This is a genomic window from Nocardiopsis protaetiae (genome assembly GCF_045446735.1).
In the GTDB taxonomy this organism is placed as follows: Bacteria; Actinomycetota; Actinomycetes; order Streptosporangiales; family Streptosporangiaceae; genus Nocardiopsis; species Nocardiopsis protaetiae.
In genome coordinates this window covers 1-52,812 of record NZ_JBJJBV010000011.1, presented here as the reverse complement: position 1 = coordinate 52,812, position 52,812 = coordinate 1, and the positions used below count along the sequence as shown (strand labels likewise).

Genomic DNA, 52,812 nt, shown 5'->3' with positions numbered 1-52,812 from the left:
CGCCGGTGTGTCCGGGGTCAGCCCTCGCCGAGGCGGGGTCTGGGGGCCAGGTCGGGGTCCAGGCTGCTCAGCGCGGTGACGACGTCGGCCAGCGCGTCGGCCAGGACCACCGGCTGGCGGTGGTCGCGGGGGCCGTCGGGGTGCGCGGCGCCGGTGCGCTCGTGGTCGTCGGGTCGGTGGTGGGGAAGCCGCCGGGGATCGAGGGTGACGGACATGTGGTTTCGGGCGCGGTGTCGAGGGGGCGCCCTTCTCCTTCCGGTGTGTTCGACGTCCTCGTGTCCGGCCGGACCATGACCCCGGGTGACCGGGATGGTGTCGGCTTTACCAGGGATAGCAGGTTCGGATGACATTCTGCGGATACGGAGCGTGCCTGTGGATGAACGGAGGTGGACCCGGGGGGCACCCGCGGGGAATAGAGGGGGTGTGATCCTCGTTCGGGCATGATAGTTTCTCAGGAAACTACTTCCAGGAAAGCTAGTTGGGGAGCGGGCCATGCAGTTCGGAATCTTCTCGGTCGGCGATGTGACCACCGACCCCACCACCGGACGGACACCGACCGAGCACGAGCGCATCAAGGCCATGATCGAGATCGCGCTCAAGGCCGAGGAGGTCGGACTGGACGTCTTCGCGACCGGCGAGCACCACAACCCGCCGTTCGTGCCGTCCTCGCCGACCACGATGCTCGGGTACATCGCCGCCAAGACGGACCGGATCGTCCTGTCCACCGCGACCACCCTCATCACCACCAACGACCCGGTGAAGATCGCCGAGGACTACGCGTTCCTCCAGCACGTCGCCGACGGCCGGGTGGACCTGATGATGGGCCGCGGCAACACCGGGCCCGTCTACCCCTGGTTCGGCTACGACATCCGCGAGGGCATCCCCATGGCCCTGGAGCACTACAACCTGCTTCACCGCCTCTGGCGCGAGGACGTCGTCAACTGGGAGGGCAAGTTCCGCACCCCGCTCCAGGGGTTCACCGCCACCCCGCGCCCGCTCGACGGCGTCCCGCCGTTCGTGTGGCACGGTTCCATCCGCAGCCCGGAGATCGCCGAGCAGGCCGCCTACTACGGCGACGGCTTCTTCCACAACAACATCTTCTGGCCGGCCACCCACACCAAGAAGCTCATCGCCCTCTACCGCCGCCGCTACGAGCACTACGGCCACGGCAAGGCCGACCAGGCGATCGTCGGCCTGGGCGGGCAGGTGTTCATGCGCAAGAACTCCCAGGACGCGGTCAAGGAGTTCCGGCCCTACTTCGACCACGCGCCCGTCTACGGGGGCGGCCCCTCCCTGGAGGAGTTCACCCGCGAGACGCCGCTGACCGTCGGCAGCCCGCAGCAGGTCATCGACCGCACCCTGACCTTCCGCGAGATGTTCGGCGACTACCAGCGCCAGCTCTTCCTCATGGACCACGCGGGGCTGCCGCTCAAGACCGTCCTCGAACAGCTCGACCTGCTGGGCGAGGAGGTCGTGCCGGTGCTGCGCAAGGAGTTCGCGGCCAACCGGCCCGCCCACGTCCCCGACGCGCCCACCCACGCCTCGCTGCTCGCCGAAAAGCGGGCCCGGGACAACGCAGAGAACACGGAGGTCCGGGCATGACCGTCCGCCGCATCGTCACCGTCTCGGCGGGGCTGAGCACCCCGTCGTCCTCCCGGCTGCTCGCCGACCGGCTCACCGCCGCCACCGAGCGCGCCCTGGGGGACCGCGGGATCCAGGCGCGGGTGCGCACGGTGGAACTGCGCGAGCTCGCCCACGACGTCATGAACGCCATGGTCACCCAGGTGCCCACCAACGACCTGCCGGGCGTGCTGGCCGACGTGGCCGACGCCGACGGGATCATCGCGGTGACCCCGGTGTTCAACGCCTCCTACAGCGGCCTGTTCAAGTCGTTCTTCGACGTGATCGAACCGGGCGTGCTGGACTCGCTCCCGGTGCTCATCGGCGCCACCGGCGGCAGCCCGCGCCACTCGCTGGTGCTGGAGCACGCCATGCGGCCCATGTTCTCCTACGCCCGCGCGCTGGTCGTCCCGACCGGTGTGTACGCGGCCTCGGAGGACTGGGGCGCGGGCAACGAGGGCGCCCGCGAGCTCAACGAGCGCATCGAGCGGGCGGGCCGCCAGCTCGCCCTGCTGGCCGCCGACCACGAGCCGCGCGAGGAGGACCCCTACGACGAGCCGGTCGCCTTCGCCGACCTGATGTCCGGCCTGGGCACCTGACCCGCCCTCCCCGCCCGGCCCCGGTACCCCGTACCGGGGCCGCCGCGCGTCCCCCGGGCGAGGGTTTCCGAACGGTGTTAGGTAAGGTGGCGCGCATGGATTCCGTGCGCATCTACAACGAGGTCCAGGAGCGACTGATCGCCCTGGCCGGCGGGCTCGACGCCGCCGCCCTGGACACCACCGTCCCCGCCTGCCCCGACTGGACCGTCCGCCAGACCTACGCCCACCTGGCCGGGCTGTGCGTGGACGTGGTCGCCGGAACCGTCACCCCGCCCGCCTCCGACGAGGTCACCGCGCGGCAGGTCACCGAGCGGGCCGGCCACGGCATCGGCGCGGTCTGCGAGGAGTGGCGCGCGGGCACCCCCGCCCTGCTGGACCTGCTGGGGACCCGGACCCGGCTGCGCTACCGCCTGCCGGTGGTGGACGTGTGGACCCACGAGAACGACATCCACGGCGCTCTGGGCCTGGACCCGGTCACCGAGCACGCCGACACCCTGCTCGACTTCGCCCTCACCGGCGTCGGCCGCGCCTGGCCCGAGCAGGCGCCCGGCCTGACCGTCACCGCCACCGACACCGACCGGTCCTGGACCCTGGGCACCGGCGCCGACCTGCACTGGCGGGGCACCGCCTTCGAGCTCTACCGCGCCCTCATGGGGCGGCGCACGCCCGGGCAGATCGCCGCCATGGACTGGACCGGCGACCCCGCGCCGATCCTGCCCGCCCTGTCCCTGCTGCCCGCCACCCGCGAGCCGCTCACCGTCTGACGTCACGGCGCCCCGGGCCCGGGGCGCCGTCCGGGTGTCAGGGCCGGTAGGGGACGCGGTCGACCGCGCTCACCTCGCCCAGGGTGGACCACTCGTTGCGGCCCAGGCGCGCCAGCGGCCGCAGCCGCTCCACCTCGGGCAGGCCGTCCTCGCCCAGCATGCCGGTGTCCACCGCCACGTGCACCACCCTGCCGAACACCACCGTGGAGGTGCCGAACCCCACCGTCGAGTGCAGCCTGCACTCCAGCGCCGCCGGGGAGGCCGCCACCCGGGGCGGCCGCACCGCCGCGCTCTCCTCGCGCTCGATCCCCAGCGCCTCGAACTCGTCCACCTGCGGCGGGTAGGCGGTCCCGGAGGCGTTGACCTCCTTCCACAGCGGCTCGGCGGCCAGGTTGACCACGAACTCGCCGGTGGCCTCGATGTTGCGCAGGGAGTCCTTGCGGCCGGTGGAGGTGAACTGCACGATCGCCGGATCGGTGCAGGCGATGGTGAAGAACGAGTGCGGCGCCAGGTTGTCCACGCCGTCGGCGGAGGTGGTGGAGACCCACGCGATCGGCCGCGGCACCACCACCGCGGTCATCATCCGGTAGAAGGCCCGGCCGGGCAGGTCCTGGGGAGTCAGTTCAGTGCGCATCGCCACCGATTATCCACTGGGTTGTCCACAGGGCGCATCCGGCCGGTGAGGGCGGCCGGGGCAGGGGGCATACCGGGGTCATGGAACTGGTCTCAGCAGACGACATCCGCGCCGCGGCCGCCCGCCTCCAGGGTTCGGTCGTGCGCACCCCCCTCACCGCCGGGCCGCCCCAGGGCCCGCCCTTCCTCGTCAAACCCGAGAGCCTGCAGCCCACCGGCGCCTTCAAGCTGCGCGGCGCCACCAACGCCGTCGCCCTGCTCAACCCCACCCAGCGCGCCAGTGGCGTCATCACCCACTCCTCCGGCAACCACGGCCAGGCCCTGGCCTACGCCGCCGCCCGGCTCGGCGTCCCCTGCACGGTGGTCGTCCCCGACAACGCCCCCAAGGTCAAGGTGGACCGGATGCGGGACCGCGGCGCCCGGGTGGTCCTGGTGCCGCCGGAGCGGCGCGTCGAGGTCGCCGAGGAGATCTCGCGCGCCGAACTGCTGGCCCTGGTCCCGCCGTTCGACGACCCCACCGTCATCGCCGGCCAGGGCACGGTGGGCCTGGAGATCCTGGAGCAGTCGCCGGAGGTGACCACGATCGTCGTCCCGGTCGGCGGGGGCGGGCTGGCCTCGGGGGTGGCCACGGCGGCCTGGACCGTCCACCCGCGCCGGGTGCGGGTGATCGGGGTCGAACCCGAGCTGGCCGCCGACGCCGCCGAGAGCCTGGAGCGGGGCCGCCGGGTCGCCTGGGAGCCCGAGCGCACCCACCGCACCATGGCCGACGGGGTGCGGGTGTGCCTGTCCGACCTCACCTTCGAGCACCTGCGCCACCGGCTGGACCGGATCGTCACCGTGACCGAGGACGAGATCGCCCGGGCGGTCGCCCACCTGGCCCTGGGGGCGCGGGTGGTGGCCGAACCCAGCGGGGCGCTGGCCGCGGCGGCGATCCTGGCCGGGCGGGTGCCCACCGAGCCAGGGCGGCCGGAGGCCACGGTCGCGGTGGTCTCCGGCGGCAACGTCGACCCGGACCTGTTCTCCCGGATCATCGCCGAGCACCGCTGAGCCGGGAGGGACGGAGGGAGGCACGAGAGAAAGGAGGTGCGGGGAGGGGATTGCCGCGCCCGCGAGATCTCAGTAGGTTAGCCTAACCTAATAAGATCGGCGTGGGAGGTTCCACGGTGCACGAGGCGGCCCTGGAAGGCGTGTCGGAGACCACCCTGTGGACGCTGCGCAACCGCGCGGTCGAGGCGGCCCGGCCCGCCCCGGTCCTGCACGACCCCTGGGCGGTGCGCCTGTACCTGCGCATCCCCTACGACTACGACAAGTTCGGCCGGCCGAGCCAGGCGCACTCGCTGCGCGCCCTGGCCGTCGACCGCGCCCTCACCCACTACCTGCGCGAGCACCCGCGCGCCACCGTCGTCAGCCTGGGGGAGGGGTTGCAGACCGGATTCCAACGGCTGCCCGAGCCGCGCCCCACCTGGCTGTCGGTGGACCTGCCGCCGGTCATCGCCCTGCGCGAGCGCCTGCTGCCCGACGACCCGCGCGTCGTCCACCTGCCGCTGTCCGCCCTGGACCGCGCCTGGATGGACCGCGTGGACCCCGCCGACGGCGTGTTCGTCATCGCCGAGGGCCTGTTCATGTACCTGGACGAGGGCCAAGTCGTCGACCTCATCGCCGACTGCGCCCGCCGCTTCCCCGGCGGGCGGATGATCTTCGACTCCATCCCGCCCTGGTTCCGCGACCGGACCCTGCGCGGGATGCGGCTGAGCGACCGCTACACCGCCCCGCCCATGCCGTTCTCCCTCACCGTGCCCCAGGCGCTGGCCCTGCCCGACCACATCCCCGGCCTGGCCCGCGCCCGCGACGTCGCCCTCCCGCCCGGGCGCGGGGCGGTGTGGGGGAACCCGCTGTTCCTGGGCCTGATGGACACGCGCCCCCTGCGCGACCACCGTCCCTGCATCACCCTGCTCGACTTCGCCCGCCCCTGAACCCTCGTCGGACACTGAACCCCCGCCCGCCCCTGAACCCCCGCGTGACAGTGCACCCCCGCCCGACACCGAACCACCGCACACCAACCGACGCGCCCCGCGCCCACCACGAGGAGACCCGCCCATGGCGGAGACGTTCACCGGACCGTCCGCGACCCTGGCCTACGCCCGCCACGGCCGTCCGGGAGGGTTCCCGGTCCTGGTCCACCACGGCCTCATCGGCTCGACCGGGGTCGACCCGGACTGGGCCGCCCTGGCCGAAGAGCGGGACCTGGAGCTCATCGCCGTCGCCCGTCCCGGCTACGGGCGCTCCGCCCCCGTCCCGATGGCGCGGATCGCCGAGTGGGCCGACCTCGCCGCACCCCTCCTGGACCACCTCGGGATGGGGGAGTACACCGTCCTGGGGATCTCCGCGGGCGCGCCGTACGCCTACTGCCTGGCGGCCCGGCACGGCGGCCGGGTGCGCGGCGCCGCCATCGCGAGCGGGCTGGGGCACCTGTGCGACCCGCACCTGGTGGCGCTGTACCCGCCCGCCTCGCGCGAGGCGTTCGCGCACTTCCGGAGCGCGTCGCAGGAGGAGGCCGCCGACTACTGGCGCGTGTCGCTGGAGTCCTCGCGGGCCGCGCTGCCCGAGGGCCACCGCTGGGCCGGGGCGCTCGACGACTCCCTGGCCCACGGTGCCGCGGGGCCCGGGCGCGAGGCGCGGCTCCAGCAGGAGCCCTGGGGTTTCGACCTGGGCGGGATCTCCTGCCCGGTGCGCCTGTGGCACGCCCCGGCCGACACGATGGCGCCCTACGAGGTCGCCGAGCGCACGGCCCGGCTCATCCCGGGCGCGGTCCTGCTCGACCAGGCCGACCCCGACCACGTCCCCAGCCCGGAGACGGCCCGGGCCGCCCTGGACTTCCTGGCCGCCCGCGGGCGGTGAGCCGGGGTCAGGCGGCGGTGCCGGAGCGCTCCCGGTCGGCGGCCTCACGGCGGGACCGCTCCTCGCGGTCCTCGCGGCGGCGCAGCGCCATGTCGGCGAGGGCCGCCGTGCCGAAGGCCAGGACGACCCCGGTGATCAGCAGCAGGGTCCACAGGGCGGTGCCGAAGGAGTCGGGGTCGGTCAACGGGGCCTCCAGGGGGTGCGGAGCGGAACGCCGGTCCCATAACCGTAATAGGTGTTAACTTTCGAACCCAGTGTTCGCGGGGGTGAACTGCGTCATACAGCGCTCATGCGGACAAAGCGAAGGGCCCGGGACCCAACGGCCCCGAGCCCCGAGCAGGCGAGAGAAGCTAGAGGATGGACCCCGGCGCGTACGCCGCCGCCTCCGGGTGCAGCGTCACGATCGCGTCGATCCGCCCCACCACCGCGCCGACCTGGTCGGCCGCCGCGCCCGTGAACGTGATCCGGTCCGCCAGCAGTGCCTCCAGCGCCGTCCGGTCCAGCGGGAACCGCTCGTCCCCGCCCAGCCGCTCCAGCAGCCGGTTGCCCACCCCGTCCTGGCGCATCGCCAGCGCCGAGCCCACGGCGTGCTCCTTGATCAGCTCGTGCGCCGTCTCCCGGCCCACGCCCTCGCGCACCGCGGCCATCAGCATCTTGGTGGTCGCCAGGAACGGCAGGTACCGGTCCAGCTCCGCCGAGATCACCGCGGGGAAGGCGCCGAACTCGTCCAGCACCGTCAGCATCGTCTCGACCAGGCCGTCGAAGGCGAAGAACGCGTCCGGCAGCGCCACCCGGCGCACCACCGAGCACGACACGTCGCCCTCGTTCCACTGGTCGCCGGCCAGCTCGCCGACCATCGACGCGTACCCGCGCAGGATCACCGTCAGCCCGTTGACCCGCTCGCACGAGCGCGTGTTCATCTTGTGCGGCATCGCGGAGGAGCCCACCTGGCCCTCGGCGAAGCCCTCGGTGACCAGCTCGTGCCCGGCCATCAGCCGGATCGTCTTGGCCAGCGACGACGGGCCCGCCGCCAGCTGCACCAGCGCCGTCAGCACCTCGAAGTCCAGCGACCGCGGGTACACCTGGCCCACGCTGGTGAACCGGTGAGCGAACCCCAGGTGGGCGGCCACCTCGTCCTCCAGCTGCGCCAGCGCCGCCCGGTCCCCGCCCAGCAGGTCGAGCATGTCCTGGGCGGTGCCCACCGGGCCCTTGATGCCGCGCAGCGGGTAGCGGGTGATCAGCTCCTCCAGCCGGCCGAACGCCACCAGCACCTCGTCGGCGATCGACGCGAACCGTTTGCCCAGCGTGGTGGCCTGCGCCGCCACGTTGTGCGACCGGCCGGCCATCACCGCCGTCTCGTACTCGGCGGCCAGGCGGCCCAGCCGCGCCAGCAGCGCCACCGTGCGGTCGCGCACCAGCAGCAGGCTGTCGCGCACCTGGAGCTGCTCGACGTTCTCGGTGAGGTCGCGCGAGGTCATGCCCTTGTGCACGTGCTCGTGCCCGGCCAGGGCGTTGAACTCCTCGATCCGCGCCTTGACGTCGTGGCGGGTGACCCGCTCGCGGGCGGCGATGGACTCCAGGTCCACCTGCTCCAGGACCTTCTCGTAGTCGGCCACCACGCCGTCGGGGACGTCCACGCCCAGACGCGCCTGCGCCCGCAGGACGGCCAGCCACAGCCGCCGCTCGGCGACCACCTTGTACTCCGGGGACCACAGCCGGGTCAGCTCCGCCGAGGCGTACCGGGCGGCCAGGACATCGGGGATAACGGGTTTCGCGCTCACGTTCGTCCACCCTACCGTCCTGAGCAGGCACGCCCGCGCCCAGGAGCCCCCTGAGCCCTGGGCCGCGGACCCCGGGCCCCGGGACGCGCGGGTGCCGCGGCGGCGCGGCAACGGTAGGGCCGGCCCTACCCCCGACCCGGTGGCCGGGCGGATTCCCCGGGACGCCCCGGACTTCCTACCGTGGGGACATGACCACAGGCACCGTACGGCAGCGCCCCCCGGGCGCACCCGCCGACCTCCTCCGGGCGATGGCCCGCCCGAGTTTCCCCGTCTCCCGCTGGTCGCTGCGGGCGATCGCCCACACCGCCACCACGGTGGTGACCGGCATCATCGTCATGGCCGTCGCCGTCCCGCTGTACGGGCCCTGGCTGGTGGTCGCCATCGCACTGATCGACGTGCCCGCCGATTCGGCCGACCGGATGTTCCTCCTGGTCGCCGGGATCCTGAGCGGCCTGTCCATGGTCGTCTTCTTCGGCCCGCTGGTCGCCCTGCCACTGGGCGCCGTGGAGCGCCGCCGGCTCCGCCTGGTCTCCCCCGGCTCCGCCGACAGCGGCCACCGCACGCCCCCGCCCGGGCTGTGGGGCTGGATCAGGACCCGCTACACCGAGGCCGCCACCTGGCGCGAGGTCGCCTACCTGTTCCTGCTCATGATCATCGCCTTCTCGCTCCTGATGGTGATGACCACGCTGGTGGGCTTCGCCCTGGTCCTGCTGATGGGCCCGTTCCTGGTCGAGGACGCCCCCGGCTCCCAGATCAGCCTGGGCTTCGTCACCGCCACCACCGTCGAGGAGGCGCTGCCCCTCACCCTGCTGTCCCCGGTCGCGCTCCTGGCCGCCGTCTACCTGTCCGGCATCACCTCCTACGGGCACGGCGTCCTGGCCCGATCCCTGCTGGTCGGCCCGCCCAAGGAGGAGCTGCGCGCCGAGCTCACCGAGGTCACCCACTCCCGGGCCCGCCTCGTCGACGCCTTCGAGTACGAGCGCCGCCGCATCGAACGCGACCTGCACGACGGCGCCCAGCAGCGCCTGGTGGCCCTGAACATGGACCTGGGCATGGCCCGGCTGGACGTCGATGAGGACTCCGAGGCCGACCGCCGCCTGGCCGCCGCCCAGCACAAGGCCGACGAGCTCATCACCGAGCTGCGCGAACTCGTCCGCGGCATCCACCCGCGCGTCCTCACCGACCGCGGTCTGCCCGCCGCCCTGGGCGAACTCGCCGACCACTCGCCCGTCCCCGTCACCGTCCAGGCGGACCTGCCCCGCAGGCTCCCCTCCCACGTGGAGGGCACCGCCTACTTCGTGGTCGCCGAGGCGCTCACCAACGTCTACAAGCACACCGAGGCCAACGCCGCCACCGTGCACGCCCACCTGGTGCCCGCCGCCCACGGCGACGCCCTGGTGGTGGAGATCACCGACTACGGGCCCGGCGGCGCCGACCCGGCCCGCGGCAGCGGCCTGACCGGGATGCGCGACCGCGTCGCCGTCATGGGCGGCACAATGGACCTGTCCAGCCCTCAGGGGGGTCCGACCCGCATCCGAGTGGAGCTGCCGTGCACGATCGACCGGACGGATCCGAGGTGACGCCCGTCCCCACCGTGCTCGCCGAGGACGGCGTGCTGCTGCGGGAGGGCCTGGTGGGCGTCCTGGAACGCTTCGGGTTCCCCGTGGTGGCCGCCGTCGGCGACGGCGACGCCCTGGTCGAGGCCGTGGACGAGCACAAGCCCGGCCTGGTCGTCACCGACATCCGCATGCCCCCGGACTTCACCGACGAGGGGCTGCGCGCCGCCGTCGAGCTGCGCCGCCGCAACGCCGACCTGGCGGTGGTGGCGCTCAGCCAGTACGTCGAGCTCAGCTACGCCTCCGACCTGCTCGACTCCGGGCAGGGCCGCGGCGTGGGCTACCTGCTCAAGCAGCGGGTGGGAGACGTGCGCGAGTTCGCGTCGGTGCTGCGCCGGGTGGTGGAGGGCGCCACGTTCGTCGACCCCGAGGTGGTCCGCCAGCTGCTGCGCCGCCGCTCCGACCCGCTGGAACGCCTCACCCCGCGCGAGCGCGAGGTGCTGGCGCTGATGGCCGAGGGGCACTCCAACGGGGCGATCGCCCGCCGCCTGGTGGTGAGCGACGCCGCCGTCGGCAAGCACGTGGGCAACATCCTCGCCAAGCTCGACCTGCCGCCCGACGAGGACGTGCACCGCCGCGTCCAGGCCGTCCTGGCCTACCTGCGCGGCAACTGACCGGTCCACCTGTGCGGCAGCCGACCAGTCCGCCCGCTCGGCACCCGACCGGCCTACCTGCGCGGCACCCGGCCGGTCCGGCGGATCCCCGCCGGGCCGGTCGGCCGTCGCAGGTCCCGGCGGTCAGTCGTCCATGGTCCAGTCGACGAGGACGGCGGACTCGTCGCCGACCACCCACGCGTCGTGGCCGGGCGGGATGTGCGCCACCTGCCCCGCCCGCACCTGGTGCTCGCTGTCGTCGGGCATCCGCCAGCACATCGTCCCCGACACCATCAGGCAGGTGTGGGAGAGCATGCACAGGTCGGTCCCGGCCTCCGCGCGCATCTGCTCCGACCAGCGCCACCCCGGCCGCAGGGTCACCCGGGTGACGTTGTGGCCGCCGACCTGCACGGTCTCGGCGTTGCCGAGGTCGAACGCCTGCGCCGCGTCGGGCATGTCGAAGTCGCCCACCGTCATCCGGCCGGGCTCCTCCTCGTCCCAGGCCTGCACGGTGGCCTGGTGCACGATCCGGCCGTCGCTCAGGTCGAGCATGGTCATGCCCATGACCACGCTGCCGTCGGGGTAGGTACAGCGCTCGGTGTAGGACGCGTGCTCCCCGTCGGTGACGACCTGGAGCACCTCGTGGGTCATCTCGCGCGAGCACACCTCGCGCATCATCGGGGCGAAGGCCTCCCGGCCGTGCAGCACCGCCGGGGTGCTGGGCGGCGTGCGCCGGTCGAACGTCTCGACGTCGGCGTTCTCGTCGAACATCGCGATCAGCGTCTCGGCGTCCGCCTCTTCGATGGCCCGCCGATAGGTATCGGCGTCGAAGGGGATCGTGTTCTGGGCGGACATGTGCCCACTCCTTTCGAGGAAGGTGGAGGGACCGCATCCGGTGGGGCCCGGGGCGGCCCACCCGTCCAGAGTGCGCCCGATCCTGGTCCGCTCCGCGCCAAGGGACGGCCGCATCTCGGCAAACCTTGCCGCGGCGCGGGTCGGGGCAGGTCGGGCCCGGTCCGGGCAGGGCGCCCGAAGGGGCCGCGTGGCCGGACGTATCGTGGTCCCACAGGCGGCCACGGGCTTCGGGTCCGGGCGCGAAACCCCCGCGCAGTCCTGGAGGAGAGCCGATGAGACCGACCGTCGCCGCGCCCGAGAGCGTCACCTGGGCGGTCCACCTGGACCGCGCCATGTGGGTGGCGGGGGTGCGCGCCCTCATGCTGCAGGCCCTGCACCCGGTGGCGATGCAGGGCGTGTGGCAGCGGTCGGACTTCCGCAGCGACCCCACCGGGCGGCTGCTGCGCACCGCCCACTTCGTCGCCGTCACCACCTACGGCTCCCTGGAGGAGGCCGACCGCCTGGGCGCGCACATCCGCCGGGTGCACCGGGCGCTGTCGTTCACCGACCCCGCCACCGGCCGCCGCCACCGCGTGGACGAGCACGACCTGCTGGTGTGGGTGCACTGCGCCGAGGTGACCTCCTACCTGGAGACCGCGGTGCGCGCCGGGGTGCCCCTCACCCCCGCCGAACTCGACCGCTACTTCGACGAGCAGTCCGTCACCGCCACCTACGTGGGCCTGTCCCGCGACGACGTCCCCCGTTCGGTCGCGGACATGCGCCGCTACCTGGCCAGGGTCCGGCCCGCGCTGCGCGTCACCCCCGAGGCCCGCCAGGCGGTCCGGTTCCTGCTGTGGCCGACGGTGCCCGAGCACCTGTCCGCGCTGGCCCCGCTGCGCCCCCTGTGGTTCCCGGTGGGCGCCCTGTCCTACGCCACCCTGCCCGCCTGGGCGCGCCGCGAGTACGGGGTCCTGCCCGAGGTCCCGGGCCAGGAGGCCGCCGCCACCGCGGCCCTGCGCACGCTGCGCGCCGGGCTCAACCGGGTCCCCGAGCGCTACTACAACCTCATCTTCGACGAGGCGACCGTGCGCAGCGCCGAGGAGTCGCGCGAGCGCCTGCTGGCCGCCGGGTACCGGGTGGAGAACGGGTTCCGCGCGCTGCGTTCGCTCACCCGCTTCCGCGCCCCCGACCCCGCCCCCGACGGTGCCGCCTCCGACGGCTCCGGTCCCGACGGCGTCGTCCCCTCCCCGCGGGTCCCTGCCGACTCCTGAGCCGCACCGGCAGGGGTGACCTTCGCCGCGTGGCGGGCGGCGCGACCGGTCGGTACCATTCCCGGCGGGGCGTCCACGGGCGCCCTTTCGCACGGGGAGGGGAACACCGATGGCACAGGCGCGGACCGACGGGGCCGCCGGGGCGACGGCCGGACCGGCCGGGGCCGGCGGCGTGCACATGCTCACCGTCCGCCACGACGACCCCCGGGTGCGGGGGCTGCTCGACGGCCTGCTGGAGGAGTACACCGAGCGTTACGGCGCCGAGGGCGCCGCGAGCGAGCTGTCCCGGTACCCGATCTCGGAGTTCGCCGCGCCCCACGGCCGGGTCGTGCTCGCCGAACTGGACGGGACGGGGGAGATCGTCGCCGGAGGCGCGCTGCGCCCCTACGCCCCCGGCCCCCACGACCCGCAGGGCGGCGCCCGCCCCGACACCGCCGAGTTCAAGCGCATCTGGACCTCCGCCCGCCACCGGCGGCGCGGCCTGGGCCGCATGGTCATGACCGCCCTGGAGGACGCCGCCCGCGCCCTGGGCTACCGCGACGTCATCCTGTTCACCGGCCCCAACCAGCCCGAGGCGGTCGCCCTGTACGAGCGCATCGGCTACCGGTGGGTGGACCCCGCCACCGTCGCCGACCTGCCCTACCCCCGGGCCATTCCTTTCGCGCACACGCTCTGACCACGCCGATCCCGTTTCGACACCCGCCCCCACCTGCGCCGTTGGCGGTCACGAGGGCATAACGAGGCGTGTGCGCGCGTTATGGGGTTCGCTATGTCCGCGCGACGGCCGCGGCACCTCCCGCCGCCGTACGATGGGCGCCGACGCCGCCACCAGCGGCTCGCCCGGCCGCCGACCCCGCAGCGGCCGCCCCGCTTCATGACCCGCAATGACGCACGACGAGGAGAGTCACGACGTGAGCGAGCAGCAGCGCCCCGGAACCGACACGGGCACCTTCGTGTTCACGCCACGCAAGAACGGCCAGGAACAGTCGGTCTCCGACGAGCTCGCCGCGTGGATGACCACCGGGTGGGCCGACACCGAGCGCCGCGACCTGGAGCCCATCGAGCAGGCCGAGCACACCGCCCGCCGCCGCGCCGCCCTCAGCGCCGCCTTCCCCGGTGAGCGGATCGTCATCCCCGCCGGGCAGATGCTCACCCGCTCCAACGACACCGAGTACCCCTTCCGCGCCGCCAGCGACTACGCCTACCTCACCGGCGACACCTCCGACGGCGGCTGCCTGGTCCTCACCCCGCGCGCCGACGGCGGCCACGACGCCGTCCTCTACCTCAAGCCGCGCTCCGACCGCGAGAACGGCGAGTTCTGGCTCGGCCACTACGGCGAGCTGTGGACCGGCCGCCGCAACAGCCTCACCGAGGCCTCCGGCCTGTTCGGCGTGCCCACCGCCGACGTCACCACGCTCACCGCCGTCCTGGCCGCCACCGACACCGCCGTGCGCATCGTCCGCGGCCACGACGCCGAACTCGACGCCGTCATCGACCAGGTGCGCGCCGACGCCGACGAGGAGGCCCGCGCCAAGTCCGCCGCCCTGGACGAGGAGGTCCGCACCGTCCTGGCCGAGCACCGCCTGGTCAAGGACGAGTGGGAGATCGCCCAGCTGCAGCTGGCCGTGGACGCCACCGTCCGCGGCTTCGAGGACGTCGCCAAGGCCCTGCCGCAGGCCAAGGACACCTCCGAGCGGTTCATCGAGGGCACGTTCTTCCTGCGCGCCCGCGTGGAGGGCAACGACGTCGGCTACGGCACCATCGCCGCCTCCGGCGCCCACGCCACCACCCTGCACTGGACCCGCAACGACGGCCCCGTTCGCGAGGGCGACCTGCTGCTGCTCGACGCCGGTGTGGAGACCACCGGCCTGTACACCGCCGACGTCACCCGCACCATGCCGGTCTCGGGCACCTTCACCGACGTCCAGCGCAAGGTGTACGACCTGGTGTACGCCGCCCAGGAGGCCGGGATCGCGGCCGTGGCGCCCGGTGCCCCGTTCATCGCCTTCCACCGGGCCGCCCAGCGCGCGCTGGCCGAGGGCCTGATCGAGTGGGGCCTGCTGGAGGGCCCGGTGGACCGCGTCCTGGAGCTGGGCCTCCAGCGCCGCTACACCCTGCACGGCACCGGCCACATGCTCGGCCTGGACGTGCACGACTGCGCGACCTCCCGCCAGGAGGCCCACCTGTACGGGGACCTCAAGCCCGGCATGGTCCTCACCGTCGAGCCCGGCCTGTACTTCCAGGCCGACGACCTGACGGTGCCCGAGGAGCTGCGCGGCATCGGCGTGCGCATCGAGGACGACATCCTGGTCACCGAGGACGGGCGCACCGTCCTGTCGGCGGCCCTGCCGCGCACCTCCGCCGAGGTCGAGGCCTGGCTGGCCGAGCGCCTGCCGCGCGCGTAGACGTCCGCCCGCCCCGCGCCGCCCGTGCCGTCCCCCGGCACGGGCGGCCCGGCTTTTCCCCGGATCCCCCCGACCGTGTGTCGAATCCCCGACCCGTCGATCGTCATCCTTGCGCACCGCCCTCCCGGGTGGTCACGTGGAACGACGACGAGGAAGAGGAACCCGCCATGCGCTACGCACTCTTGCTGCACAACGCCGAACCCGCCGAGGGCGAGATCCCGCAGGAGGCCGTCGAGGCCATGCAGCAGGCCTTCGGCGCCTACGGCCGGGCCCTGGAGGCCGCCGGGGTGCTGGTCGCCGCCGAGGTCCTGACCAGCCCGCGCACCACCACCACGCTCACCCTGCGCGAGGGCGGGCTGCGCATCCAGGACGGCCCCTTCGCCGACACCAAGGAGGCCCTGGCCGGGGTGTTCGTCATCGACGTCCCCGACCTGGACGCCGCCCTGGCCTGGGCCGAGAAGTGCCCGGGCGCGCAGTACGGGGTCCTGGAGATCCGCCCCGCGGCCACCTCCTACATCGACGGCGCATGGACCTGACCGGCGCCGCGGTGCGGGCCGCCCACGCGGCCCGCACCTCCCACGGGCGCCTGCTCGCCCTGCTGGCCGCCCCCACCGGCGACCTGCCCGCCGCCGAGGACGCCCTCGCCGACGCCTACGAACGCGCCCTCACCGCCTGGCCGCGCGACGGCGTGCCCGCCGACCCCGACGCCTGGCTGTTCACGGTGGCCCGCAACCGGCTGCGCGACCACTGGAGGTCGGCCGCCGTGCGCACCGGGGTGCCCCTGGACCCGGACCGGCACGCCCCGGCCGCCGACGCCACCCCCGACGTGGACGCCGTCGGCGACCGCCGCCTGGAGCTCATGCTGGTGTGCGCCCACCCGGCGATCGACCCGGCCGTGCGCACCCCGCTCATGCTCAACACCGTCCTGGGCCTGACGGTCGCCCGCATCGCCCCGGCCTTCGCCCTGCCCGCCCCCACCCTGGCCGCCCGGCTCACCCGCGCCAAGAAGCGCGTCAAGGAGGCCGGTGTGCCCTTCCGGATCCCCGACCGGGACGCCCTGCCCGGGCGGCTGGCCCACGTCCTGGAGGCGGTCTACGGCGCCCACGCCGTCGACCGGGAGATCGGCGGCACCGAGACCCGCACCGGCCTGACCGCCGAGGCCCTGGACCTGGCGGAGGTCCTCGCCCGCCTGGCCCCCGACAGCGCCGAGGCCCACGGCCTGGCCGCACTCATCGCCCTGGCCGCCGCCCGCGCCCCCGCCCGCCTGGACGACCGTGGCCGCCCGGTGCCCCCGGCCGAACAGGACACCGCCCGCTGGGACCGCGCCCTCATCGAACGCGGCCGCGCCCACCTGCGCGCCGCCCACTCCCTGGGCACCGTGGGCCGCTTCCAGCTGGAGGCCGCCGCCCAGGCGGTGCACTGCGCCCGCGCCGACACCGGCACCGTCGCCTGGGACCACCTGCGCGAGCTGTACCGGCACCTGCACCGGCTGGCCCCCACCCTGGGGTCGGCGACCGCGCTGGCCGCCGTCACCGCCGAGACCGACGGCCCCGCCGCGGGCCTGGCACTGCTGGAGGAGGAGACGGCCGCGTGGGGCGAGCGGGCCGCCCGCTTCGCCCCGGCCTGGGCGGTGCGCGCCCACCTGCTGCGCGCCCTGGGCCGCACCGGCCCGGCCCGCGCCGCCTACGACCGGGCGGTCTCGCTCACCACCGACCCGCCCTCCCGCGCCCGCCTGGAGGACGAACGCGCCCGCCTGGGCTGAGCACCGCGCACCGCCCGGCGTACCACCCGGTGGGACCCGGCCAGTGCCCGTAGCAGTCCCTGCGGGTCGCGGGTGTAGGCGTCCCAGCCCACCGCCCCGTACAGCCCCAGCAGCTCCTCGCGCGCCAGCTCCGCCGCCGCGCAGGCGCGCACGTCCACCCCGGCCATGGTCCGCCCTCCCGCCGTTCCTCCGACCGGGGCAGCGTAGTAGGTCAGGCGGTGGCGCGCGGCAGGGTGATGGTCACCGACGTGCCCGCCGGCCCGCTGTCGAGGTCCACCCGGCCCCCCTGGGCCGCCACCAGCGAGTGCACCACGGCCAGGCCCAGCCCCGCGATGCGCCCGCCCCCGCCCGCGCGCGTGGTCACGAACGGCTCGAACACCCGCGGCAGCACCCGCGGGTCGATCCCGGGACCGTCGTCGGCCACCACCAGCGCCACCCCGTCGTCGGCGGAGCGCGCGGACACCTCCACCCGGGTCCCGTCCGGGGTGTGGTCGACCGCGTTCCCGATCAGGTTGGCCAGGCACTGCTCCAGCCGCGCCTGGTCGCCCAGCAGCACCTCCGGCGGCGGCTCCGCCACGGTCACCGCCCCCCGCGCGGGCAGCGCCTCCGCACGCGAACGCACCTCCTCGAACAGGTCGGGCAGGAACACCGGCTCCCGCGCCGCGTCGATCTCGTCGCCGCCGCGCGCCACCGCCATCAGGTCCTCCAGCACCCGACGCAAGCGCACCAGCTCGGCGCGCACGATCTGCGCCTCCGGGCCGCCCAGCAGCTCCAGGTGCCCCTCGGCGACCGCCAGCGGGGTGCGCACCTCGTGCGAGATCGCCGCCAGGTAGCGGCGCCGGTCGGCGTCGGCCCCCTCGATCCGGTCCAGCATGCCGTTGATCTCCCCGGCCAGCTCACCGATCTCGTCCCGGGTCCCGGGCACCGGCACCCGCGCCGCCAGGTCGTCGGGGGAGACCCGCTTGGCCGCCGCCGACACCTCCCGCACCGGCCGCAGGGTGCGCCGCACCACCGCCCACAGCAGCAGACCGCCCCCGGCCAGGCCCACCGCCCCCGCCGCGCCGACGCTCGCCAGCACCGCCCCGGCCGCATCGCGCGAGGGCTCCAGCGGCGCCGCCACCGTCACCACCGCCACCCGGGCGCCGTCCCCGTCCACCACCGCGGTGTCCATCACCCGCAGCGGCCCGACGGCGCTGTCCACCGTGCGCAGCGTTCCCGGTTCCACCGGCGGCGCGTCCGGCCCGCTCAGCAGCGTCGCCACCGGCCCCGGCCCCCCGGTGCTCTGCAACCGGACCCCGCCCGCCGACACCAGCGACACGTGCCGGGCCCCGCTGGGCCGCGTCGCCAGCGCCTGGCGCGCCGCACGCTGCGCCTCCGGACCCGACACCACCCCGTCCACCCCGGCGGCCTCGGGCAGCCGGTTCCCCAGCGCCTCGCCCACCAGCGCCGCCTCCTCCTGGAGCAGCCGGTCCACGTCGGCGCGGCCCGACACCCGCACCAGCTCGTAGGTGAGCAGGGCGACCCCGCCGATCACCAGCGCCATCACCAGCAGGGCCCGGAGCACCACCCGGGCGGTGAGGTTCACCGGTCACCGCCGTCGAGCCGGTAGCCGACCCCGCGCACCGTCACGATCCGCTCCGCGCCCAGCTTTCGGCGCAGCTGGCTGACGTACACCTCCACCACGTTCGACGCCCCGTCGAAGTCGTACCCCCACACCCGGTCCAGCAGCTGCGGCTGGGAGAACACCTGCCCCGGGTGGCGCACCAGCACCTCCAGCAGGGCGAACTCGCGCGCCGACAGGGTGACCGTGGTTCCGTCCACCGACGCGGTGCGCGCCCCCAGGTCCAGCACGATCCCCCCGGCGGCCAGCACGTCGCCGCGCTCCTGCCCGCCGGTGCGCAGCCGGGCCCGCACCCGGGCCAGCAGCTCGCTCACACTGAAGGGCTTGACCATGTAGTCGTCGGCCCCCGCGTCCAGGTTCGCGACCCGGTCGCTCACGGCGTCCTTGGCGGTCAGCACGATCACCGGCACCGAGGGGCGGCGGCGCCGCAGCCGGCGCAGCACCTCCTCGCCCGGGATGCCCGGCAGGCCCAGGTCCAGCACCACCAGCTCCACGTCGGGGGACAGGGCCATCGTCAGCCCGTCGATGCCGTCGGCGGCGACCAGCACCCGGTGACCGGCGCTCTCCAGCCCGCGCCGCACGAAGGAGACGATGCCCTCCTCGTCCTCCACCACCAGAATCGCCACGCCCCCGCGCCCCTTTCCCCGTCGGTCGTCGGCCCAGCCTCCCAGGGAGCGCTGAGCCCTCCCTGAGCGCAACCTGAAGGCGGCCTTCAGGTGGAGCTCAGGGCCCCATCATCTCGCCGACCCAAGCTGGGAGCAGTGAACGGGACCTCCACGGGTAAGGACACCACGATGCAGACGCGCACCACGATCCTCCTCTCCTCCGCCGCCGGACTCCTGGCCGTCGGCGCGGTCGGCGGCTACCTGCTGCTCGACGACCCCGAACAGCCGGTCCAGCCGATCGGCCTCACCGGGTTCTCCGCCGGCAGCGCACCGACGACCGACCCCGCCGACGGGGAGGGCGGCACCTCGACCACCCGGTCCGTCGAAAGCCTGGAGCAGCTCACCGGGGAGCTGCGCGCCGACGCCGACCAGGCCCGGGGCGAGGACCACGACGACTGGAAGGTGGCCGGGGTGGACGTCGACTTCGGCCCCGAGGAGTGGCTGCTCACCGACCCGGTCCTGGAGGACTACGACGGCGACGGCACCGCCGCCCCCCTGCTGGAGGAGCTGCGCGGGTTGGAGGGCACCGAGGTCACCCTCGGCGTCCGCTACGAGGAGGACGACGACGGCGAGCGCGACGACGCCGACGTCTACACCGTCAACGGCCTGAACCTGCGCGACCCCGACGGCGGCCCGGCCCCCTGGGACAACTCCGGCACCGAGGGCGAGGCCGACCGCGACACCGTGGCGGCCGCCGCCGAGGCGGCCGTGGGCGAGGGCGCCAACGCGGGCGAGGTCGAGCGCGACGACGAGGACGGCCACCAGGTGTGGAAGGCCGAGGTGCGCGGCGCCGACGGCCGCGAGTACGACGTCATCGTCGACCTGTCGGGCGAGGTCATCGACGTCCGCGAGGACGACTGACCCGCCCGCCGGGCCGGGCGGGCGGGACCGGGCACACCGGCGGGGTGGGGCCGGCCCCCGCCCCGCCGGTCACGCTCGGCGGCATGGCCGAGCACGCCCGCCTTCCCGGCCCGCCGTCGGGACCGGTGTCCCGCACCACGACCGCGCGGGCCCCGGCCAGGACGGCGTCCAGTGCGCGCAGAGCGGACATCCCCGCCTCCCTACGTTCCGGCCGCGACCGTCGGCGCAGTACCGTACCCGTCCGGCGGACGGGAGGGAACCCGAGACCGCCGGTCGGGACCGGTGACGGGCGTTGTACGCTCTTCGGGCCAGTCGTACTCCACGTCGTGGGGCAGGGAACCCGGTGCGAATCCGGGACTGACGCGCAGCGGTGAGGGTGACGGGCGGGCGTGTCCGGGGACCCCTGTGTCCCGGACGGCCACTGGGGCACCGCCCCGGGAAGGCGCCCCGCACCGGACGACCCCGAGTCCGAAGACCTGCTGGCGCCGGCGGCGACAGGCCGCCGGTCCACCCGTGGGGCCCCGCGTACGGGCCCCCGAGCCGAAGGACCGTGCATGCTCCCCGCGGACGCCTCCGCGCCCCGCACCCGCCGCGACCGCTGTCCCGGCGCCCGGCGGCCCTGGACCGCCGACGACGGCCTGCTGGTCCGGCTGCGCCTGATCGGCGGCCGCCTCCCGGCCGCCTCCCTGGTCGCGCTGGCGGCCGTCGCCCAGGAGCACGGCTCGGGGCGGGTGTACGTGACCGGGCGGGCCAACCTCCAGGTCCGCGCCCTGCCCGGCCGGGACGGACACCTGGACCCCCACGTCCTGCGGGCCCTGGAGGCGACCGGCCTGCTGCCCTCGCCCACGCACGAACTCGTCCGCAACGTGATGGCCTCCCCGCTCACCGGCCTGTCGGGCGGGCGCGCCGACCTGCGCCCCGTCGCGGCGGCCCTGGACGCGGCCCTGTGCTCGGCCCCGCACCGCGCCGCCCTGCCCGGCCGCTTTTTGTTCGTGCTCGACGACGGGCGCGGCGACCTGGTCGAACGCGACTGCGACCTGGGGCTCACCGCGCTCGACGCGCACACCGCCCAGCTGCGGGTCGGCGCGCACCACGGACCGGTGGTGCGGCTCGACGCGGCGGCCGACGCCCTGGTGCGCCTGGCCGACACCTTCCTGGAGCGGCGCGGCGAAGGCCCCACCGCGCCCTGGCACGTCACCGAACTCCCCGAACCGCTGGGCGCCCCGGAGCCGCCCGACCCTCGCCTGCCGGACCCGGCCCCGCCGCTGCCCCACGGCCCGCTGCCCGGCGGCGGACGCCACGTCCCCGTTCCGGAGGAGGGCCTGGACCGGGCCGCCGCCGAAGCCCTGGCCGCGGAAGCCCTCGCGGACGACGCCCCGGCCGCCGACGCTCCGGCCGCGGGCGGCACCGAACTCGTCGTCACCCCCTGGCGCGGCATCGTCGTCCCCGGGGAGGCCCGGTGACCGCCCCCCGCCGCCCCGCCCGGCACTACGACTACATCGACGACGGCCCCGCCATCTACGCCGACTCCTTCGCCACCATCCGCGCCGAGGCGTCCCTGGACCACCTGCCCGCCGACGCCGAACGCCTCGCCGTGCGCATGATCCACGGCACCGGCCAGGTCGACCTCGCCGCCGACCTCGTCGTCCACCCGGGCCTGGTCGGCGCGGCCCGCTCCGCCCTGCGCTCGGGCGCGCCGATCCTGTGCGACGCGACCATGGTCGCCACCGGCGTCACCCGCTCCCGCCTGCCCGCCGACAACGACGTCCTGTGCCTGCTGGGCGACGACCGCGTCCCGGACCTGGCCCGCCGCTGGGGCACCACCCGCTCCGCCGCCGCCGTCTCCCTGTGGGAACCCCGGCTGGCGGGTGCCGTGGTCGCCTTCGGCAACGCCCCCACCGCGCTCTTCCACCTGCTGGAGATGCTCCTGGACGGAGCCCCGCGCCCCGCGGCGATCGTCGGCTGCCCGGTCGGGTTCGTCGGCGCCGCCGAGTCCAAGCAGGCCCTGGAGGAGTTCGCGGACCGCCACGGCGTCGACATCCCGTACGTGCTCGCCCGCGGCCGCCGCGGCGGCTCCGCGATGGCCGCCTCGGCCCTCAACGCCCTCGCGAAGGAGGAGGAGTGACCGGCAGATTCCACGGTGTGGGCGTCGGCCCCGGCGACCCGGAGCTGATGACCCTCAAGGCCGCCCGGCTCATCGCGGCGGCCGACGTCGTCGCCTACCACTGCGGCCCGGGCAAGGACTCCAACGCCCGCCGCATCGCCGCCGGCCTGATCCCCGCCGACGCCGTCCAGGAGCGGCTCGTCTACCCGGTGACCACCGGCGCGGCCGACCACCCCGGCGGCTACGAGGGCGCCCTGGCCGACTTCTACGAGGAGTCCGCCGCCCGCCTGGCCGCCCACCTGGACGCCGGGCGCGACGTCGTCCTGCTCTCCGAGGGCGACCCGCTCTTCTACGGGTCGTACATGTACATGCACGACCGCCTGGCCGCGCGGTACGAGACCGAGATCGTGCCCGGCGTCCCGGCCTTCACCGCGGCCACCGCCGCCGCGGCCGCGCCGCTGGCCCGCCAGACGGACGTGCTCACCGTCCTGTCCGGCACCCTGCCCGAACCGGAGCTGGCCCGCCGCCTCGCCGACACCGACGCGGCCGTCGTCATGAAGCTCGGCCGGACCTTCCCGGCGGTGCGCCGCGCCCTCGCCGCGGCCGGGCGGCTGGACCACGCCGTGTACGTGGAGCGCGCCTCCATGGAGGGCGAACGCCGCCTGCCCGTGGCCGAGGTCGACCCCGACACCGTCCCCTACTTCTCGCTCGTCCTGGTCACCGGGGACAGCCGCAACGGCGCCCGCTCCCGGGAGCACGCACCGCCCCGGGCCGAAGCCCCGAGCCCCGACGCCCTCCGCCCCGCCGCCCCCGCGTCCGAGCTCCTGGTCGTCGGCCTGGGCCCCGGTCCCGAGCACTGGCTCACCCCCGAGGCCCGCGAGGCCCTGGCCCAGGTCGACCACGTGGTCGGCTACGGCCCCTACGTCGCCCGCGTGCCCCAGCGCCCCGGCCTGACCCGCCACGCCTCGGGCAACACCGTCGAACTCGACCGCGCCCGCCGCGCCCTGGAACTGGCGGCGGCCGGCGAACGCGTGGCCGTGGTCTCCGGCGGCGACGCCGGGATCTTCGGCATGGCCACCGCCGTGTTCGAGGCCGCCGAGGACCCGCGCTTCCACGACGTGCCCGTGCGCGTCCTGCCCGGGGTGAGCGCGGTCCAGGCCGTCGCGGCCCGGGCGGGCGCCCCCGTCGGCGGGGACTTCGCCGTCCTGAGCCTGTCGGACCGCCTCAAGCCGTGGAAGGTGATCGAACACCGGCTGCGCGCCGTCGCCGACGCCGACCTGGCCCTGGCCCTGTACAACCCCGCCTCGCGTTCGCGCACCGAGCAGCTCGCCACCGCGCGCCGCGTCCTGCTGGAGCACCGCGACCCGGACACGGTGGTCGTGGTGGGCCGCGACGTGGGCCGGGAGGGGGAATCACTGGAGGTGACCACCCTGGCCGGGCTCGACCCCGCGGCCGTCGACATGCGCTGCCTGCTCATCGTCGGCGCCTCCGGGACCCGTGTGTCCCCGTCCGGCCGGGTCTGGACGCCCCGGTGGGTGAAGCCGTGACCGTGCACTTCGTGGGCGCCGGACCCGGCGCCGCCGACCTGCTGACGGTCCGCGCCACCCGCATGCTCGGCGCCGCCGACGTGGTGCTCTACCCCGGGACGTACCTGGACCCGCAGGTCCTCTCCCACTGCGCGCCCGGCGCCGAACTCGTCGACACCCAGGGCCTGGACCTGGACGCCATCACCGAACGCCTGGTCGGCGCCCACCGGGCCGGGCGCGACGTCGTGCGCCTGACCTCGGGGGACCCGTCCCTGTACTCCGCCCTCGCCGAGCAGACCCGCAGGCTCGACGCCCACGGCGTGCCGTGGGACGTCACCCCCGGTGTGCCCGCCTACGCGGCGGCCGCGGCCCTGGCCGGCCGGGAGCTGACCGTGCCGCTCATCGCCCAGTCGGTGGTGCTCACCCGGACCCGGGCGCGGTCCACGGCCATGCCGCCGACCGAGTCCCTGGCGGCGTTCGCCGCCACCCGGGCCACCCTGGTGCTGCACCTGGCGATCACCCGGGTGCGGCCGCTCATGGAGGAGATCGCGCCCGAATACGGCGCCGACTGCCCGGTGGTGGTCGTCCACCGGGCCAGTCAGCCGGGCGAGGCGGTGCTGCGCGGGACGGTGGCCGACATCGCCGGCCGGGTGGAGGAGGCCGGGTTCCGGCAGGCCGCGGTCATCCTGGTCGGGCGGGCGCTGGACCCGGACGGCGGCGGGGAGTCCTTCCTCTACGACCCGGCGCGCCCGCGCCCCGGGACCGCCGGATAGCCGCCCGCGTCCTGGGGCCGCCGGGTGGCCGACCGCGCCTCGGAGCCGCCGGGTGGTCGCCCGAGCCTCAGGTCCACCGGGTGACCGCCCCCGTCCCGGGACCGCCCGGTGACCGCCCCTGCCTCTGATCCGCCTCGTCCCGGTGCTCTCGGACGGCCCTGTCAGCGGCGGTGATCACGGCCCCCAGGACCTACGGGGTGACCGCCTTGCCCTCGCCCCGTCCCGGGGCCACCGGACGGTCCTGCCCGGCGGTCGGGTCACGCCCGCCAGGACCACTGGGTGACCGTGCGCGCGGGCGTCCACCCGGTGAAGGCGCCGATCGGCGCGGCGGTCTCCACGGCGATCCGGGTCAGCTCCCCGCCGCGGTCCCGGTACGCCTCGCCCAGCAGCCGCTCGGTCTCCAGGGTCACCCCGTGCACCACCAGCCGGCCCCCCGGCCGCAGCGCCTTCACACACGCCTCAAGGACCCCCGGCCGGGTCGCGCCCCCGCCGATGAACACCGCGTCCGGCGCGGACAACGCCACCAGGGCCTCCGGGGCGCGCCCCGCGACCACCCGCAGTCCCGGCACGCCCAGCCGCCCCGCGTTGCGGCCGATCCGTTCGGCCCGCCCGGGATCGGCCTCCACCGCCGTCGCCGCGCAGGTCGGGTGCGCGCGCATCCACTCGATCCCCACCGACCCGGCGCCCGCGCCCACGTCCCACAGGTGCTGGCCCGGGGCGGGCGCCAGCCGGGCCAGCGCGGAGGCGCGCAGGTCCCGCTTGGTGAGCTGCCCGTCGTGTTCGTAGGCGTCGTCGGGCAGCCCGGCCGCCAGCCCGTACCCGGGCGGCCCGGCCACCTCCAGGGCGAGCACGTGCAGGGCGGGCACGGCGGCCGGGTCCACCCCGGGCCAGGCGGCGGCCTCCGACTCCAGCCGCGACTCGGCGTCCGACCCCAGGTCCCCGAGCACGGTCATCCGTGTGGCCCCGTACCCGGCGCCGCTCAGCAGGGCGGCGGCCAGGGCCGGGGTGCCCGCGTCCGAGGAGAGCACCAGCAGGCGCTGACCGGGGGAGAGCCACCGCAGCAGCAGCCGCGGGTCGCGCCCCACCAGGGTCACCACGGCGCAGCGTTCGGCGGGCCAGCCCATCCGGGCGCGCGCCAGCGCGACCGAGGACAGCGCCGGCTCCACCCGCACCGCGTCCGCGCCCAGCAGGTCGATGAGCGTGGCCGCCACCCCGGACACCAGCGGGTCGCCCGAGGCCAGCGCCACCACGCTCGTTCCGTGGCAGGAGGCGAGCAGCCCGGGCAGCCCCTCCCGCAGCGGGGAGGGCCAGACCTCGCGGCGCTGCCCCGCCCGGTCCGGCAGCATCGCCAGGTGCCTGCGACCACCCAGCACCGTGTCCGCCTCCAGCACCAGGTGCCGCAACCGTTCGGGCACCCCCGGCCAGCCGTCGGCGCCCACGCCGACGACGGTCACGCGGGGTTCGGGGGTGGGGTGGGTATCGGTGCTCATGGACCGGACGCTATCGTCGGACCCTGGTGCGAGGTGCCCCGGCCTCCCCACCTTCGGAAACGGTGGGAAGGGCGGTCGGGGAGAATCTGGGAAGCCCGGTGAGATTCCGGCACAGGCCCGCTGCGGTGAACCGGGCCCCCGACCAGGGGGACCCGGCAAGTCCGAAGACCGGCCCCGCATCCGTCAGACCCATGGCGAAACGAGCGGGAGCCTCACCCATGCCATTGCGGCCATCGCACTACCCGTTCTCCGCGATCGTCGGCTGCGACGCCGAACCGCTGGACGACCTCGGCCTGGCCCTGGTCCTGGCCAGCGTCTCCCCCGAGATCGGGGGTGTCCTGGTGCGGGGGGAGAAGGGGACCGCCAAGTCCACGGCGGTGCGCGCCCTGGCCTCCCTGCTGCCGCCGGTCCGGGTGCACCGCGGGGACAGGTTCTCCGTGGACCCCGACGACCCCGCGCAGGAGTCCCCCGACGGCCCCTTCGGGTCGGGCACCCCGGTGGAGGCCCGCCCCGTCCGGCTGGTGGAGCTGCCCGTGGGCGCCACCGAGGACCGGGTGCTGGGCTCGCTGCACCTGGAGCAGGCCCTCACCCACGGCAAGGTCTCCTACGAACCCGGGCTGCTCGCCCGCGCCCACCGGGGCCTGCTCTACGTCGACGAGGTCAACCTGCTCCACGACCACCTGGTCGACCTGCTGCTGGACGCCGCCGCGACCGGCAGGGCCACCGTCGAACGCGACGGCTTCTCGGTGGAGCACGGGGCCCGCTTCCTGCTCATCGGCACGATGAACCCCGAGGAGGGCGAGCTGCGCCCGCAGCTCCTGGACCGGTTCGGGCTCACCGTCGAGGTCGCCGCCCCGGCCGCCCCGGCGGCGCGCGCCGAGGTGGTCCGGCGGCGCATGGCCTACGACGCCGACCCCGCCGCGTTCGCCGGGCGCTACCGGGCGGCCGAGGAGGCCCTGGCCGCGCGCATCGCGCGGGCCCGGGAGACCCTGGGCCGGGTCCGGCTCTCGGAGGGGGCGCTGCTGAAGATCGCCGAGGTGTGCGCCGCCTACGAGGTGGACGGCCTGCGCGCGGACATCGTCACCGCCCGCACCGCCGTCGCGCACGCCGCCTGGCAGGGGCGGACCTCGGTCACCCGGGCCGACATCCGACGGGCGGCCCTGCTGGCGCTGCCGCACCGGCGGCGCCGCAACCCCTTCGACGCGCCGGGCATCGACGAGGAGATCCTCGACCGGGTCCTGGGGGAGGAGGAGCCGCCCGAACCCCCGGGGCCGCCCGCCCCGGACGACGGGCCGGACGAGGGACCCGCCGACGGCGACGACCCCGAACCCGACAACCCCGGTCCCGAGGGCGGGGACCGCGCCGACACGCCCCCGGACGGCCCCTCGCAGGAGCCCCCGGGCGACCCCGGACCGGCGGACCCGGGTGCCTCTCACGACACGGACCCGGCCCCCGAAGCCTCCGAGCCCCCCGCCGGCCCGGACGCCGAGGCCCCCGCCCCGGCACCGCCCCCCGCACCCGAGGCCGCCCGGGTCGGGGCCGCCGCGCCCTACCGCACCCGCAAGTTCACCGTGCGCGGGACCGGCGAGGGCGCCGACGGCCGCCGCAGCCGCGCCACCGGCGTGCGCGGCCGCCGGGTCGGCGCCGCGCCGCCCGGCCCCGGCACGGGTTCGGCCCTCCACCTCGTGGAGACCGTCCGGGCCGCCGCGCTGCGCCCGCAGAGCGGCGGGCGCCTGCGCCTGCACCCCCGCGACCTGCGCGTCGCCGTCCGGGAGGGCCAGGAGACCAACCTGGTGCTGTTCTGCGTCGACGCCTCCGGGTCCATGGCCGCCCGCAAGCGCATGACCGAGGTCAAGACCGCGATCCTGTCCCTGCTCCTGGACGCCTACCGGCGCCGCGACAAGGTCGGCCTGGTCACCTTCCGGGGCCGGACCGCCGAACTCGTCCTGCCGCCCACCCGCTCCGTGGACATCGCCGCCGCCCGCCTCGACGGCCTGCCCGCCGGGGGACGCACCCCGCTCGCCGAAGGACTGCTGGAGGCGGCCCGGGTCCTGCGGCGCGAGCGGCTCCGCGACCCGCGCACCCGCCCCCTCCTGGTCGTCGTCACCGACGGCCGCGCCACCGGCGGCCCGGGCGCCGTCGGGCGCGCGTTCGGCGCCGCCGACCACGTCGCCGGACTGGGCGTCACCACCGTCGTGGTGGACGGGGAGTCCGGGCCGCTGCGGCTGGGGCTGGCCGCCGACCTGGCCCGGCGCCTGGGCGCCGACCACCTTCCCGTGTCCGAGGTCAGCGCCGAACGACTCGGCGCCGCAGTGAAGGAGAGGGCTGCCTGATGCCGCAGGGAAAGCCGCTGACCGTCCCCGACGACGGGCTCACCACCCGCCAGCGCCGCAACCAGCCCGTGCTGGCCGTGCACACCGGCGACGGCAAGGGCAAGTCCACGGCCGCGTTCGGGCTCGCCCTGCGCGGCTGGAACCAGGGCTGGCGGATCGGCGTGTTCCAGTTCGTCAAGTCCGCCAAGTGGCGCATCGGTGAGCAGACCGTGCTCGAACGCCTGGGCAGGCTCCACGAGGAGACCGGCGAGGGCGGCCCCGTCGAATGGCACAAGATGGGCTCGGGCTGGTCCTGGAGCCGCCGCCAGGGCAGCACCGAGGACCACGCCGCGGACGCCGCCGAGGGCTGGGCGGAGATCAAGCGCCGCCTCGCCGACCAGCGCCACGACCTGCTCATCCTCGACGAGTTCACCTACCCCATCAACTGGGGCTGGGTCGACGTGGAGGATGTGGTGGCGGCCCTGGTGGACCGGCCGGGCCGCCAGCACGTGGTCGTCACCGGCAGGCGCGCCGACCCCCGGCTGCTGGAGGCCGCCGACCTGGTCACCGAGATGACCAAGGTCAAACACCCCATGGACGCGGGCCGGAAGGGGCAGCGGGGCATCGAATGGTGACCGCGCCGGCGACCGCGCCGCCCCGGGTCATGGTCGCCGCACCCATGACGGGCCAGGGCAAGACCACGGTCGCGACCGGGCTCATGGCCGCGCTGCGCGCCGCCGGGCACACCGTGAGCGGGCACAAGGTCGGCCCGGACTACATCGACCCCGGCTACCACGCCCTGGCCACCGGGCGCCCCGGCCGCAACCTCGACCCCCACCTGGTGGGGGAGGGGCGGGTGGCGCCGCTGCTCCTGCACGGGGCGCGCGGCGCCGACGTCGCGGTCGTCGAGGGGGTCATGGGGCTGCACGACGGGCGGATCGGCACCGACGGGTTCGCCTCGTCGGCGCACGTCGCGGCGCTCACCCGGACGCCGGTCGTGCTGGTCGTTGACGTGTCCCGCATGTCCCGGTCGGTGGGCGCCCTGGTGGCGGGCATGGCCGACTACGACCCGTCGGTGCGGGTCGCGGGCGTGATCCTCAACCGCGCCGGATCGGCGCGCAACATCGCGGAGATCACCCGCTCCACCCGGCTGCCGGTCCTCGGCGTGGTGCCCCACGACGAGCGGATCGCGCGCCCCTCCCGGCACCTGGGCCTGGTCCCGGCCGCCGAACGCTCGGAGTCCGAACGGGTGGTGGCCCGGCTGGGCGAGCACATCGCCGCCCACGTCGACCTGGACGCGGTGCTGGAGCTGGCCCGCTCGGCACCCGCCCTGGACGCCCGGCCCTGGGACCCGGCCGCCGAGGCCGGTGACCGGGTGGGCGGGCGCCCGGTGGTGGCGGTGGCCCAGGGGCGCGCCTTCACCTTCCGCTACGCCGAGACCGAGGAGCTGCTCCGCGCCGCCGGATGCGACGTGCGGGCGTTCGACCCGCTCACCGACCCGGGGCTGCCCCCGGGGACCCGCGGCGTCTACCTCGGCGGCGGCTTCCCGGAGGTGTACGCGGGGGCGCTGTCCGCCAACCGCGCGCTGGCCGCCGAACTCCGGGAGGCGGTGCTGGACGGGGTGCCCACCGTCGCCGAGTGCGCGGGGCTGCTCTACCTCGCCCGGTCCCTGGACGGGCGGCCCATGGTCGGTGCCCTGGGGGCGGACGCCCGGATGACCGAACGCCTGACCCTGCGCTACCCGGAGGCGGTCTCGCCGCGGGACACGCTGCTGACCCGGGCGGGGGAGCGGGTGACCGGGCACGAGTTCCACCGCACCCGCACCACCCCGGCGACCGGGGCGGACGGCCCGGCGTGGGAGATCGAGGGAGCCCCGGAGGGGTTCGCCTCGCCGACCCTGCACGCCTCCTACCTGCACGTCCACTGGGCCGGACACCCCCAGCTGGCCGCCCGCTTCGCCACCGCCGCCCCGGCGAACGCCACTGCCGCCGCGCCCGCCGCCCCGGTGAATCCGGCCGCCGGCCCCGCCCGCGCAGTCGAAACGTCTGCGGCCGCACCCCTCACGCGCGGCGCCGGATCGCACACGGCCGCCGCCCACCCCGCGACCGACGGCCCTGCGCCCGGTGGCGGAGCGCACGCGGGCATCGACCCCGCCCGCGCGGCCGCGCCTTCGGCCCCGGCCCCCGACCGCGAACCCGAGCATGTGGCCGATCCGCTGCGGCACCACGGGGACGCCGAGACCGGCGGCGGGCTGCTGGACCTGGCCGTCAACGTGTACGCGGGGCCGCGCCCGGCCTGGCTCGACCGGGCCCTGCACGCGAGCCTGGCCGACGCCGCCGCCTACCCGGACCCCGCCCCGGCCCGCACCGCGATCGCCCGCCACCACGGCCGCGAACCCGACGGCGTGCTGCCCACCGCCGGTGCGGCGGAGGCGTTCACGCTGCTGGCCCGGCTGCGGGCCTGGCACCGGCCGGTGGTCGTGCACCCCCAGTTCACCGAGCCGCACGCCGCGCTCGAACAGGCCGGGCACCGGGTCACCCCGGTGCTGTGCACCGCCCGGGACGGCTTCGCGCTGCGCCCCGAAGCGGTTCCCGAGGACGCCGACCTCGTGGTGGTGGGCAATCCCGTCAACCCCACCGGGCTCCTGCACCCGGCCGAGACCCTGCGCGCGCTGCGCCGCCCGGGGCGCCTGCTGGTCGTGGACGAGGCGTTCATGGACGCCGTCCCCGGCGAGCCCGCGTCCCTGGCGGGGGAGGAGCTGGAGGGGGTGGTGGTGCTGCGCAGTCTCACCAAGCACTGGTCGATCCCGGGCATCCGCGCGGGGTACGTCGTCGGCGACCCGGCCGTCGTCCGCGAGCTGGCCCGGGCTCAGACGCCGTGGTCGGTGTCCGCACCGGCCGTCGCGGCCATGGTCGCCTGCACGGCGGACCCGCGTGCGGCGGCCGAGGCCGCCGACCGCGCTCGCACCCTCGACCGGTGGCGGGCCCCGCTGGAGGACGGCCTCCGCCGGGCCGGGGTGGATTTTGTGCCCTCTCGCGCGCCGTTCGTGCTGGCCCGCATCGGTGAGGGCGGCCACGCCCACCTGCGCACCAGCGGTATCGCCGTGCGCCGGGCGGACACTTTTCCCGGCCTGGACGCCTCCTGGGTGAGGATCGCGGTACGTCCACCCGCGGCCACCGCACGGTTCCTGGACGCCCTGGAGAGCTGGGTCGCCGAGGCCCCGACGCTGCTCGCCATCGCCGCCCGAGCCTGACCCTGGCCCACGCACCCGGGCGAGCGCCGCTGCCGGCCGCCGCCCGGGAAGGCCGGGCAGCCGGGGAGCGGGGGAACAGCGGCGCCGCATCACAGTCCCGGCGGGCCTGGGAACGGCGGCCGACTCAGCCCAGGGCGCGGACCCAGGCGAAGGCCTCCGCCACATCGTGCACGGTGGGCACGTCCCCCGGCCCCGGCGGGCGGCGCACCACCACGACCGGCACCCCGAGCAGGCGTGCGGCCTCCAGCTTGGGGCGGGTGTAGGTCCCGCCCGAGTTCTTGGTGACCAGCACGTCCGACCCGTGCCCGGCCATCAGCTCGCGCTCTCCGTCCAGCGTGTACGGCCCCCGCCCGGTCACCAGCCGCCAGGCGGCGGGCGGCGCCTGCTCCGGCGCGTCCACCACCCGGGCCAGCACCGGGAGCGACCCCAGCGCGGGCACGAACCGGGCCAGCTCCTGGCGCCCCACGGTCAGGAACGGCCGCGCCCCCAGCCGCGCCGCCACCCCGGCCGCCTCCTCGTGGGTGTCGGCGTGGTGCCACCCCGGTTCGGGCTCCCACCCCGGCCGCTCCAGCCGCAGCAGCGGCAGGTCGGTGCAGGCGGCGGCCGCGTTCGCGGACATGCCCAGCGCGAACGGGTGGGTGGCGTCCACGACCGCGTCGTAGTCCGCCAGCGCCGCCCGCAGCCCCTCGACCCCGCCGAAGCCCCCGATGCGGACCCGGCCGACCGGCAGCCGCGGCCGCGCCACCCGCCCGGCCAGCGACGAGGTGACGTCCACCCCCGCCTCCACCAGCAGGGCGGCCAGCTCACGGGCCTCGGAGGTTCCCCCCAGCAACAGCAGCCTCACCGCGCACCGCCCGGGTGCGGCTCGGGCAGCCCGGCCGGGGCGCCCTCGCGGGCCAGCTTCAGCAGCGCGTCCACGTCCAGGTGCCGTTCCACCAGGTCGGCCAGCAGGTCAAGGCGCCGCTCCCGCGCCGCGGCGAACCGCACCCCGGACGCCTCGTGCCCCAGCGCCTCGGCCAGGAACGCCGCCCGGAAGGCGTCGCCCTCCAGCGCCCCGTGCCACAGCGTCCCGAACACCGCGCCCGCCCGCGCCCCGCCGGGGAACGCCTCGGCCCCCGGCCCGCGCGTCACCGTCCCGTGGTGGATCTCGTAACCGCTCACGGGCACGCCGAACGCCTCCCCCGACGGCAGCCCCAGGGTCTTGTCCGCGGTGAAGTCCGTGCGCACGTCCAGCAGCCCCAGCCCCGCCGCCCGCGCCCCGCCCCGCGCCTCCACCCCGTGGGGGTCGGCCACGGTGGTGCCAAGCATCTGGAAGCCGCCACAGATCCCCAGCACCGGCCGCCCCCGCCGGGCGTGCTCGACCACGGCCCGGTCCAGCCCCCGCGAACGCAGCCACTCCAGGTCCGCCAGGGTGGCGCGGGTGCCCGGCAGCACCACCAGGTCGGCATCGGAGAGGTCGCGCGGCCCCGACGCGAACACCACGTCCAGCCCCGGCTCCAGCCCGAGCGCGTCCACGTCGGTGAAGTTGCTGATCCGCGGCAGCCGCACCACCGCCACCCGCCGCACCCGGTCCCCGCCCGCGCGCCTGCCCTCCAGGTCCAGGGCGTCCTCGGAGTCCAGCCACAGGCCCGGGTCCCACGGCAGCACCCCGTAGACCCGCCGGCCGGTGCGCCGCTCCAGGTCCGCCAGCCCCGGTTCGAGCAGCGCCGGGTCGCCCCGGAACTTGTTGATCACGAAACCCGCCACCAGGTCGCGGTCGGCCCGCTCCAGCAGCGCCACCGTCCCGTACAGGGCGGCGAACACCCCGCCCCGGTCGATGTCGCCCACCACCACCGCGGGCAGGTCGGCGTGCCGGGCCAGCCCCATGTTGACGTAGTCGCCCGCCCGCAGGTTGATCTCGGCGGGGCTGCCCGCCCCCTCGGCGACGACCACCTCGTACCGGGACGCCAGGTCGTCGAACGCGGCGTGCGCCGCCTCCGCCAGGTGGCGGCGGCCCGCCTCCCAGTCCGCGGACGACACCTCGCCCGCCGGGTGCCCCATCAGCACCACGTGGCTGCGCCGGTCCCCGCCGGGCTTGAGCAGCACCGGGTTCATCGCGGGCTCCGGCTCGGCGCGCGCGGCCAGCGCCTGCACCCACTGCGCCCGGCCGATCTCCGCCGGGTGCCCGTCCGGGCCCTGGCAGACCATGGAGTTGTTGGACATGTTCTGCGCCTTGTACGGGGCGACCCGCACGCCGCGGCGCGCGAACGCCCGGCACAGGCCGGTGGTGACCACGCTCTTGCCCGCGTCGGAGGTGGTCCCGGCGACGAGCAGCCCTCCCGCCCGTCGCCCGCCGTCGTCCGGTCGGAGCGCTTCGCGCCGGTGCGGACTTCCACCCTCAACGGAGGCCTTCGGCCCGGTACTTCCCGCCCGTCGCCCACCATCGTCCGGTCGGAGCGCTTCGCGCCGGTGCGGACTTCCACCCTCAACGGAGGCCTTCGGCCCGGTATTCATCGTGGTCTCCTGAGCAGCGCGGTGTCCATGACCCAGCCCGCCTTCCCCCGGGCCCGCAGCCGGGCCTCCTCGATCGCGGGCAGCACCTCGCCGACCCGCCCGGCCACCAGCTCCTCGCTGTCGGTGCCCAGGTTCGCCCCCCACCACACCGACCAGTCCGCCAGGTGGCCGAACCCGTGCCGCCCGCCCAGCATGACGACGATGTCCCGGTGCCCCGCCGCCACCGCCTCCGCCAGCCGGCGGGCCGGGGTGACGTGCACCGGCCCGCCCACCCCGTGCAGCACGATCCGGTGCCGCGCGGCCAGCAGCTGCGGGGCGCTGATCCCCGGCAGCACGTCGTACTCCACCGGCACCGCGCCCCGCTCGGCCACCGCCTCCACGATCCGCAGCGTCGAGTCGTACAGGGCCGGGTCGCCCCACACCAGGAACGCCGCCGTCCCGCCCCGCGCGCCCAGCACCCGCTCGTAGGCGCGCACCCGGGCCTCGTGCCAGGCGGCCACGGCCGCCCCGTAGTCCGCGGCCTCCCGGTCCCGCCGGGGATCGGCCACCTCCACCAGCGGCACGCCGAACGCCGCGCAGACCTCCCGCCGCAGCTCCAGCAGCCCGTCCTCCGCACCCTTGCGGGGCGCGACCGCGTAGTCGCACCCCCGCAGGGCCTCGGCGACCTCGCCGGTGAGCTGGCGGGGACCCATCCCGATCCCCAGCACGCGCACCCTCACTCCGCCTGCTCCTCCAAGTCCCCCTCGACCTCCAGGTACACCTCGGTCAGCGCCTGGAGGGTCGCCGGGTCGGGCTCGGCCCACAGCCCGCGCCGCGCCGCCTCGTGCAGCCGCTCCACGATGCCGCGCAGCGCCCACGGGTTGGAGGTGCGCAGGAACTCCTGCGTGGTCGCGTCCAGCACGTACTCCGCGGCGAGCCGCTCGTACATCCAGTCGTGCACGACCCCGGCCGTCGCGTCGAACCCGAAGAGGTAGTCGACCGTGGCCGCCAGCTCGAACGCCCCCTTGTACCCGTGCCCCCGCATCGCCGAGATCCACCGCGGGTTCACCACCCGGGCCCGGAACACCCGCGCCGTCTCCTCCGACAGCGGCCGGGTGCGCACCGCGTCGGGCGCGGTGGAGTCGCCCACGTACGCCTTGGGGTCGGACCCGGTGAGCGCGCGCACGGTGGCGATCATGCCGCCGTGGTACTGGAAGTAGTCGTCGGAGTCGGCGATGTCGTGCTCGGCGCTGTCGATGTTCTTGGCCGCCACCTTGATCCGCCGGTAGTTGGCGCGCATGTCGTCGGCGGCCGGGACGCCGTCGAGCCCGCGCCCGTAGGCGAACCCGCCCCAGGCCGTGTACACCTCGGCCAGGTCGCTGTCGTCGCGCCAGTTGCCCGACTCCACCACCTGGAGGATGCCCGCCCCGTAGGACCCGGGGGCGGAGCCGAAGATCCGGGTCGTGGCCCGCCGCAGGTCCCCGTGCGTCTCCAGGTCCGCCAGGGCGTGCGCGCGCACGAAGTTGCGGTCGGCCGGCTCCTCCAGCCCCGCCACCAGCGCCACCGCGTCGTCCATCAGGGCGACCACGTGCGGGAACGCGTCCCGGAAGAACCCGGAGATGCGCACCGTCACGTCGATCCGCGGCCGCCCCAGCTCCTCCAACGGCACCACGTCCAGCCGCGAGACCCGGCGGGACGCCTCGTCCCACTCCGGCCGCACCCCCAGCAGGGCCAGCACCTCGGCCACGTCGTCTCCGGAGGTGCGCATCGCCGAGGTCCCCCACACCGACAGCCCCACCGACTCCGGGTAGGTCCCCGTCTCGTCCAGGTGGCGGCGCAGCAGCGACTCGGCCATGGCCTGGCCGGTCTGCCAGGCCAGCCGGGACGGCACCGCCCGCGGGTCCACGGTGTAGAAGTTGCGCCCGGTCGGCAGCACGTTGACCAGCCCTCGCAGCGGCGACCCGGACGGCCCGGCCGGGACGAACCCGCCCGCCAGCGCGCGCAGCACGTGGTCGATCTCGTCGGTGGTCCCCGCCAGGCGCGGCACCACCTGCGTCGCGGCGAACTCCAGCACCGAACGCACCTGTGGGTCGTCGTGCAGGCCCGCCGCCGCGTCCGGGTCCCAGCCCGCGGCCTCCATGCGCTCCACCAGGCCGCGGGCGAGCGCCTCCACCGCGTCCACCTCGGCGGTCGGCGCCCCCTCCTTCAGGCCCAGCGCCGCGCGCAGCCCCGGCACGGCCCCGCCCACACCGCCCCACACCTGGGCGGCGCGCAGCACGGACAGCACCAGGTTCACCCGGGTCTCGCCCTCGGGGGCGGCGCCCAGCACGTGCAGGCCGTCGCGGATCTGGGTGTCCTTGATCTCGCACAGCCAGCCGTCGACGTGCAGCAGGAAGTCGTCGAACTCCTCGTCGTCGGGGCGTTCGGCCAGCCCCAGGTCGCGGTGCATCTCCGCGGCCCGCATCAGTGCCCAGATCTCGCCGCGGACCGCGGGCAGCTTGGCCGGGTCCATGGCGGCGATGTTGGCGTGCTCGTCCAGCAGCTGCTCCAGCCGGGCGATGTCGCCGTAGGTCTCCGCGCGCGCCATCGGCGGGATCAGGTGGTCCACGACCGTGGCGTGGGCCCGCCGCTTGGCCTGGGCCCCCTCGCCCGGGTCGTTGACCAGGAACGGGTAGACGAGCGGCAGGTCGCCCAGGGCGGCGTCGGTCGCGCAGGCCGCGGACAGGGCGGCGTTCTTGCCCGGCAGCCACTCCAGGGAGCCGTGTTTGCCCAGGTGGACGACCGCGTGGGCGCCGAACCCGCGCTCCAGCCAGCGGTAGGCGGCCAGGTAGTGGTGGCTGGGCGGCAGCTCCGGGTCGTGGTAGATCGCGATGGGGTTCTCACCGAAACCGCGGGGCGGCTGCACCAGGACCACCACGTTGCCCGCGCGCAGGGCGGCGAGCACGATCTCGCCCTCGTCGTTGACGTAGAGGTTGCCGGGGGCGGGGCCCCAGGCCCCGGTCATCGCCTCGCGCAGCTCCGCGGGCAGGTGCCCGGTCCAGGCGGCGTACTCGTCCGCGGTGATGCGCACGTGGGCGTCGGTGAGCTGGCCCGAGGTCAGCCACTCCTCGTCCTGGCCGCCCGCGGCGATCAGGGCGTGGATGAGCGCGTCGCCCGCCTGCGTCTCGTCGGGCAGGTCCAGGCCGGGCAGGGCCTGCGGGGAACCGAGGTCGTAGCCCTCCGCGCGCAGCCGCCGCAGCAGGCGCACCAGGGAGCGGGGCGTGTCCAGGCCCACCGCGTTGCCGATCCGCGCGTGCTTGGTGGGGTAGGCCGACAGCACCACCGCGATGCGTTTCTCGGCGGGCGGCACGTGCCGCAGCCGGGCGTGCGCCACCGCGATCCCGGCCAGGCGGGCGCAGCGTTCGGGGTCGGCGACGTAGCGGGGCAGGCCGTCGGCGTCGATCTCCTTGAAGGAGAACGGCACGGTGATGACGCGGCCGTCGAACTCGGGGATGGCGATCTGGGACGCCGAGTCCAGCGGGGTGACCCCGTCGTCGGACTCCTCCCACGCGGCGCGCGGGCTCGTCAGGCACAGGCCCTGGAGCACCGGGACGCCCAGGGCGGCCATGCGCTCCACGTCCCAGGCCTCGTCGTCCCCGCCCGCGCTCGCCGAGGCGGGGGTGCTGCCGCCCGCGGCCAGCAGTGTCACCACCAGGGCGTCGAATGCGCCCAGCGCTTCGTACAGTTCGTCGGGCGCTGAACGCAGCGACCCGGCGAACACCGGCACGCCCACCGCCCGGCCGGTGGCGTCCACCGCGTCGGCCAGGGCGTGCACGAACGCCGTGTTGCCGCCCGCCTCGTGGGCCCGGTAGTACAGGATGCCGATCCGCGGCAGGCCGGGGGCGTCGGAGCCGGAGCCGGGCTCCGGGGCGGAGTCAACGGCCCGGTCGCGCTCGGCGACGCCCCACGCCGGGATCTCCAGCGGCGGCTCGAACCCCTCGCCGGTCACCAGGACCATGTCCGACAGGAAGGCGTGCAGCCGGGCCAGGTTGGCCGGCCCGCCCTGGGCCAGGTAGCGGTGGGCGTCGGTGGCCACACCGATCGGCACGGTCGAGTGCTCCATCAGCTCCGCGCTGGGCTGCTGCTCGCCGCTGAGCACGACCAGGGGCGTGCCCCGCTCCCGGACGGCGGCCAGGCCCGGCCACAGGTCGTGCGGGGAACCCAGCAGCCGCACCACGACCAGGTCGGCGTCCGCCACGGCCGCGGTGAGTTCGTCGTCCGAGGCGCGGGACGGGTTCGCCCACGTGTAGGACGCGCCGCTGCCCCGTGCGGACAGCAGGTCGGTGTCAGAGGTGGAAAGCAGTGCGATCCGTACCGCCATGGCCGGATTCCTCCCCAGGGGTTCTCGCCCCATTGCTGGTAGGAACGCTCGGAGCCGGTGTCTGGCTGCACCCCGCCGGGGGTGTCACAGTGGCGGAACCGCCCCGGAGTCGCACCGGGTTCCCGCACTTCGAGCGAAGGGTGTGGGCCGTCCCCTGCACCGTTCGACGGGAGCCGGACCGGTCCACACCCTAGCGGGGGAGCGTGCGCCCGCGGCAGGGAGGCGGGCCCGACGCGGCCCGAGGAGGCCCCGGGACGGCCGGACGCGGCCCGAGGCGGCTCCCGGACGGCTCCGCAGCGCGGCCACCGGGCGGTCTCCACGGGGTGTCCGGCGGTTATCCCACCCCCGCCTCTTGCCTCCGCCCACGCCAGGGCCTACCTTCGGGGTGCCGTGGTGTTCGGGAAGTCCGGTGAGAATCCGGCGCGGCCCTCGCCACTGTGCACGGGAAGTCCCCACGCCCCGCGCGCCGTCCCCCCCAGGAGACGGAGCGCGGACCACGCCACTGGGATCGCACTCTCGGAAGTTCGGGAGCGCGGCCTGGGAAGGCGGGCGCGGGGGCGCGGCCCGGCAGCCAGGAGACCGGCCACGGCACTGATGACCGTCCACGAGGTGCTGGAGATAGGTCCCCCACAAATGCACATACCCGAAGGCCTGCTGCCTCCCCTGCACGCCGCCGCCTGGACCGCGGCGGCCGCACCCTTCGTCGTCCACGGCGTGCGCTCGCTGACCCGCGAGGTCCGCGCCGACCCCGACGCCAAACTCCTGATCGGCGCGGCGGGCGCGTTCTGCTTCGTCCTCTCGGCCCTCAAGATCCCCTCCGCGACCGGGACCAGCTCCCACCCGGTGGGCGTCGGCCTGGGATCGGTCCTGTTCAGGCCGCCCGTGATGGCGGTCCTGGGGACCATCACCCTGCTGTTCCAGGCCCTGCTGCTCGCCCACGGCGGGCTGTCGACCCTGGGCGCCAACGCGTTCTCCCTCGCGGTGGTCGGCCCCTGGGTGGCCTACGGGGCGTTCCGCCTGGTGCGCGGGCTCACCGGCCGGCTTCCCGAGGGGACGTCGCTGTCGCTGGCGGTGTTCACCGCGGCGTTCTCGGCCAGCCTGGGCACCTACACCGTGACGAGCCTCCAGCTCGCCCTGGCCCACCCCGACCCCGAGGGCGGCGTCCTCGGGGCGTTCGTCAAGTACGCGACGATCTTCTCCGTCACCCAGATCCCCATCGCCGTCATCGAGGGCCTGGTCACGGTCGTGGCCGTCCGGCTCCTCAGTTCGGTGAGCCGCGGCGACCTCGTCCGGCTCGGGGTGCTGCGGGCCGCCGCGCCCACGGCGCCGGAGCCCGAGGGCGCACCGGCACCGGAGTCGGCTCGGGCACCGGCACAGGCACAGGAAGGTGCGGCGGACGCCGACCGGAAGGCCGACGCCGCGGGCACCGCGGCCGCCGGCGGGGACGACAAGAAGGGGGAGAAGGCATGAGCGACCGGTCGACACCCCGCGCGTGGGTGACCTGGGCACTGCTGGGAGCGGTGGCGGTCCTGGCGGTGTTCCCGCTGGTGATCGGCGCCGGTGAGGGCATGGAGGAGCCGTTCGCCGGGGCCGACGGCCAGGCCGAGGGCCTGGTCGAGGAGCTGAACCCGGACTACGAGCCGTGGCTGGCACCCCTGGTCGAACTGCCCTCGGGCGAGGTCGAGTCGGGGCTGTTCGCCCTCCAGGCCGCGATCGGCGCCGGGGTGATCGGCTACGTGCTGGGCGTGGCGCGCACCCGCTCCCGGCACCGGGAGCAGGCCCCCGCGGACGCCGCCGCCCCGGCGGCCGGTCCGGTGACCGCCCCGGCGACGGGTTCGGTCGGTTCGGCGGCCGGTCCGGCGGATTCGGCCACGGGTTCGGTGCCCGGCCCGGCGACCGCCGACGCCGCCGTCCCTACGGTCGGTTCGGACGGCCCGGCGACCGGTTCGGCAGCGGGTCCGACGACCACGGATCCCGACGCCCCCGGCGGTCCCTGACCCCGGTGACACCGATCGACACCGCCGCCTACCGGAGCCGGTGGCGGCGGTACCACCCCGCGGTCAAAGCGGTCCTGTGCGGCGGGCTGCTGGCCTGCGCCCTCTTCCTGCCGCCCTGGCCCGCCGCCGCCCTGGTGGCGGCCGCGACCCTCGGGTCCGCGGTCGCCGCCGGGGTCCCCCTGGGCCTGCTGGCGCGTGTGGCGGCCGGGCCGCTGCTGCTCATCGCCACCAGCGCCGCCGCCCTGCTGGTCACCGTGGGCGGCGCCGACGGGCTCGGCTGGGCCCCGGGCGGCCCCGCCCGCGCGGCCGAGGTGGCCGCCCGGGGAGCGGCGGCGCTGGGGACCCAGCTCCTGTTCGTGCTGACCACACCCATGGCCGACCTCCTCGCCCGGCTGTCCCGCACCCGGCTGCCCACCGCGCTGGTCGAGGTCGTCGCCCTCACCTACCAGATGCTCATGGTCCTGCTCTCGACCGCGCAGCGGGTCGCCTCCGGGCAGGCGGCCCGGCACGGGTACCGGTCCCGGCGGGCCGGGCTCCGCTCCGCCGGGGCCCTGGGCGGTGTCCTGTTCATCCGCTCCCTGGACCGGGCCCGGCGGCTCCAGGAGGGCCTGGCCTGCCGCGGGTACACCGGGCGGCTCACCGTCCTGGTGGACGAACGCCCGGTGCGGCCGGGGGAGTGGGCCGCCGCCACCGCCCCGCCGCTGCTGGTCGCGGCCCTCACCCTCACCTACACGGCCCTGCTCTGAGCCCCGGGCCCGCCGGGCCGCCCGAACGATTCACGGAGACGCCCATGCCGCCCCGCGCCCCGGGGACCGACCCCGCCGCCCCGCCCGTCCTGGAGGGGCGCGGCCTGCACTACGCCTACGAGGACGCCGGGCCCGCGGTGACCGACACCGACGTGCGGGTCGACCCTGGCGGCCTGCTCGCGGTCCTCGGCCCCAACGGCGGCGGCAAGACCACGCTGCTGCGGCTGCTGTCCGGCGGGCTCGCCCCCGGCCGGGGTTCGGTCCTGCTGGACGGCGCCCCCGCGCCCGCCGGGCGCCGCGGCCGCGACCTGCTGCGCCGCCGGGTGCAGATGGTCTACCAGGACCCCGACGACCAGCTGTTCTCGGCCACCGTCGGCCAGGACGTGTCCTTCGGCCCGCTCAACCTGGGCCTGCCTGCCGACGAGGTCGGCGAGCGGGTCGCATGGGCGCTGGACGCCCTCGGCGTCACCGGCCTCGCCGACCGCCCCACCCACCTGCTCTCCTACGGCCAGCGCAAACGGGTGGTGCTGGCCGGGGCGATGGCGATGCTGCCCGACGTCCTGCTCCTGGACGAGCCCACGGCGGGCCTGGACCCGGCCGGGGTCGCCGAACTCGTCGCCACCCTGGACGGCCTGCGCGCCCGCGGTACCGCCCTGGTCGTGTCCACCCACGACCTGGACCTGGTCCACGGCTGGGCCGACCACGCGCTCGTGCTCGACCGCACGGTCCTGGCGTCGGGCCCGACCGGGCGGGTGCTCGCCGACGGCGCGCTGCTGGCCCGGGCCCGGCTGCGGCCCGCCTGGGGGCCGGCCGTGGGGCGTGTGCTGCGCGCGGGCGGGCTGCTGCCCGCCGACGCCCCCGACCCGTCCTCGCCCGGGGACCTGGACCGGATCCACCCCCGCTGAGGCGGCCCCGGACCACCCGCGCGCGGAAAAGGTGTGAAGGCCCCACCGGCCGGATGCCCGCCGAGCCCCGGACCGCCCGCGCGCGGGAAAAGGTTTTGTCGTTCCCGCCGGGATTCGGCCATAGTGACCAGGTCGTCACCGCCCCCTGCCCCCGGCGCGCCCAGCCCCCCACCAGGAAGGGAACCCCATGTCCACCCTCCGGGTCACCGCGGAGCGGCTCACCGTCCACCCCCACCCCAACGCCGACGCGCTCGAACTGGCCCAGGTCGGCCTGTTCCGCGCCGTCGTCGCCAAGGACGCCTACCGCACCGGTGACTGGGCCGTCTACATCCCCGAGAACGCCCTGCTGCCCGACGCCCTCATCGACGAGCTCGGCCTCACCGGCAAGCTGGCGGGGTCCAAGCGCAACCGGGTCAAGGCCATCCGGCTGCGCGGCGAGATCTCCCAGGGCATCGTCTGCCGCCCGCGGGCGCTGGCCGACCGGGACCTGGAGGCGGCCCACGGTGAGGGTGCGGACTTCGCCACCGAACTCGGCGTCACCAAGTGGGTGCCCGAGATCCCGGTGCACATGAGCGGCGAGGTCGTCCCCGCCCCGGACCTGCTGCGGTGGATCGAGGTGGAGAACGCCAAGCGCTACCCGGACATCTTCACCCCCGGCGAGCCGGTGGTCGCCACCGAGAAGATCCACGGCACCGCCTGCCTGTTCACGCTCGTCACGGAGACCGGCGAGGAGTTCGCCTCCTCCAAGGGGCACGGGTCGCGCAACTTCGCGCTGGCCTATGCCGAGGACAACCTGTACTGGCGCTCGGTGAGGACCCACGGGGTGCCCGGGGCGGCCCGCCGGATCGCCGAGAAGTTCGGCGCCGCCCGGGTGGGCGTGTTCGGCGAGGTGTTCGGCGCGGGCGTGCAGGACCTGGGCTACGGCGAGCACGGGCGCGGCGAGCGCCCGGGGTACGCGGTGTTCGACGTCCGCCTGGACATCGACGGCGCCGTGTCCTGGATCGACGCCGCCGACCTGCCGGGCGTGCTCGCCGAGGTCGGCCTGCCCGCGGTGCCCGAGCTCTACAACGGCCCCTACGACGAGGCCGCCCTGTTCGAGGCCGCCCAGGGCGACGAGACCTGGAGCGGCCGCGCCGCCCACCTGCGCGAGGGCGTCGTGGTCCGCCCGGCCCGCGAGCGCTACTCGCCGGTCCTCGCCGGCCGCGCGATCGCCAAGTTCGTCTCCGACGCCTACCTCACCCGCAAGGGCGGCACCGAGTATGAGTGACCCCCGGGCCGCCGGGAGCCCGGCTCCCGGCGGCCTGTGCTCCCCACGGGTTCCGCACCCTGCCGTCCGGCTGCCGGGAGCCCCCCGCTCCCGGCGGCCTGCGCCCCGGACCGTGCCGTGCGCACCCGACGTGTTCCTCGGCCTGTGGCCCGACCACGGTGGCGGGCGGTGGACGGCCCGGCGGTCCACCGATCCGGCCGCTCACCGATCCGGCCGCCGTCAGGCGGGGGAGCCGTCGGCGGCGCGGGCGTAGCGCTCGGACAGGGCGCGCAGCAGCGGCACCAGCTCGGGCGGCGACTCCACCGTGAAGTCCATGCCGAGCATGCCGATGTACACGGCGACCGTGTCCAGGCTGTCGGCGCCGGTGACCAGCACCGACGTCGCCTCGTCGACCGGCTCGACCACCCCCACCGCCGGGTTGATGCGGTCCAGCACCCGGTCGGCGGGCGCGTCGATACGCAACCGCGCGTGCACCTTCCACCCCTGCGACGCGATGGTCCGCATGGCGAACGCCGTGTGGTCGCCGCCCGGCGGCGGCACCGGGTCGAACCGGCGCCCCGTCGGCGGCCGCGGTTCCATCCAGTCGACCCGGTGGGTCGCCCACTCCCCGTCGCGCGGGTCGCGCGCGACCAGGTACCAGCGGCGCTGCCACGCCAGCAGCCGGTACGGCTCCACCAGCCGGGGCTCGCCCCGGTAGTCGAACCGCAGCCACTCGCCGTCGCGGACGGCGCGCGCCACCGCCCGCAGCACCCCCGCGTCGACCTCCGGGTCGGGCGCGTCGGTGCCGGTGTTCTCCGGGGCGTGCTCGATCGACCCGTGCAGCGCGTCCACGGTCGGGCGCAGCCGCGCCGGCAGCACCTGTTCGAGCTTGGCGAGCGCCCGGCCGCCCGACTCGGCGACCCCCGAGATGCCCGCCGCGGCGCGCAGCCCCACGGCCACCGCGACGGCCTCCTCGTCGTCGAGCAGCAGCGGCGGCATCCGCCCGCCCGGCCCCAGCCGGTACCCGCCCGCGGACCCGCGGGCCGCCTCCACCGGGTACCCGAGTTCGCGCAGCCGGTCGACGTCCTTGCGGATGGTGCGGTCGCTGACCCCGAGCCGCTCGGCGAGCTCGCGACCGGACCGGTCGGGCCGCGACTGCAACAGGGCCAGCAGCGCCAGCAGCCTGGCGGCGGTGTCGGACATCCGGCACCCCTTCAAAGTTTTTCCGGGTCGCGGATTCCATTAGGAAGTAGGTGTTCCTATTGGGACCGTACCGTCGGAGACATGGAGAACACCAGCGCTTCCGCCGCCAGCACCGACATCCGCCCCTTCACCGTCGCCGTCACCGACGCCGAGCTCGCCGACCTGCACGAGCGCCTCGCCCGGACCCGGCTGCCCCAGCCCGCCCCGGGCGACGACTGGGAGGCCGGCACCCCCAACGCCTACCTGCGCGAGGCCATCGCCGCCTGGCGCGACTTCGACTGGCGCGCCGCCGAGGAGCGCATCAACGCCGTCCCGCACTTCACCACCGACATCGACGGCCAGAACATCCACTTCATCCACGTCCGTTCCCCGCACGCCGGCGCCACGCCCCTGCTGCTCGCCCACACCTACCCCGGCTCCTCGGTCGACTACCTCGACCTCATCGACACGCTCACCGACCCGGTCGCCCACGGCGGCCGCGCCGAGGACGCCTTCCACCTGGTCATCCCGGACGTCCCCGGAAACGGTTTCTCCCAGCCACTGGCCTCCGACGGCTGGACCACCGCCCGCGTCGCCGCCGCCTACGACACCCTGATGCGCCGCCTGGGCTACGAGAGCTACGGCGTGCACGGCTCCGACAACGGCGCGATGGTCGCCCGGGAGCTCGGACTGCTGAACCCCGACGGGTTCCTCGGCCTGCACGTGCTCCAGCTCTTCGCGTTCCCCTCGGGCGACCCCGCCGAGTTCGAGCGCCTGGAGCCGCAGGACTACGCCGGCCTGGAGCACATGGAGTGGTTCCAGTCCGTGGGCGGCTACAACACCATGAACGCCTCGCGCCCCCAGACCGTCGCGGTCGGCCTCAGCGACTCCCCGGTGGGCCTGCTCGCCTACAGCGAGCTGTTCAACTCCTTCGGCAACGGCACCTCGCTGGTGCCGCTGGACAAGATCCTCCTGGAGGTGAGCGTGAACTGGTTCGCCAACGCCGCCTCCGGCATGGGCCGCGGGTACTTCGAGAACGCGCGCGCCCAGGACGAGCCGCGCGTGAACGCGGCGCCCACGGGTGTGGCGGTGTTCGCCGACGACTTCCAGACCATCCGGGTCTTCGCCGACCGCGACAACTCCGACATCGTGCACTGGAACCGCTTCGACAAGGGCGGCCACTTCGCCGCCCTGGAGGTGCCCGAGGTCGTCGCGGGCGACATCCGCGCCTTCTTCGGCGGGCTGCGCACGGCCTGACCCCGCGCTCGGCGCGCCCCGCGCCCCGGAGGCCGGAACCGGCCTCCGGGGCCGTGGCGTGTCAGACCCCGGAACGCAGCAGGGGGAGCAGGTCGCCGACGATCAGGTCGGTGTCGAAGGGCACCACCGCCGGGCGCAGCCGCACCCCGGCCACCTCCCCGCCGCGCTCCCAGACCCGCAGGTGGTCGGCCAACCCCTGCGGGGTCCCGACGAAGATGTCGGTGTCCGAGGCCCACTCGTGCCCCAGCGCCCCCTCCAGCCGCCGCCTGCGCTCCTCGGCGAGCTCGGGGGTCCGGTCCAGCAGGACGACCAGGTCGGTGTGGATCTCGGTGCGGGCGGCGTCGGGGGCCAGGGACTCCACCGCCCGGAACGTGCCGACGATCTCGGCGAGGCCGGTCCGCGCGTCCGGGGTGACGAACACGCGGTCCGCCACGGCCGCGGCCAGCCGGTACGGCTCCAGCGCGTGGTGGGCGAGCACCGCGATCCGCGGCACGGACGACACCGGGACGTTCAGGGGCCCCGCCGCGGCGTACCGCCCGGCGGTGACCGGCTCCGGCCGCGGCGGGGCACCGAAGCCCCGGCCCGGACCCGGTCCGGCGGCGGGGGCCAGGTCCGCATCCGGCCACCCCGCCCACAGGTGCTTCACGACGGTGACGAAGTCCTCCGCGTCGGCGAACAGCGGCCGCAGCCGCCGGGCGATCCGGGTCGGGACGTAGACGTCCTCGGGCCGCAGCGCCGGGGTGGGCTCGCCGCCCAGCACCGCCGCGTCCCCGGCTGCGGCCGACACCTGCGGGCGCCAGGTCACCCGCCCGGGGGCGAGGTCCGCCAGGGAGGCGAGCTGGGCGGCGACGTGGAACGGCCGGGTGTGCGTCACGTTCCGCGACACGACGACCTCCAGGGACTCGGTCGAGGTCAGCAGCACCGAGGCCGCCACCACCGAGTCGAGGCGCCCGCGCACCTGGTCGGAGCGGTCGTCGGGGACGCCGAACCGCGCGCTCTGCAGGCCGATCCCGTCCTCGACCGTCACGTAGTCCACGCCGCCGCGCTCCAGGTCGCGGCCGAGCCGCCGCCAGAACGCGGCGCCGAACAGCTCGCGCGGGTCCTCCAGGGACGTCTCGCTCCATGCGGCGGGATGCCATCCCGCCCCTTCCAGGGCCACACCGATGCGCAGGGTCATGGGGGGATGATCCAACCGTCACACCAGTGTGAAGGTCAACCCCGGTCCGGGCGGGCCTCCCGGCGGCGACGCCCTAGGGGACGGTCCGCATCCGCCCGAGCCAGTCGGTGACCAGCGCCGCGACGAGCACCGACCGCTCCAGGTGCACGTTGTGCCCGGCGGCGTCGAGCACCGCGAACGTCGCCCGCGGGTAGTGCTCGACCCGCACCCACGCGTCGCGGTAGCCCACCACCTGGTCCTGCCGGCCGGAGACGAACAGGGACGGCGCCGTGAACGGCTCCGGCGCCCCCTCCTCCGGCTCCCGGTCCAGGGAGTAGCGCCGGGCGATGCGCTCCAGCGCCGCCTCGTCGGCCGAGCGCAGCCCGGGCAGGGCGTGTTCGGCGAACGCCCGTGCGCCATCGGGGTCCTGGACCACCGCCATCTCGGCGTAGTCCCCGCCCGCCTCACCCAGGCCCGCCACCGCGGCCGGGTCCTCGACGAGCACGGTCCGCCCGGGCACGTCCCGCCGCGCGTGCTCGGCGACGAACACCGCCGCCAGCGCCGCCAGCCCCAGCACCCGCGGGCGCAGGTCGTGGGCCACCCGGCGGGCGATCATGCCGCCGAACGAGTTGCCCACCAGCGCGAACGGCTCCCCGCCAAGCCGCCGCTCGATCTCCTCCTCCACGGCGGCGACCACGTCCTCGGCGCTCGCGACCGCGCCCGCCGGCGTACCCGCGGTCCCCGGCAGGTCGACGTGCAGCCGCCGCCACCCGCCGTCGGCTTCGAGGACGGGGTCCAGGGGGAGGAGGAGCCGGTGGTCGACCCCGAAACCGTGCAGGAGGACGATCGGGGTGCCCGATCCGCGTTCGACGACATGCATGCGCCGAGGCTAGCGCCCGCCCCCGACACCCCGCCGCCCCGGGGCGCCTGAGACTCAGTCGTACCGGACTCGGTACTCCTGCTCCGTGCGCAGGCCGTCGCCCAGCATGGCGAGCCCGTGCGGCTCCCGCTCGGCGATCGGCCGGAAGGAGACCAGGAGCCAGTCGCCGCCACCGGCGCCGTCGACCGAGAGGAACTCGCTCGCCGACCACTTCTGGGCCCGCACGTTCCCCTCCTCCCGGTCCCACACCATGAGAAAGCCCCGGTCCCGGCCGCCGACCGTCCCGGACGCGGCGACACCGCGCCCGTAGTCCGTGAAGGCCACGTCGCGGATGACCGCGTTCGACCCGTCGTCGGGGGTCGGCCGGGGGTGGAACTCCCGCGGCTCCGCGTCGGAGCCCAGCTCCCACACCAGGACGGAGTCGTCGGTGGCGGTGGCCACCACGGCCCCGACGTCGCTGTTGTAGGAGACCGCGGTGGGTCCGAGCAGGCCCCGGGGCGCCTCCCGGAACCCGGTGTGGGAGGGGTGCGCCTCCCCGGTGGCCGGGTCCCGCACCAGCAGACCCGTGTCCAGGGTGACGACCAGCGCCTCCCCGTCCCGGGTGACCGCCAGGTCCCGCACCCGGGGGAGCCATCCCAGCTCGTTCTCCGGGACGGCGGAGGTGTACACCCGGGCGCCCGTGCCCACCCGGTAGGCGCCCACTTCGGCGAGCCCGGTGCGGGTGTGGTGGTAGGCGACGAACACCGTCCCGCCGTCGGCGGAGAGCGCGATGTGCCCGCCGTCGCCCGCCTCCTCGGGCAGGTCGACGACGTAACGCTCGTCCCGGGCGAGGTCCCAGACGTGCACCTTGGCAACACCGTCGCCGGCCGCCCGCGGGGCCCGGGCGGCCAGCACGGTCCCGTTCGGGGTGGCGGCCAGCTCGGAGCCGCCGAAGTCGTGCCGCTCGTCCTGCAGGGTCAGCTCCACGATCCGATCCCTGCGCCGACCGTCGAAGAGGTGCAGCCCGGCGTCGGACAGGGTCGCGAACGAGTACGGCGCCGCGACGAAGGCGGTGTCGACGACCCGTGCTCCGGCGGGAACGGTCGGGCCTCCCGGGACGGGGGCGGGCTCGTCCTCGCGGGCGGCCTGGCTCTGAGGACCCTGCGCCTCGGTCCCGCTCGCCACGTACTGCGCAGCGACCAGGCCGACGGCCAGCACCGCCGCCACCAGCGCGCCCCGGCGCCGACCACGGGTGGCAAGGAGCCCGGGACGGCTCGGTGCCTCCGACGAGACGGGACCGCCCTGCTCCGAACCGGCGGACGCCGCTGCCGCCGATGCGGCGGCCTCCGGCCGCGCCGCGGTGTCCCTCTCCTCCGCGGCGGCACCGGTCCGCGCCTCGGCATCCGGCATCCCGACGCCGTCCCCTGGCGGTTCGGCAGGAACTTCGGCGCCCGCCTCCTCCGCGATACCGCTCGCGGATCGCGGCCCCGCGGCCGTGCCCGGTAGCTCCGTATCCGGTGCCTCGGCCGCCGCCGGGGTCCCGGTGCCATCGGCCCGCATCGCGGCACCTGCGGCCACTTCGGCCTCAGACGCCGCGGTATCCGCCGTCTCGGCGGTTTCCGCGGCACCGGCCGTCGCGGGCGTGGGCTCTTCCGCGACCGCTTCCACGGCGCCCGGCCCCTCCGCGACCTTCGTCCGCAGGACCGCCGTCGGGTGCAGCCGGGTCGCCGCCACCAGGGTGCGCGCGACCTCGTCGGCGACCGGGGCGGGCAGCCATGCCGTGGGGTCCTGCGCCCCCGCCCCCGGCAGCGCCGTCCCGGTCAGCGCGGCCGTGACCGCCTCCAGTGAGGGGCGCTCCCGCGGGTCCTTGGCCAGGCACGCGCCCACCAGCGGCAGCAGGGACGCGGGCACCCCGTCCAGGTCGGCGGGTTCGTTGACGACCCGGTACAGCAGGGCCGCCGGGTCGCCGATCCCGAACGGCGGCCGCCCGGTGGCGGCGAACACCAGCACGCCCCCGAAGGAGAACAGGTCGCTGTGCGGCCCCACCCCCCGCCCGGTCGCCTGCTCCGGCGACATGTACGCGGGGGTGCCCAGCGCCTGGCCGGTGCGGGTGAGTGCGGTGGCGTCGGCCGCGCGGGCGATGCCGAAGTCGATCACCTGCGGGCCGCGCGGGGACAGCAGGACGTTCGACGGCTTGAGGTCGCGGTGCACCAGGTCGACACCGTGGATCGCCGCCAGCGCCTCGGCCAGCCCGGCGGCCAGCACCCGCAGCGACCCCTCCGGGAGCGGGCCGCCGTCGCGCACCGCGTCCTGCAACGAGGGCCCCGGGATGTACTCGGTGGCCAGCCAGGGGGTGCGCCCCTCGGTGTCGGCGTCCAGCACCCGGGCGGTGTAGGGGCCGCGCACCCGGCGGGCCAGCGCGACCTCGCCCGCGAACCGGGCGCGGAACTCCCGGTCGGCCGCGTACTCGGGCCGGATGGACTTCACCGCCGCCAGGTCCGCCTCGCCCTCCCCGGTGACGGCGAGGAACACGACGCCCATGCCGCCCGCGCCGATCCGGCGCAGGGTGTGGTAGTGCCCCAACACACGCGGGTCGTCGGGGTGCAGGGGTTCCATCAGGGGATCGTTTCCGGGGTGGGGGTGCCGAAGGGGCCGGGGTATCCGGAGGGAAGCGTAGTGGACACTCCCCGCCACCGCGCACGCGCCCCGCACGTCCTGTTCAGGGCTGGACGTCGCCGCTGGTGGAGGAGGTGATGGCCGAGTCCAGATCGCCCGGGGGGATGCCCGGGTAGTGGCCGTCGGCCGGGGAGCGGCGGCGGCCGCGCGCGGCCGGGGTGAGGGTCAGCCGGGACATGATCCGGTACCGGTCGCCCCGGTACAGCGAGTGCACGTACTCGACCGGACGTCCTTGGGAGTCGCTGGTCAGCCGCTCGAACAGCAGGGCCGGGGAGAATTCCGGCACCTCCAGCAGCCGCGCCTCGGCGTCGTTGGTGACCGTCGGCTCGATGGTCTGCACGGCCTCGGCCACCTCGATCCCGTGCCGGTCGTGCAGGTGGTCGTAGAAGCAGTCGGAGTCGACGTCCTCCACGGTCAGCCCCGGCACCCGCTCCACCGGGACGTGCAGGTACTCGATGGCCATGGGTTCGCCGTCGACCAGGCGCAGCCGGGACACGTGGACGATCTCGGCGGCCGGGGAGATGCGCAGCCGCCGCCCGACCCGGGCCCCCGCCGGGACGGTGGAGAACTCCAGCACCGAACTGGACCAGACCCCCTCCGCCTGGGGCAGGGCGAACGGGCGGCGTTCCTCCGACACGAGTTCCTGGGTGATCTTGGCCGGTGCCACGAACATGCCCCGCCCGTGTTCGCGGACGATCAGCCCGTTGGCGACCAGTTCGTTGACCGCCGCCCGCAGGGTGGGCCGGGAGACGCCGAGCCGGGCGCACAGGGAGCGCTCGGAGGGGATGGCGTCGCCCGGGCGGCGTTCGTCCACCAGGTCGAGCAGGTGGTCGCGCACCATGTCGCGTTTGAGGACACCGCTCTTCGTGTCACGGCGCCGCTCGTCCATAGTGCCCCTCGCTCCCGCTCTCCGGACCGGTCCGCCCGCGCCGGTGCCGCGGGCTGTTGACCAGTATGCCACTGTGCGACCCCTCTCCGGCCCAGAACAGATGACCAGTGATTGACCAGTGGTCGATCACCACTCGGCTCGGGGTCCGTGCCGAACGGTCGGTGATCCCACCTTTCCGCTCATCAGAAGGTTTCCGTCCGAACTCTTGACGGACCCGATTGGTCTATGCCATTTTCTGCAAGCAGAGAGCATGGTTTACCAATTGGTCAACTGACATCGAGGTCCGCCGTGAAGAGACCCCCCACCCCCGTCCTCGGAGCCCTCGCCTCCCTGGTCCTGCTGTCCGGCTGTTCCTCCGAGGGCGCCGCCGACGGCCCGCCGACCGTGGACGTGTGGCTGATGCGCGACAGCCTCTCCGACTCCCTCGTCGCGCGCTTCCAGGAGGAGTTCGAGCGGGACAACCCCGACATCCTGCTCGACATCCAGATCCAGGAGTGGGACGGCATCGGCCAGCGCATCACCGCCGCCCTGGCCGGCAACGACGCCCCCGACGTCATCGAGACCGGCAACTCCCAGGTCGCCCAGTACGCGGCCAGCGGCGGCCTGGTGGACCTCAGCGACAGGGTCGACGACCTCGGCGGCGACGACTGGCTGCCCGGCCTGGCCGAACCCGGCGTGCACGACGGCCTCCAGTACGGCATTCCCTTCTACGCCGCCAACCGGGTGGTCATCTACAACAAGGACCTGTGGGAGGACGCCGGCCTCACCGGCCCGCCCCGCGACCGCGCGGAGTGGCTGGAGTTCTCCGCCCTGCTCGACGAGGGCGGCGACGGCGCCCACCAGGGCATCTACCTGCCCGGACAGAACTGGTACGCGTTCGCCGGCTTCCTGTGGGACGAGGGCGGCGACTTCGCCGTCCAGGGGGCCGACGGCGCCTGGACCGGCACCCTGGACACCCCCGAGGCCGCCGCGGCCATGGAGTTCTACGCCGAGCTCCAGTCCCACGGCGAGGGCCCCAAGGACTCCGACGAGGCGCAGCCGCCGCAGATCGAGATCATGGCGGGCGGCGACGTCGCCCAGATCATCGCGGCCCCCGGCAGCGCCGCCGGGATCGTCGAGGCCAACCCGGACCTGGCGGACCGGCTCGGTTTCTTCCCCGTGCCCGGCCCCACCGGCGCCGCCCTGGGCAGCGTGTTCGTCGGCGGCTCCGACCTGGTGATCCCCGCCGCCTCCCAGGACCAGGACGCCGCCTACGAGGTGGTCCGCGCCCTGACCGGGGAGCGGTGGCAGACCGAGATCGCCCTGGAGATGAACTACGCCCCCAACCGGATCTCCCTGGCCGAGGTCCTGGAGGGGCAGGAGGGCGCGTACGCGATGGCGCGGGCCGCCGCGGAGAACGGCCGGGCCACCCCGAACTCGCCGGAGTGGGCCGCCGTGGAGGCCTCCAACGTCATCAAGGAGTTCCAGACCGCGGTGCTCACCGGCGAGGATCCGGCGGCGGCCGGGGCGCGCGCCTCCGAATCCATCACCTCGACCCTCAACGCGGGCTGACCGTGTCCGGGGTCCGAAGCTCCCCGGCGGTCGCCCACCGGACGGCGGGGCCGGGGCGGGACGGCGGCGGGACCGGTTCCGGGACGGGGACCGGGTCCTACCGGGGCGCCGCCGGGGCACCCCGCCCCGGCGGCG

General features: G+C 75.6%; 46 protein-coding genes and 4 riboswitches. Of the genes, 28 read left to right on the top strand and 18 right to left on the bottom strand.

Features of this window, described 5'->3' with window-relative positions; all coding sequences use genetic code 11:
- Positions 1–17 precede the first annotated feature (17 nt).
- Complete coding sequence (locus ACJOT3_RS03165; protein ID WP_406968538.1) at positions 18–215, bottom strand: hypothetical protein; 198 nt, start codon at positions 213–215, stop codon at positions 18–20.
- A gap of 277 nt (positions 216–492) precedes the next feature.
- Between ACJOT3_RS03165 and ACJOT3_RS03160 the strand changes: the two genes are divergently transcribed.
- From ACJOT3_RS03160 to ACJOT3_RS03150, 3 genes are all read left to right on the top strand, one after another.
- The gene (locus tag ACJOT3_RS03160) at positions 493–1,602 is read left to right on the top strand and encodes an LLM class flavin-dependent oxidoreductase (protein ID WP_406968536.1); all 1,110 of its coding nucleotides are present in this window, start codon (positions 493–495) and stop codon (positions 1,600–1,602) included.
- Positions 1,599–2,219, top strand: coding sequence for an FMN reductase (locus ACJOT3_RS03155; protein ID WP_406968534.1), 621 nt, complete (start codon positions 1,599–1,601; stop codon positions 2,217–2,219). The genes ACJOT3_RS03160 and ACJOT3_RS03155 overlap by 4 nt, the downstream gene beginning before the upstream one ends.
- 95 nt (positions 2,220–2,314) lie before the next feature.
- Positions 2,315–2,983 (top strand): maleylpyruvate isomerase family mycothiol-dependent enzyme, encoded by a 669-nt coding sequence (locus ACJOT3_RS03150; protein WP_406968532.1) that lies wholly within the window; start codon positions 2,315–2,317, stop codon positions 2,981–2,983.
- A gap of 37 nt (positions 2,984–3,020) precedes the next feature.
- Here the strand turns inward: ACJOT3_RS03150 and ACJOT3_RS03145 are convergent, their stop codons facing one another.
- Positions 3,021–3,617 (bottom strand): flavin reductase family protein, encoded by a 597-nt coding sequence (locus ACJOT3_RS03145; RefSeq protein ID WP_406968530.1) that lies wholly within the window; start codon positions 3,615–3,617, stop codon positions 3,021–3,023.
- Between the two features lie 80 nt (positions 3,618–3,697).
- Here ACJOT3_RS03145 and ACJOT3_RS03140 point away from each other — a divergent pair, with 80 nt between their 5' ends.
- The 3 genes from ACJOT3_RS03140 to ACJOT3_RS03130 all read left to right on the top strand — a co-directional run bounded on the left by ACJOT3_RS03140 (position 3,698) and on the right by ACJOT3_RS03130 (position 6,514).
- Positions 3,698–4,663 carry a threonine ammonia-lyase gene (locus tag ACJOT3_RS03140; RefSeq protein ID WP_406968528.1) on the top strand — a complete coding sequence of 322 codons (966 nt, stop codon included), beginning with the start codon at positions 3,698–3,700 and terminating at the stop codon, positions 4,661–4,663.
- Between the two features lie 101 nt (positions 4,664–4,764).
- Positions 4,765–5,589: a class I SAM-dependent methyltransferase gene (locus ACJOT3_RS03135; RefSeq protein ID WP_406968526.1), complete on the top strand. Its 825-nt coding sequence runs from the start codon at positions 4,765–4,767 to the stop codon at positions 5,587–5,589.
- A gap of 124 nt (positions 5,590–5,713) precedes the next feature.
- Positions 5,714–6,514, top strand: a complete 801-nt coding sequence (locus tag ACJOT3_RS03130; protein WP_406968524.1) for an alpha/beta fold hydrolase — start codon at positions 5,714–5,716, stop codon at positions 6,512–6,514.
- Positions 6,515–6,521: 7 nt separating this feature from the next.
- Here the strand turns inward: ACJOT3_RS03130 and ACJOT3_RS03125 are convergent, their stop codons facing one another.
- Positions 6,522–6,698, bottom strand: a complete 177-nt coding sequence (locus ACJOT3_RS03125) for a hypothetical protein (RefSeq protein WP_406968522.1) — start codon at positions 6,696–6,698, stop codon at positions 6,522–6,524.
- A gap of 166 nt (positions 6,699–6,864) precedes the next feature.
- The gene (gene purB, locus ACJOT3_RS03120) at positions 6,865–8,295 is read right to left on the bottom strand and encodes an adenylosuccinate lyase (RefSeq protein ID WP_406968520.1); all 1,431 of its coding nucleotides are present in this window, start codon (positions 8,293–8,295) and stop codon (positions 6,865–6,867) included.
- 188 nt (positions 8,296–8,483) lie between these two features.
- Between purB and ACJOT3_RS03115 the strand changes: the two genes are divergently transcribed.
- Together ACJOT3_RS03115 and ACJOT3_RS03110 are read left to right on the top strand one after the other, a co-directional pair.
- The gene (locus ACJOT3_RS03115) at positions 8,484–9,875 is read left to right on the top strand and encodes a sensor histidine kinase (RefSeq protein WP_406968518.1); all 1,392 of its coding nucleotides are present in this window, start codon (positions 8,484–8,486) and stop codon (positions 9,873–9,875) included.
- A complete protein-coding gene (locus ACJOT3_RS03110) occupies positions 9,845–10,525 on the top strand; it encodes a response regulator (RefSeq protein WP_406968516.1) in 681 nt (226 codons plus the stop codon). The genes ACJOT3_RS03115 and ACJOT3_RS03110 overlap by 31 nt, the downstream gene beginning before the upstream one ends.
- Before the next feature lie 123 nt (positions 10,526–10,648).
- On the opposite strand, the gene ACJOT3_RS03105 is transcribed toward ACJOT3_RS03110, so the two are convergent.
- A complete protein-coding gene (locus ACJOT3_RS03105; RefSeq protein WP_406968514.1) occupies positions 10,649–11,359 on the bottom strand; it encodes a nuclear transport factor 2 family protein in 711 nt (236 codons plus the stop codon).
- A gap of 272 nt (positions 11,360–11,631) precedes the next feature.
- Here ACJOT3_RS03105 and ACJOT3_RS03100 point away from each other — a divergent pair, with 272 nt between their 5' ends.
- The 5 genes from ACJOT3_RS03100 (at position 11,632) to ACJOT3_RS03080 (ending at position 16,776) form a co-directional block, all read left to right on the top strand.
- Positions 11,632–12,609: an oxygenase MpaB family protein gene (locus tag ACJOT3_RS03100; RefSeq protein ID WP_406968512.1), complete on the top strand. Its 978-nt coding sequence runs from the start codon at positions 11,632–11,634 to the stop codon at positions 12,607–12,609.
- Between the two features lie 109 nt (positions 12,610–12,718).
- Positions 12,719–13,285, top strand: a complete 567-nt coding sequence (locus ACJOT3_RS03095) for a GNAT family N-acetyltransferase (RefSeq protein WP_406968510.1) — start codon at positions 12,719–12,721, stop codon at positions 13,283–13,285.
- Positions 13,286–13,520: 235 nt separating this feature from the next.
- On the top strand, positions 13,521–15,014 hold the full coding sequence (locus ACJOT3_RS03090; RefSeq protein ID WP_406968508.1) for an aminopeptidase P family protein: 1,494 nt from the start codon (positions 13,521–13,523) through the stop codon (positions 15,012–15,014).
- A 167-nt stretch (positions 15,015–15,181) separates the two neighbouring features.
- Complete coding sequence (locus ACJOT3_RS03085; protein ID WP_406968506.1) at positions 15,182–15,550, top strand: YciI family protein; 369 nt, start codon at positions 15,182–15,184, stop codon at positions 15,548–15,550.
- Positions 15,541–16,776: an RNA polymerase sigma factor gene (locus ACJOT3_RS03080; RefSeq protein WP_406968504.1), complete on the top strand. Its 1,236-nt coding sequence runs from the start codon at positions 15,541–15,543 to the stop codon at positions 16,774–16,776. Before ACJOT3_RS03085 ends, ACJOT3_RS03080 begins: the two co-directional genes overlap by 10 nt.
- Here the strand turns inward: ACJOT3_RS03080 and ACJOT3_RS03075 are convergent.
- From ACJOT3_RS03075 to ACJOT3_RS03065, 3 genes are read right to left on the bottom strand one after another with little or no spacing between them, the layout of a single operon-like run.
- On the bottom strand, positions 16,698–16,943 hold the full coding sequence (locus tag ACJOT3_RS03075) for a hypothetical protein (protein WP_406968502.1): 246 nt from the start codon (positions 16,941–16,943) through the stop codon (positions 16,698–16,700). The genes ACJOT3_RS03080 and ACJOT3_RS03075 overlap by 79 nt on opposite strands.
- Positions 16,944–16,987: 44 nt before the next feature.
- Positions 16,988–18,361 carry a HAMP domain-containing sensor histidine kinase gene (locus tag ACJOT3_RS03070; protein ID WP_406968500.1) on the bottom strand — a complete coding sequence of 458 codons (1,374 nt, stop codon included), beginning with the start codon at positions 18,359–18,361 and terminating at the stop codon, positions 16,988–16,990.
- On the bottom strand, positions 18,358–19,023 hold the full coding sequence (locus ACJOT3_RS03065; protein WP_406968498.1) for a response regulator transcription factor: 666 nt from the start codon (positions 19,021–19,023) through the stop codon (positions 18,358–18,360). Before ACJOT3_RS03065 ends, ACJOT3_RS03070 begins: the two co-directional genes overlap by 4 nt.
- 168 nt (positions 19,024–19,191) lie before the next feature.
- Between ACJOT3_RS03065 and ACJOT3_RS03060 the strand changes: the two genes are divergently transcribed.
- The 5 genes from ACJOT3_RS03060 (at position 19,192) to ACJOT3_RS03040 (ending at position 24,326) form a co-directional block, all read left to right on the top strand.
- Positions 19,192–19,923, top strand: a complete 732-nt coding sequence (locus tag ACJOT3_RS03060) for a PepSY domain-containing protein (RefSeq protein ID WP_406968496.1) — start codon at positions 19,192–19,194, stop codon at positions 19,921–19,923.
- 292 nt (positions 19,924–20,215) lie between these two features.
- A riboswitch (cobalamin riboswitch) is annotated at positions 20,216–20,421 on the top strand.
- Between the two features lie 56 nt (positions 20,422–20,477).
- Positions 20,478–21,386, top strand: a complete 909-nt coding sequence (locus tag ACJOT3_RS03055) for a ferredoxin-like domain-containing protein (RefSeq protein WP_406968494.1) — start codon at positions 20,478–20,480, stop codon at positions 21,384–21,386.
- On the top strand, positions 21,383–22,048 hold the full coding sequence (locus ACJOT3_RS03050) for a precorrin-8X methylmutase (protein ID WP_406968492.1): 666 nt from the start codon (positions 21,383–21,385) through the stop codon (positions 22,046–22,048). The genes ACJOT3_RS03055 and ACJOT3_RS03050 overlap by 4 nt, the downstream gene beginning before the upstream one ends.
- On the top strand, positions 22,045–23,574 hold the full coding sequence (locus ACJOT3_RS03045) for a precorrin-2 C(20)-methyltransferase (RefSeq protein ID WP_406968490.1): 1,530 nt from the start codon (positions 22,045–22,047) through the stop codon (positions 23,572–23,574). Before ACJOT3_RS03050 ends, ACJOT3_RS03045 begins: the two co-directional genes overlap by 4 nt.
- Positions 23,559–24,326, top strand: coding sequence for a cobalt-precorrin-4/precorrin-4 C(11)-methyltransferase (locus ACJOT3_RS03040; protein ID WP_406968488.1), 768 nt, complete (start codon positions 23,559–23,561; stop codon positions 24,324–24,326). Before ACJOT3_RS03045 ends, ACJOT3_RS03040 begins: the two co-directional genes overlap by 16 nt.
- Positions 24,327–24,583: 257 nt before the next feature.
- Here the strand turns inward: ACJOT3_RS03040 and cbiE are convergent, their stop codons facing one another.
- Positions 24,584–25,816, bottom strand: coding sequence for a precorrin-6y C5,15-methyltransferase (decarboxylating) subunit CbiE (gene cbiE / locus ACJOT3_RS03035; RefSeq protein WP_406968486.1), 1,233 nt, complete (start codon positions 25,814–25,816; stop codon positions 24,584–24,586).
- 55 nt (positions 25,817–25,871) lie between these two features.
- Positions 25,872–26,007, top strand: a riboswitch (cobalamin riboswitch).
- Positions 26,008–26,034: 27 nt separating this feature from the next.
- On the opposite strand from cbiE, the gene ACJOT3_RS03030 reads away from it, so the two are divergent.
- The 3 genes from ACJOT3_RS03030 to cobBC are packed head-to-tail and all read left to right on the top strand — an operon-like array spanning position 26,035 to position 31,381.
- Positions 26,035–28,149: a VWA domain-containing protein gene (locus ACJOT3_RS03030; protein ID WP_406968484.1), complete on the top strand. Its 2,115-nt coding sequence runs from the start codon at positions 26,035–26,037 to the stop codon at positions 28,147–28,149.
- Positions 28,149–28,763, top strand: coding sequence for a cob(I)yrinic acid a,c-diamide adenosyltransferase (gene cobO, locus ACJOT3_RS03025; protein WP_406968482.1), 615 nt, complete (start codon positions 28,149–28,151; stop codon positions 28,761–28,763). The genes ACJOT3_RS03030 and cobO overlap by 1 nt, the downstream gene beginning before the upstream one ends.
- Positions 28,757–31,381, top strand: coding sequence for a bifunctional hydrogenobyrinic acid a,c-diamide synthase/histidinol phosphate aminotransferase CobBC (gene cobBC / locus ACJOT3_RS03020; protein WP_406968480.1), 2,625 nt, complete (start codon positions 28,757–28,759; stop codon positions 31,379–31,381). The genes cobO and cobBC overlap by 7 nt, the downstream gene beginning before the upstream one ends.
- Positions 31,382–31,505: 124 nt before the next feature.
- On the opposite strand, the gene ACJOT3_RS03015 is transcribed toward cobBC, so the two are convergent.
- From ACJOT3_RS03015 to cobN, 4 genes are all read right to left on the bottom strand, one after another.
- On the bottom strand, positions 31,506–32,225 hold the full coding sequence (locus ACJOT3_RS03015; RefSeq protein WP_406968478.1) for a cobalt-precorrin-6A reductase: 720 nt from the start codon (positions 32,223–32,225) through the stop codon (positions 31,506–31,508).
- The gene (locus ACJOT3_RS03010) at positions 32,222–33,694 is read right to left on the bottom strand and encodes a cobyric acid synthase (protein WP_406968540.1); all 1,473 of its coding nucleotides are present in this window, start codon (positions 33,692–33,694) and stop codon (positions 32,222–32,224) included. The genes ACJOT3_RS03015 and ACJOT3_RS03010 overlap by 4 nt, the downstream gene beginning before the upstream one ends.
- A 176-nt stretch (positions 33,695–33,870) precedes the next feature.
- Positions 33,871–34,593, bottom strand: coding sequence for a precorrin-6A synthase (deacetylating) (gene cobF / locus ACJOT3_RS03005; RefSeq protein ID WP_406968476.1), 723 nt, complete (start codon positions 34,591–34,593; stop codon positions 33,871–33,873).
- Positions 34,590–38,213, bottom strand: coding sequence for a cobaltochelatase subunit CobN (cobN, locus tag ACJOT3_RS03000; protein ID WP_406968474.1), 3,624 nt, complete (start codon positions 38,211–38,213; stop codon positions 34,590–34,592). The genes cobF and cobN overlap by 4 nt, the downstream gene beginning before the upstream one ends.
- A 55-nt stretch (positions 38,214–38,268) precedes the next feature.
- A riboswitch (cobalamin riboswitch) is annotated at positions 38,269–38,338 on the bottom strand.
- A gap of 249 nt (positions 38,339–38,587) precedes the next feature.
- A riboswitch (cobalamin riboswitch) is annotated at positions 38,588–38,815 on the top strand.
- 31 nt (positions 38,816–38,846) lie between these two features.
- Here cobN and ACJOT3_RS02995 point away from each other — a divergent pair.
- The 5 genes from ACJOT3_RS02995 (at position 38,847) to ACJOT3_RS02975 (ending at position 43,128) form a co-directional block, all read left to right on the top strand.
- Positions 38,847–39,683, top strand: a complete 837-nt coding sequence (locus tag ACJOT3_RS02995; RefSeq protein ID WP_406968472.1) for an energy-coupling factor ABC transporter permease — start codon at positions 38,847–38,849, stop codon at positions 39,681–39,683.
- On the top strand, positions 39,680–40,210 hold the full coding sequence (locus ACJOT3_RS02990; RefSeq protein ID WP_406968470.1) for an energy-coupling factor ABC transporter substrate-binding protein: 531 nt from the start codon (positions 39,680–39,682) through the stop codon (positions 40,208–40,210). The genes ACJOT3_RS02995 and ACJOT3_RS02990 overlap by 4 nt, the downstream gene beginning before the upstream one ends.
- A gap of 5 nt (positions 40,211–40,215) precedes the next feature.
- Entirely contained in the window at positions 40,216–40,956 is a 741-nt protein-coding gene (cbiQ, locus tag ACJOT3_RS02985; protein WP_406968468.1) for a cobalt ECF transporter T component CbiQ, read from the top strand.
- 44 nt (positions 40,957–41,000) lie between these two features.
- Positions 41,001–41,861 (top strand): energy-coupling factor ABC transporter ATP-binding protein, encoded by an 861-nt coding sequence (locus tag ACJOT3_RS02980; RefSeq protein WP_406968466.1) that lies wholly within the window; start codon positions 41,001–41,003, stop codon positions 41,859–41,861.
- A 187-nt stretch (positions 41,862–42,048) separates the two neighbouring features.
- Positions 42,049–43,128 carry an RNA ligase (ATP) gene (locus ACJOT3_RS02975; protein WP_406968464.1) on the top strand — a complete coding sequence of 360 codons (1,080 nt, stop codon included), beginning with the start codon at positions 42,049–42,051 and terminating at the stop codon, positions 43,126–43,128.
- 219 nt (positions 43,129–43,347) lie between these two features.
- On the opposite strand, the gene ACJOT3_RS02970 is transcribed toward ACJOT3_RS02975, so the two are convergent.
- Positions 43,348–44,310: a helix-turn-helix transcriptional regulator gene (locus tag ACJOT3_RS02970; protein WP_406968462.1), complete on the bottom strand. Its 963-nt coding sequence runs from the start codon at positions 44,308–44,310 to the stop codon at positions 43,348–43,350.
- A gap of 81 nt (positions 44,311–44,391) precedes the next feature.
- Between ACJOT3_RS02970 and ACJOT3_RS02965 the strand changes: the two genes are divergently transcribed.
- Entirely contained in the window at positions 44,392–45,546 is a 1,155-nt protein-coding gene (locus ACJOT3_RS02965; RefSeq protein WP_406968460.1) for an epoxide hydrolase family protein, read from the top strand.
- A 61-nt stretch (positions 45,547–45,607) separates the two neighbouring features.
- Here the strand turns inward: ACJOT3_RS02965 and ACJOT3_RS02960 are convergent, their stop codons facing one another.
- The 4 genes from ACJOT3_RS02960 to ACJOT3_RS02945 form a co-directional block, all read right to left on the bottom strand.
- Positions 45,608–46,723, bottom strand: a complete 1,116-nt coding sequence (locus ACJOT3_RS02960) for an LLM class flavin-dependent oxidoreductase (RefSeq protein ID WP_406968458.1) — start codon at positions 46,721–46,723, stop codon at positions 45,608–45,610.
- A 73-nt stretch (positions 46,724–46,796) separates the two neighbouring features.
- Complete coding sequence (locus tag ACJOT3_RS02955) at positions 46,797–47,582, bottom strand: alpha/beta fold hydrolase (protein WP_406968456.1); 786 nt, start codon at positions 47,580–47,582, stop codon at positions 46,797–46,799.
- 54 nt (positions 47,583–47,636) lie between these two features.
- The gene (locus ACJOT3_RS02950; protein WP_406968454.1) at positions 47,637–50,177 is read right to left on the bottom strand and encodes a protein kinase domain-containing protein; all 2,541 of its coding nucleotides are present in this window, start codon (positions 50,175–50,177) and stop codon (positions 47,637–47,639) included.
- 103 nt (positions 50,178–50,280) lie between these two features.
- Positions 50,281–51,126, bottom strand: a complete 846-nt coding sequence (locus ACJOT3_RS02945) for a GntR family transcriptional regulator (protein WP_406968452.1) — start codon at positions 51,124–51,126, stop codon at positions 50,281–50,283.
- Positions 51,127–51,414: 288 nt separating this feature from the next.
- Between ACJOT3_RS02945 and ACJOT3_RS02940 the strand changes: the two genes are divergently transcribed.
- Positions 51,415–52,677 carry an extracellular solute-binding protein gene (locus ACJOT3_RS02940; protein ID WP_406968450.1) on the top strand — a complete coding sequence of 421 codons (1,263 nt, stop codon included), beginning with the start codon at positions 51,415–51,417 and terminating at the stop codon, positions 52,675–52,677.
- Positions 52,678–52,812: the final 135 nt, after the last annotated feature.

What these genes read in the sequence shown, in the direction of transcription:
- ACJOT3_RS03165 (WP_406968538.1), bottom strand. Translation starts at nt 215, where the DNA reads ATGTCCGTCACCCTCGATCCCCGGCGGCTTCCCCACCACCGACCCGAC.
- ACJOT3_RS03160 (WP_406968536.1), top strand. Translation starts at nt 493, where the DNA reads ATGCAGTTCGGAATCTTCTCGGTCGGCGATGTGACCACCGACCCCACC.
- ACJOT3_RS03155 (WP_406968534.1), top strand. Translation starts at nt 1,599, where the DNA reads ATGACCGTCCGCCGCATCGTCACCGTCTCGGCGGGGCTGAGCACCCCG.
- ACJOT3_RS03150 (WP_406968532.1), top strand. Translation starts at nt 2,315, where the DNA reads ATGGATTCCGTGCGCATCTACAACGAGGTCCAGGAGCGACTGATCGCC.
- ACJOT3_RS03145 (WP_406968530.1), bottom strand. Translation starts at nt 3,617, where the DNA reads ATGCGCACTGAACTGACTCCCCAGGACCTGCCCGGCCGGGCCTTCTAC.
- ACJOT3_RS03140 (WP_406968528.1), top strand. Translation starts at nt 3,698, where the DNA reads ATGGAACTGGTCTCAGCAGACGACATCCGCGCCGCGGCCGCCCGCCTC.
- ACJOT3_RS03130 (WP_406968524.1), top strand. Translation starts at nt 5,714, where the DNA reads ATGGCGGAGACGTTCACCGGACCGTCCGCGACCCTGGCCTACGCCCGC.
- ACJOT3_RS03115 (WP_406968518.1), top strand. Translation starts at nt 8,484, where the DNA reads ATGACCACAGGCACCGTACGGCAGCGCCCCCCGGGCGCACCCGCCGAC.
- ACJOT3_RS03105 (WP_406968514.1), bottom strand. Translation starts at nt 11,359, where the DNA reads ATGTCCGCCCAGAACACGATCCCCTTCGACGCCGATACCTATCGGCGG.
- ACJOT3_RS03100 (WP_406968512.1), top strand. Translation starts at nt 11,632, where the DNA reads ATGAGACCGACCGTCGCCGCGCCCGAGAGCGTCACCTGGGCGGTCCAC.
- ACJOT3_RS03095 (WP_406968510.1), top strand. Translation starts at nt 12,719, where the DNA reads ATGGCACAGGCGCGGACCGACGGGGCCGCCGGGGCGACGGCCGGACCG.
- ACJOT3_RS03085 (WP_406968506.1), top strand. Translation starts at nt 15,182, where the DNA reads ATGCGCTACGCACTCTTGCTGCACAACGCCGAACCCGCCGAGGGCGAG.
- ACJOT3_RS03080 (WP_406968504.1), top strand. Translation starts at nt 15,541, where the DNA reads ATGGACCTGACCGGCGCCGCGGTGCGGGCCGCCCACGCGGCCCGCACC.
- ACJOT3_RS03075 (WP_406968502.1), bottom strand. Translation starts at nt 16,943, where the DNA reads ATGGCCGGGGTGGACGTGCGCGCCTGCGCGGCGGCGGAGCTGGCGCGC.
- ACJOT3_RS03060 (WP_406968496.1), top strand. Translation starts at nt 19,192, where the DNA reads ATGCAGACGCGCACCACGATCCTCCTCTCCTCCGCCGCCGGACTCCTG.
- ACJOT3_RS03055 (WP_406968494.1), top strand. Translation starts at nt 20,478, where the DNA reads ATGCTCCCCGCGGACGCCTCCGCGCCCCGCACCCGCCGCGACCGCTGT.
- cbiE (WP_406968486.1), bottom strand. Translation starts at nt 25,816, where the DNA reads ATGAGCACCGATACCCACCCCACCCCCGAACCCCGCGTGACCGTCGTC.
- ACJOT3_RS03030 (WP_406968484.1), top strand. Translation starts at nt 26,035, where the DNA reads ATGCCATTGCGGCCATCGCACTACCCGTTCTCCGCGATCGTCGGCTGC.
- cobO (WP_406968482.1), top strand. Translation starts at nt 28,149, where the DNA reads ATGCCGCAGGGAAAGCCGCTGACCGTCCCCGACGACGGGCTCACCACC.
- cobBC (WP_406968480.1), top strand. Translation starts at nt 28,757, where the DNA reads ATGGTGACCGCGCCGGCGACCGCGCCGCCCCGGGTCATGGTCGCCGCA.
- cobN (WP_406968474.1), bottom strand. Translation starts at nt 38,213, where the DNA reads ATGGCGGTACGGATCGCACTGCTTTCCACCTCTGACACCGACCTGCTG.
- ACJOT3_RS02995 (WP_406968472.1), top strand. Translation starts at nt 38,847, where the DNA reads ATGCACATACCCGAAGGCCTGCTGCCTCCCCTGCACGCCGCCGCCTGG.
- ACJOT3_RS02990 (WP_406968470.1), top strand. Translation starts at nt 39,680, where the DNA reads ATGAGCGACCGGTCGACACCCCGCGCGTGGGTGACCTGGGCACTGCTG.
- ACJOT3_RS02980 (WP_406968466.1), top strand. Translation starts at nt 41,001, where the DNA reads ATGCCGCCCCGCGCCCCGGGGACCGACCCCGCCGCCCCGCCCGTCCTG.
- ACJOT3_RS02975 (WP_406968464.1), top strand. Translation starts at nt 42,049, where the DNA reads ATGTCCACCCTCCGGGTCACCGCGGAGCGGCTCACCGTCCACCCCCAC.
- ACJOT3_RS02970 (WP_406968462.1), bottom strand. Translation starts at nt 44,310, where the DNA reads ATGTCCGACACCGCCGCCAGGCTGCTGGCGCTGCTGGCCCTGTTGCAG.
- ACJOT3_RS02965 (WP_406968460.1), top strand. Translation starts at nt 44,392, where the DNA reads ATGGAGAACACCAGCGCTTCCGCCGCCAGCACCGACATCCGCCCCTTC.
- ACJOT3_RS02960 (WP_406968458.1), bottom strand. Translation starts at nt 46,723, where the DNA reads ATGACCCTGCGCATCGGTGTGGCCCTGGAAGGGGCGGGATGGCATCCC.
- ACJOT3_RS02955 (WP_406968456.1), bottom strand. Translation starts at nt 47,582, where the DNA reads ATGCATGTCGTCGAACGCGGATCGGGCACCCCGATCGTCCTCCTGCAC.
- ACJOT3_RS02950 (WP_406968454.1), bottom strand. Translation starts at nt 50,177, where the DNA reads ATGGAACCCCTGCACCCCGACGACCCGCGTGTGTTGGGGCACTACCAC.
- ACJOT3_RS02945 (WP_406968452.1), bottom strand. Translation starts at nt 51,126, where the DNA reads ATGGACGAGCGGCGCCGTGACACGAAGAGCGGTGTCCTCAAACGCGAC.